Genomic DNA, 57671 nt, shown 5'->3' on the forward strand with positions numbered 1-57671 from the left:
CTTTCGTAGGTCTTTCGTAGGTAACCAGCCTGTTAAGTTGCTCAATAAGCACATATAGGTGCTTACAAGCACTCTGAAACGCCACATTTCCCGCTGTAAGAACACATATGCGCTTAAAGCTCTCTTTCGTGGGTAACCAGCCTGTTAAGTTGCTCAATAAGCACCTATGTGTGCTTACAAGCACTCTGAAACGCCACTTTTACCGCTGTAAGAATACATATGCGCTTACAGCTCTCTTTCGTAGGTAACCAGCCTGTTAAGTTGCTCAATAAGCACCTATTTGTGCTTACAAGCACTCTGAAACGCCCTATTTCCCGCTGTAAGAACACATATGCGCTTAAAGCTCTCTTTCGTGGGTAACCAGCCTGTTAAGTTGCTCAATAAGCACCTATTTGTGCTTACAAGCACTCTGAAACGCCACTTTTAACGCTGTAAGAACACATATGCGCTTAAAGCTCTCTTTCGTGGGTAACCAGCATGTTAAGTTGCTCAGTAAGCACCTATTTGTGCTTACAAGCACTAGATACGCCACTTTTACCGCTGTAAGAACACATATGCGCTTACAGCTCCCTTTCGCCATTAACCCTATACTAAACAACAATAATGGCGCTGCGCTTCTACTGAAGCCAGCGCCATCTATGCTCTACACCGTTGTAACGGAAATTTGTTTTTCCTTAAGCTGCGATAAGATTGCTGCTGGCAGCCGCTCATCCGTAATGATTGCATCTACATCATCTAAATCCGCCACATGGGTAAACGCTTGAACGCCGAACTTGCTGGAGTCGGCGACCAGAATGACTTGATCCGCCATACCTACCATTTTGTGCTTGATGCGTGCTTGCAGCTCGTTCGACTCGCTTACGCCGCGCTCCAAATGGACACCTTTGCAGGAGAGAAATGCTTTATCCACATGATATGCATCAAGAGAACGCTCGGCTAACGGACCAACATAGGACAATGAACGCGAAGCCAAAATGCCGCCCGTCGAGATGACTTCAATCTTCTCTTTGCTGCTCAGCTCCATCGCAACTTTGATGGAGTTGGTTAGCACCGTTAGAGGTATATCCGGCATGCTTGCCGCCATATACCAAGCCGTCGAGCTCGCATCAAGCAAAATACGCTCATTCGGCTGAATCAACTTAATCGCTTCCACAGCAATTCGTTTTTTCTCCTCCGCATGCGTAATCTCCCGCTCGAAATACGGAATTTCCGGCTGCTGATCCTTTACGCTAACCGCACCGCCATGGGAGCGGCGCAAACGTCCGGCTTGCTCCAAGCGGTCAAGGTCACGCCGAATCGTTTCCTCGGTCACCTGACATAGCTCGCTCAGCTCCGTAACCCGGATGCTGCCTCTCTCATTTACCAGCTGTACAATTTTATCGTATCGTTCATGGACCAGCATAACGTACCTCTTTCTTACTTATATTTGTATTCGCTGCTTAAGCGATTCCTGTTGTTTCTTTAAAAGCACGATATGCGCTCTCCCAAGCATCATTCTGCTCTGGCTCATACACATCAACTGGGAATGATTGGCGTATCACTTTGCGCGCTTCCCAAATGTCAGCAAGCTGACCACTTGCAATCCACTGCACAATCATGTTGCCAATTGCGCTGCCTTCCACGGGTCCTGCCCACACCGGCTTGCCAATCGCATTTGCAGTCCATTGGCAGAGCAGCGTATTTTGAATGCCGCCGCCAACCATATGCAAACCGCTGAACGCTTGGCCAGACAATTGCTCTGTTAACTCTAGCACATTTCGGTACTTCAAGGCTAAACTCTCCAAAATACACCGAACAATCGCCCCTGTATCAGCAGGTGCCATCTGCCTTGTGCGCAAACAATACTCCGTTATTCTAGCAGGCATATCACCCGGGTGCAAAAACAACGGATCATCCGGATCAATAAACGCAGCGAATGGCTTAGCTTCTTCGGCAAGCTTTACTAATTCGGGGAACGTATAAGAAATTCCTGCCCGCTCCCATGAACGTCTGCATTCCTGCAAAATCCACAGCCCCATAATGTTCTTCAGCAAACGATACGTGCCATAAACGCCGCCTTCGTTCGTAAAGTTCAGCTGCTGCGACAATTCAGTAATGACTGGCTCGTCGACTTCTGTACCCATAAGCGACCAAGTGCCGCAGCTTAAGTAAGCAAATGACTTTTCAAGAGCAGGCACTGCGGCAACCGCTGAGCCCGTATCATGCTCCGCTGCTGCATAAACAGGAACGGACTCTATGCCAAGCTCCTCGCAAAGGGAAGCTCGCAAGCTGCCAACCCTCGCCCCTGGCTGTACAATTTCACCGAACAGTTCCGGCGAAATGCCAATCGAGCGAATCAGTTCCTCGTCCCAGCTGCCTGCAACAGGGTTATACAGCTGCGTTGTCGTTGCGTTGGAAAATTCATTATATTTCTCACCCGTCAAAAAATAACGGAGCAAATCCGGAATCATTAGAAAATGTTTGGCATCCCGCAGCAGCGGTGAATCTGCCTTCTTCAAAGCAGCCAGCTGGTAAATCGTATTAAACGGCAGAAACTGAATACCCGTCTTCGCAAATATCCCCGTTTCCGTCAATTCCTCCACTACCTGCTCCATTACGCCATCTGTATGATGATCGCGATAATGATAAGGATTGCCAAGCAGCTCCCCATTGCTTCCAATCAAGCCAAAATCAACGGCCCAAGAATCAATTGCAAGGCTGTCCAGCGTAATGTCGCGATGCTTAACTAGCAGCAGCGCTTGCTTTAACTCATGAAGCAGTCGCAAAATATCCCAGTGCAGTCGATCGCCGACCTGCACCGGATCATTGGAGAACCGGTGCAGCTCCTCTACCTCGATCTTGCCATTATTCAGCCTGCCAAGCAGCGCTCTTCCGCTGCTTGCTCCGAGATCGTAAGCAAGGATGGTCACCAGCTGGCACCGCCCTTGCCTCTCGCCAATATGTCTTTGCCATAGCTGCTGCTTAGGTATGCTTTCATTGGATCATGCGGCAAGCCCTGCTCTTCGCGAATCGCGTGCAAAAGCGGTGTAACATCGAATTCGAATGCGCGGCGCACAGCATCCTCAGCGCCAAGAACATCATTGCGTTCAGCAGCTTCATTCACTTCATCATGGTTAATGAGCAGCGCCTTTGCCAGCTGGGTTTGCACGTTCAGGACGGAGCGCAGCATGGCAGGGATTTTTTGCTCGATATTATGCGACTGGTCAATCATATAAGTAATGCTCTCTGCATTGCCGCGAACAGCAGCATCCGCATCGCCTGCTGCACTCAAGATTTGATAGAAAATCAAGAACAGCTCGTAAGGGTTTACCGTTCCGACAATAAGATCATCATCTGCGTACTTACGGCTGTTAAAATGGAATCCGCCAAGGCGTTTCTCGTCTAGCAAGTAAGCAACGATATGCTCAATGTTCGCGCCAGGCAGATGGTGGCCTGTATCGACAAGCACTTCCGCTTGCGGTCCGAGCTTTTGCGCGAGGTTGTAAGCCATGCCCCAGTCGGCAAGATCCGTATGATAGAACGCCGGCTCGAAACATTTGTATTCAATGAGCATACGCATGTCCGGAGTCATTGCACTGTACATTTCGGCCAAAGCTTCCTGCATCCAAGCTTTACGCTTGCGGATATGCCCTTGACCTGGATAGTTTGTACCGTCGGCGAACCATAAGCTAAATTCACGCGAGCCCGTTTCCTTGGCAATATCCACGCATTCAAGCAAATGATCAGTCGCTTTCCGGCGCACTGCAGCATCGGAATTCGTTACGCTTCCAAGCATATAGTCTTCATCTTGGAATAGATTCGGATTTACCGCTCCAATTGAGAGTCCAAGACTTTCCGCATGGCTTCTAAGCTTGCCGTAATCTTCTACCTTGTCCCATGGGATATGAATAGCTACCGAAGGAGCGATCCCCGTCAGCTTATGCACTTGCGCCGCATCTTCAACCTTCTCAAACGGATTGCGAGGCACGCCTTCCTTCTGAAACACCTTAAAACGAGTACCGGAATCCCCATAACCCCATGAAGGTGTTTCGATTTTGAGCGCTTTCAATTTTGCTTTTACCTCTTCAATGTTAATGCCTCTTTCTTTCTGCTGCTCCTCAAAAAACGTATAAGCGCGATCAGTCATTATGGAACACCCTCTCATTTATATTTTCAACCTATTTGATTGGAAAAGCCATCGTAGACATCAACGTATTCTCTGCCTGCGTCGAATCTAATCTGCTGTATTGTACAATGATTGGAATATTGCTCAGCACCTCAATGGCGTAAGGAACGCCGATTGGAATCGACGCCCCTTCCTTCATTAATGAGCTGGTGCGTATATGGTTAGTTCGTCTGCCAGGAACAACAACTTGAATATCTTCCATCGGCTCGCGATCCTCAAAATAAATCGTAATATGAATAATGGCCTCTTCGGTGGAGCAATTCAGCACGCATATCGATTCATGGCTGGTAAGCGTTCCCGTGCTGTCTGGCGGTATATAACCATCCGGTATATACCAAGACTTCTCGCCTCTCCCTTGGATCATATCGCCTAACCTCCTAACGGGTGAATGCAGCGGGTACGCCGCCGTCAATAGTTAACATACAGCCTGTCGTTTTATCTGCTTTGGAGGAGGCAAAAAATGCAATGCCCTCTGCAATGTCGCGCGGATAAATGTTGACAAGCAGCGTCGTGCGCTTGCGGTAGTATTCTTCCAGCTGATCCGGCTCAATGCCATAAGCCGCAGCACGTTCATTGCGCCAGCTGCCGTTCCAAATTGCCGACCCCTGCAAAATCGCATCCGGCAAAATCGTATTTACACGAATGCCGAATTCGCCGCCCTCAGCTGCGATACAGCGTGCCAAATGAGCTTCAAGCGCTTTTGCCGAGCTATAAGCTGATGCATTTTTACCCGCGTACACAGAATTTTTCGATCCGATGAACACCATGTTGCCGCCAATGCTTTGCTGCTTCATTAATTTAAACGCTTCGCGAGCGACCAGGAAATAACCTGTTCCAAGCACATTCATATTCAAATTCCATTCCTTAAGCGATGTCTCATCGAATGGGCTTGAAGTCGCAAGACCAGCGTTGTTCACGATAATGTCCACGCCGCCGTAAGCAAGTGCTGTCTCTGCATAAGCAGCTTTGACCTGCTCTTCGCTCGTTACATCCATTTTCACTGCTGTTGCCCGGCATACGCCAAATTTCTCATTAATTTCAGAGGCAACCTTTTGAGCGCCTTCAAGATTAAGATCTGCAAGCACAACATGCGCACCCTCTGATACTAAACGGCGTGCTGTTTCACTTCCGATACCGCCAGCGCCGCCTGTAATGAAAGCAACCTTGCGTGAAAATTCCGTTTCAGCTGGAGCAAGCGACAATTTGTATAGCTCGAGTGGCCAGTATTCCACATTGTACGACTCGTTCTCGCTAAGCGATACGAAATCACCTAATGCTGTTGCGCCGCGCATCACGGCAATCGCACGGTGGTATAACGCTCCGCTCACTTGTGCCATCGCCCAGCTCTTGCCAGTGTTGATCATACCGATACCCGGAATTAGAATTACGCGAGGCGCTGCTTCAAACATGACGTCGCCTTCATTTTTGTTGCGTTCAAAATAAGCTTTATATTGCTCTTTGTATGCAGCGATTCCTTCTGATAGTTTCGCCTTCAAACCATCGATATCCTCTGCATTTGGCGTCCAGTCGATAAACAATGGAACAACCTTCGTATGCACCAAATGATCCGGGCATGCAGCGCCGACCTGCGATAATGTCGGAGAATTATTCCCGCTTACGAATGCTAGCACATCCGCTTCATCGTCAAATGTCAAAATCATCTTCTTCGCATCGCTCACTGCGCCGCGAATGGTTGGCATAACCTGTGCAGCTACGCTTTTGCGAACGTCAGCTTCGAGCACCTCGTATTTCACGCCGCCAAACAATGAAGCCTCGTCAAAACGAGATTCAATGAATGCCTCTGCCTCGGAAATGATTTTGATCGTTTGCGCGTAACATTCTTCGCTTGTCTCGCCCCAAGTAACAAGGCCGTGCTTTTCCATGAGCACTAGCTCGGCATTTGGATTGGCAAGAACACCTTCGGCAATCATTTTGGAGAGATTGAAGCCTGGACGTACATAAGGAACCCAGACGAAACGGTCGCCGAAAATTTCCTTTGCAAGCGCTTTGCCGTTATCCGCACAGCACAAGCTAATAATAGAATCGGGATGTGTATGATCCACATGTTTGAATGGAAGAAAAGCATGCAATAGCGTTTCAATCGACGCACGCGGGTGCTTCGAATCGATCATGCAGTTGACAAGGTAAGCAACCATCTCTTCGTCCGGCATTTCAGCACGTTCAAATAATGGACGGATATCATCCATCCGCAGTCCAGTAAAATTGCCTGCTTTCATAGAAGCAAGATCCGAACCGCTGCCCTTCACATACATCACTTCAACGTCGCGACCGCGGAAATCTTTGACGATTGTTTTGCTAGACGTATTGCCGCCGCCGTAATTGCAAACTCTGCGATCTGCACCAATGATGTTGGAGCGATATACGAGCTCAGCCAATCCGCCTTCCAACTGCGATGCTTTTTCGTTTTCCCACAAACTTTGTACCATGGATATACCTCCGAATGATGTTTTGTATTTGTTTGAATCGATCATAACACATTTGTTTATGTTTGAATATGATTATTTCAAAAACAAACAAAGATGTATATTTGTCGTTTTCTTTTTATTTTTTTTGACTAAACAAGCTATTCCCACAGCTGCGGGCAGCAAGCATGTACTTAGTAGACAAACAAAAAAATGCCCCTCAAGTTTATAAAAAACCTAAAGGGGCATCTCTTCATTATATACACTGCGCAGCATGCCTTACTGGCAGCGCAGCGTCACTTCAATATCTTGGTTATAATTGCCGAATCCTTTGCCAAACAGCGTAACGCCGCCGCAATTTCTCGTCGTTGTGCTGGATGAGATGCGGAATAAAATTTCTTTGTCATAAGCGAGCATTAACTCGCCAATCGTAACATCAGATACTTTTATCCCGTCAATGTAAGATCCTTGCTGATTAACGCGGATCGTTTTCATAAATCCATACTGAATATTTTTATGCCACCACTCGGGAGTATACAATCCTCGTGAGCTTCCAAAATCGCCTGGATACGTCCACGTTCCAACACCGACACCGTTAATCGTAAAAGCAATATCCGATGGCAGGTGGTTGACGCTGCAAGGCGTGTCCGAACAAATCTCCATCGCAATTTCGAGCGACTCTGGCATTTCGTTATTCACCATATAATTAGGTATACGATATTCCACAAATCCTGAACCGAACCATAAGACTTTGGCATGGACATGCTCTGGATCGGCAAAATAACGCGGATCATCGCACATCCCAATCATTTGAGTATCGGATGCCAGTCCGCAGGTTGGTTTAATTTGGTACGATGAATAATGTCCCACAGGCAGTGAAACCGAGTAACGCTTCGTTTCGTCCGTGACGGGTTCACTCTTAAAAACTAGCATCGCCTGCGACAGCTGGAGATGGCATATCTTTTGCATTCCGCGCTTGCCTGCCACGCTTTCGCTGCGAACAATGCCGGCTTCCTCGAGCATATGAATATGTCTTGTAACGATAGGAGACTTTATATCTAGCGCCTCGGATAAGCTTTTTATGTTCATAGGCTGCACGCCTAGCAATTCAATCATTTTGACCCGTGTGTGTGATGAGAAGCATTCTAGAAACTTCATATTGCGGCTGCTCACTTCAATTTCCATTGCTGCTTCCCCTGTCTCTAGCTAATTTCAAATCATTATATAACTAAAAAGTTATCCTTTCAACACTCATGCGCTTCGCCTTGACTTATGGAGTAGAATTCACTAAAATAAACGGCGTATACATAACTCAAAAGATATTTAGTTACCTTTTTAGTTATCTAAATAGTTTTAGGAGGAATTAAGATGAACTCATTTCAATTCGTTAATCCAACTCATATTGTGTTTGGTGAAGGAACAGCCAAGCAAGTAGGCCAATTAACCTCCAAATACGGCAAAACGGTCCTGCTCGTTTACGGATCAGGCAGCGTCAAAAAAACAGGCTTGTACGATCAAACCGTAAGCCTTCTTCAAGAAGCTGGCATCAAAGTGCACGAGCTTCCTAATATTGAACCAAACCCGCGTTTAACTACCGTCAAAAAAGGAATCGACATTTGCCGCGCTGAAGGCGTAGATTTCATTCTAGCCGTTGGCGGAGGCAGCGTTATTGATGCAGCCAAAGCTATCGCTGCAGGTGTTCCTTATGAAGGCGATGTATGGGATTTCTTCACAGGCAAAGCTGTTATTCAAAAAGCGCTTCCGCTTGGTACGATTTTGACACTGGCTGCAACAGGTTCGGAAATGAACGGCTCTTCGGTCGTTACGAACTGGGAAGAAAACTTAAAGCGTGCTTTTGGCAGCTCGCATACGTATCCTGCGTTCTCGATTCTCGATCCTACGCTTACGTACACGGTTCCTCGCAACCATACCGTTAACGGCGCTGTGGACATCATGTCGCATGTGTTCGAGCAATATTTCAGCTTAACGCCAAATACTCCGCTGCAGGAGCGCTTCTGTGAATCCATTTTGCAAACGGTAATTGAGAATGTTGAGCTAGCTCTTGAAAACCCTGAGGATGCGGCTGCTCGCGCGAACCTTATGTGGTGTGGTACGATGGCTTTGAATGGCGGTCTTATCAGCGTTGGCATGAGCAATGACTGGGCTTCGCACGGCATTGAGCATGAAGTGAGCGCCATTTACGATATTCCGCACGGCGCAGGCTTGGCTGTTATTTTCCCGAACTGGATGAAGTACGTTTATGAAGAGCGGGTGGATCGTTTCGTTCAATATGCAACTCGTGTATGGAATGTGAATCCAGAAGGCAAATCAGACAACGAAATCGCTCTTGAAGGCATTCAAGCCACTCGTGATTTCTTTACGAAAATTGGCGCTGAGTCCCGTCTTGCCGACTTTGAGATCGGAAGCGACAAACTGGATCGCATGGCTGAGGAAGCTGTACGTTATGGCACGATTGGTTCATTCAAGCGTTTGGAAAAACAAGATGTTAAAGCTATTTTGGAATTATCACTTTAACTGGAGGTTACGATAAATGACTCATGCCCTAACGGCACATACCACATTAAGCAACGGTGTAAAAATGCCTTGGCTTGGTCTTGGCGTATGGAAAGTGAAAGATGATGGCGAAGCGGAAAGAACGGTCGCCTCTGCGATTGAAGCTGGTTATAGAAGCATCGATACAGCAGCAGCTTACAATAATGAAGAGGGTGTTGGCGCTGGTATTCGCAACAGCGGGATCGCACGCGACGAAATTTTTGTAACGACAAAAATTTGGAATGCTCATCAAGGCTACGATTCCACGCTGACTGCCTTTGAAGACAGCAGACGGAAGCTTGGCATTGAAGTTGTTGATCTATTGCTCATCCACTGGCCTGTAAAGGATAAGTACTTGGAAACTTGGCGCGCGCTTGAAAAGCTGTACCGTGACGGTTACGTACGTGCTATTGGCGTGAGCAACTTCCAAATCCATCATCTACAGGATGTCATTACAGCAGGTGAATTTGTTCCTATGGTCAATCAAGTGGAATACCACCCGCTTCTTACACAAACGGAGCTTCACGCTTTTGCCAAGAGCCGCAGCATTCAGCTAATGGCTTGGAGCCCGCTTATGCAAGGAAACCTGGATCAAAGCGTGCTCGCTGATATTGCTGCCAAATACGGCAAATCGCCGGCTCAAGTGGTGCTTCGTTGGGATCTGCAAAACGAGGTCGTTACGATACCAAAATCGATTACTCCGGCTCGCATTAAAGAAAATGGAGATATTTTCGATTTCACGCTAACGTCTGAGGAAATGGCTCAAATCAGTGCGCTTAACCAAGATCATCGTTTTGGCCCAGATCCAGATAATTTCAACTTCTAAATTAAATCACTTCAAATAGTAACGGCTCCATCCTTGTTTCAAAGGATGGAGCCGTTTTTGGCTTAAATGGAATTATACGCGCTTAGTAACGTATATCTGTTTGGCCTAACGAGATGGGCTTTCTGCAAACTTGCCGCGAGAAGCTCCGTATCAACGCCAAGCTCCTCCGTCGTGGTCGGTCCGCCAACCTGCTTTAGCCACGCTCTAATTTGGGCTTCATCCGGAAGTGCGGCAATGGCCTCCCGTACCTTCTCAGGATTAGCTGTAAAAGCTAGACCTTCTTCTTCAGCGGCAAGCTGGTGATATAGCTTGGAAATTTCCGCGCAGGCTACGCCAACCTTTGCACCGTGCAGCAGCTGTCTTTTGCCAAGGCGAATATATTCCATTTCCCAGAAATGCGACAGATGATGTTCTGATCCGGACGCCGAATGCGATTGACCGAATAAGAGCATGGCAAGGCCGGACTCAATAAGCGCTTCAATAAGTATGCGAATGCCTTGCTGGTCACGGGAAGCAATTAACGAGGCATTCTCTACACAATTGTTAAGTGCAATACGCGTAATTTCAGCAACCTCTTCTGAATAGGGCTCACCGCCTTCAGCTGCGCCAAAGCTCCAATCAAATAACGATGTATATTTTCCCAGCATATCGCCAAAACCAGCAGCTACCATGACTGCTGGCGCCGCTGCGAGGATTTCCAAATCAGCAAATATCGCATCGGGGCCAATGGCTGCGATCGTCTTCTTCTCGCCGCGAATAATAATCGGCGCTCCTTTGGAATTGAAGCCGTCAACAGATGGCGCAGTCGGAACAGATACAAAGGGAATGCCAGCTGTATAAGCGGCATAACGAGAAATATCATGTATCGTTCCTGAGCCTGCTGCAATGACTACCTGTGCTTTGCGCAGTTGAATGTCCAATAAGAGCTGCACGATCGATGCTTCATCCGCAATGACATCGCCTTGACGGTCCGCCTTTATGATCGTCACATGAACAGAAATACCTTGGGCTGCAATGGCTTCCTCAAGTTGCTTCCCAGCAATGCTGTATGTAATCGCATCCGCAGCAATAACAACCTGACTATACTGCTTTTCCTTTATATAGGGTGCTACCGCTTGAAGCGCACCCGCTTCGACAAGCAAAGGGTTTATTTCAATCGCTCGCAGCGTTTCTTCATCAAAGCCTGCTGCTAGCTTTTTCACTCTATCAATAAGGTTTGACATGGGCTATGCCTCATTTCGTAGTGTAATATTTTTATTCTGCTCTTGATGGCATACCTTGTCAACTTTAACAGCACGCTCCTTCTATTAATATTCACGGCTTGCCAGCGCCATTTTGGCAGATTCCTGCGTAAAAACACCTTCAGCAGTAATAATCTTCATCGGAAGCTCCTTGCCCTCAGACAAATCCTTAACCGCCTTCATGAGCTGAGGACCAAGCAGCGCGTTGCATTCAACTGCAAAGTTAAGCTTTCCGATACTTAATGCTTTAAGAGCCGACTTAGTAGCATCAACAGAGATAATCGTAATGTCCTTACCCGGCCGCAAGCCAAAATCCTCAATGGCCTCAATAGCGCCTAAAGCCATATCATCATTATGGGAATAAACGACGTTTATCGCAGAGCCATGCCGTTTCAGCGCCGCCGCCATCAGCTCTTTGCCCTTCTTCTTCGTAAAGTCGCCTTGCAATGATTCAAGCAAAGTGAAGTTTTGATCGGTTTGGATAACCTCCTTGAATCCCTGCATCCGCCCAACAGCTGGTGCAGAGTGCGCTGTTCCTTGCAGCTCGACGAATTGATAGCTTCGTCCTTCCTCTCCCTCTTGCATCAACCATCTTGCCGCCCTTCTGCCTTCCTCGCGAAAATCAGAACCGATGTAAGCTGTCCACAGTGTATCATCGCTTACGTTTACTTCACGATCAGACAATATGACTGGAATTCCTGCCTCCTTCGCCTCCTTCAATACCCCTTCCCAGCCGGTCTCCGTCTTCGGTGAGAAGGCGATCACATCCACCTTTTTCTTTATAAACTGCCGAATCAGTTCAATTTGTTTATCCTGCGACTGCTCCGCATTCTCATAAAGCAGCTCCACGCCTGCTTCCTTTGCCGCATTAATCACCGACTTTGTATTCGCGATTCGCCAGCCGCTTTCCGTACCCACCTGTGCAAACCCTAATACAATCGGAGCTTGTGCCTCTTGGAGCGTAGGCGCAGGTGAATGCGTAACGCGCGGCTCGCCCTTTCCCTCCAGTTGATTCGTTATTTTCTGGCTGCGCAAAATAACCTTTTTGGGAATTCCCTTTTCTTTATTCAATATATCGACCGCATAACGGATCGCTTCCTTGCCGCCAGGAGGGCTTGTAAAAGTGCCTGTCAGCTTGTTCTCCGAGACGAGCTGCAGGCTGCCGTTTTCAGAATTGACGCCATCGATGCCAATAATATTAATATCATTCCTATTAAGCTTCTGTACTGCACGATATGCGCCTAACGCCATGGCTTCATTATGGGCAAAAATTAAGTCAACCTCGGGTTGATCCTTTAACCAATCCGTTAGCAGATCCTCCGCAAGGTCGCGCTGCCAATCCGCATTCATCGTCTGCACGATGCTAAGCTTGGAATTATGAATCGCTTCCCGAAATCCATTGCTGCGTTCTTCAACGGTTGGAGAACCGGCCAGCCCTTGCATTTCAATAATTTTACCGCCCGACTCGCCCAGCGTTTCCATTGCAAATTCGCCTGCTTTTCTGCCGATCATTTCATCGTCCGTACCGACATAAAGCGTATAATCATACCCTGTCACGCCTCTTCCGAGCACGATAACTGGAATATTCTCGTAAACGGAGCTGACCGTTTGCGTGAGAGCTACTGGATCATCAAGCGATATGATGAGCAGATCGACGCCATATCCAACCAGCTTCTTCACATCCTTCGCCTGCTGCTCGCTGCTTTGCGCGGCATCGGTGAAGATAACCCGCATATCCGAGTGCCTGCTGACCTCCTGCTGAATTTCCTCATTCATGGCCACGCGCCAAGGCTCGCTCAAATTGGGCTGGGACACCCCGATCAAATAATTGTATCCGCTGTCATTTTTCGTTACCTTCTCGTTCATTACGCACGCCCGCGTCCATACTACCAAAGCCACAAAAATCAAGCAAAGGATAAGAAAACCTGCTGCCTTTCTTCCAATCATGAACGTATCCCTTTCTTATAGACCATCGGCGAGGTTCCAGTCACCTTCTTAAAGGCGCTGCTGAAATAATGCTGGCTGCTGTACCCTACCTTCTCTGCAATTTCATACACTTTGAACAAGGGATCGCTCATCAATTGAATCGCTTTGCGAATTCGAACCTCCGTCAAATAATCGATAAAAGAAAGCCCAAGCTCCCGCTTCAGCTGCTTGCTCAAATAAGTAGGACTCACCTGCACGCCCTCAGCGACATCGCCAAGCGTCAGCGAAGGCATGTAGAAATTACGATCAATAAATTTTTTCGTCAAAATAACGATCGGAGACAAGCTGCCTTTGCTGCCAAGCTCTCTTGACAACGTACGGTACAGCTTCGGAAACTCTTCAATACTCTCCACTGCCTGCTGCTCAAAAATAATCGTTTTTTCAAGAAGCGCTTCCATTTTATCTTGAATTTTCTGTCCTAACTTGAGCCATTCGTTATAGCTGTCTATACAGCCCATGACGATGATTTGACCTTTCTTATCGTTAAGCACGACATGATTGCCTGCTCCATTGCCAGCAAGCAGGTCCTCCGTAATGTTTTTCAAAGCAAACTCCAGAAGGTCGCGGTCCCACACGCGCATCGCCTTGCCGGATTCCACGTTTTGAATCACCTTAAACGCGATCATGCCGACAGCATCGACCCAGCCCAGCCTTAGGAAGGTGGTCTGATTATGAATTTCCTCAGGCGCAATAATGCCTTCCAGCCATTTCAACAAAAACGTATCCCGAATCGCGACGGAATTGGTTTTGAGCTGCTGATCCATCCATTCCAGCTTTTGCTCCTTGTCTCGTTTCTGCTCAAGCTCGCTTATTGCTTTGCGTACAACAGTCTCCAGCTTGCTTTTCATTACAGGCTTGAGCATATATTCAAATACATGCAGCTTTACGGCCTGCTGCGCGTAACGAAACTCATCATGTCCCGAAATAACAATGACAATGCTGCGTTCCAGCGTTTGCCGCAGCCGCTCAATGAACTCCAGCCCGTCTACAAACGGCATGCAAATATCAACAAACAAAATATCAGGCTTACGCTCTTCCGCAAGCTCAAGCGCTTGCAAGCCGTTCTCGGCTTCGCCTACCAGCTCTATGCCAAGCTCCTCCCAAGGAAGCACCTTGGCTAATCCTCTGCGAATCTTCGGCTCATCATCCGCTATAAGCAGCTTCCACATCTCCATACCCCCAGCCATTTCAAGTTATCCAACCATTAACGGTAGTTTTACCACGATTTTGGAGCCTTGTCCCCGCTCGCTCTCAATGGTAAGACCATAACCAGAGCCATATGACAGCTTGATTCGTTCATTCACATTGTACAATCCATATCCTCGATCCTCGCCGCTTTGCCGGATAGCATGAAACGATTCATTCATTTGAATCAGCCGCTCCGCTTCAAACCCGACGCCGTCATCTTCAACGACGAGAACCAGCTTATTGTCTTCTGCAGAGCCATGTATACGAATCGTGCCTTTAGCCAGCTTTTCTTTGATGCCATGATAAATCGCGTTCTCGACGAGCGGCTGCAAAATGATTTTGAGCACGCTTAGCGTCTGCAGCTCCTGCGGAATGTCGATCTCGAAGGATAACTTATCCTCGTATCTGGCCATTTGAATAATCAAATAGCTCTCCACATGCTGAATCTCGTCGCTAAGCGGAATAACCTCTCGTCCTTTGCTAAGGCTGATTCGGAATAGATGAGTTAAGGCAACAACAATATCGACGATATCATCGGCATCCCGGTCCTGTGCCATCCACTGAATCGTATCCAGCGTGTTATAGAGGAAATGGGGTTTAATTTGTGCTTGCAATATTTTCAGCTCGGCCTCGCGTTTCTCCCTTTGCTCCAAATATACGAGATGAATCAAATTGTCAATTTCCTGCACCATATGGTTAAAGCTATTGCCCAGCTGTCCGATCTCATCTTTTGTTTTACTAGGAAAGCGCAGATGAAGCTCGCCTTCTTCTACCTTCTTCATTAAACTGCGCAGCTTCCCAACAGGACGAACGATCGCATTCGTGAAATACCAGGATGCCATAAAGGCGAGCAGCAGCGTGACCAGCGCAATGATAACGGTATAAAATTGAATGTCGGCAACGACTTGAAGCGACTCCTTAAGCGGAAACACGCCGACGATTCGCCAATCAAACTCTGGAAAGGTATTATAGATCATCTGGTATTCAAGCTCATTGACTTGGTGAATGACTTTGCCAGAGCGCCCCTCCATCCAATCGCCCGAAATGCGGTACACAATCGGATTGACTGGCGAATACACGACACCGCCATTCTCATCCATAATAAAAATAAAGCCGCTTTTCCCTAGCGATACCGATTCTACGATCGCCTGAATAATGTCTAATTTCATATCGATCAAAATAACGCCAAGCACTTGCCCGGTCAACGGGTCCTTTACAGCCCGCACGAACGACAGCACCTGATCGGCGCTTAAATTTTGCTCTGCTCTAATATTTCTCCCTATCGGATGGCTGAACAAATGAATATGCTCCGGCTGAAGAACGGCTTTTTTATACCACTGCTCTTCCGTCATGATATCTCTCGTAATCGGCTCTAATCCGCTGCTTGCGAACTGGTTGTTGCGGCTCACAATCATCGCTCCAGCGATTTCTACATGCTTCTCTATATAGACCCTCTCAAGTTTCCTCACCTTAGAATCCAGCAGCTTCAGCTGCCCTGATTCGTTATTCGACCTTCTCATAAATTCGATGACCGACGCGTCCTGCGACAAATAATAAATAATGTTATCCATTTCTTTTATGTATACTTCAATATGGTTTTTTACCTGATCCATCATTTGCACCGTATGTGCGTTCGTTTCCTCTTCAATAGCATTTTTGTATAAGGTGCTGCCCAGAATGCTGAGCGCAGCGATTGAAAATAAAGTAATGATGACGAAATAAAATAAAAGCTTGAAACGGATACTACGATTCGCAAATAAACCGCTTAGCATAAACATTCAATCCGTCCTCATCAAATAGTGATCATTTCCTTTGAAATGCGAAAAACGAAACTGCATAAGAGATTTTTCTCTTCTGCAGTCTCGTAATTTACCTATCTTCAATTGCCATAACGATTAATATTTGCGATTTGGCAGCGCATCGATTGCTTTTTGGCCGAAATAAACATCCTCATCCGATTTAATCCATTTTTCAAGCGTAGTGCCAGCTTTGTAATCAAGAATAGCTTGCTTCAGCTGTGGTCCCAGCAATGGATTACATTCTACAGTAACATTCATTTTACCTTCTGCAATCGCTTCAAAAGCTGCTTTAATGCCGTCAACGCCGATAATTTTAATATCTGTACCTGGCTTCAAGCCCGCTTCTTCAATCGCTTGAATTGCGCCTAGCGCCATATCGTCATTATGTGCGTAGACAACTTGGATGTTTTTATCCTTTTTCAAATAAGCTTCCATGACCTCTTTGCCTTTGGCGCGAGTGAAATCGCCTGTTTGGGAATAAACGATTTTGTAGCCGGCTTCGCCAGCAATCGCATCTTCGAATCCTTTTTTACGGTCATTCGCTGCGCTTGCACCTACTGTACCTTCCAATTGAACGATGTTGACCTGAGCGCCAGCGCCAAACTCATCGATCATCCATTTCGCTGCGTTTTGACCCTCGAGAATAAAGTCGGAACCGATAAACGATACATACAAGTCTTCATTGCCTTTTGTAATGCCGCGGTCTAGCAAAAACACTGGAATATTCGCATCTTTAGCTTCCTTCAATACCGTTTCCCAGCCTGATTCTACGACTGGCGCAAGTCCAATGGCATCTACTTTTTGGGCGATAAACGTACGGATCGCTTTAATTTGGTTTTCTTGCTTTTGCTGCGCGTCAGAAAATTTCAGCTCGAAGTTCGGATCTTCGCTAAATGTTGCTTTAACCGAATCGGTCTCAGCATCGCGCCAGCCGCTTTCCGCGCCGATTTGTGCGAATCCTACAACCAGCTTCTTGTTCGCTTCCGGTGGTGCTTCCGTTGCCGCATTCTCTGTTGGCTTGTTTGTTGCATTTCCGTTTGTTGGTTTGTTGCCCCCATTATTGCTGTTGTTGCCACAACCGGCAATCAAGCCTACCAGCATAATTGCAGCTAGCATCGTGACGATAAACGGTTTCTTTCTGTTCATTCTTATTTCCTCCCTATCGAACTTGTATTGGCTACACTCTCAATATACAAATGTTGCAAATGTTCTGTATTTACAAATTAACGACTTTATTTTCAAATTTCGGTTTATTTTTGGAAGCTGGCAAAGCGTTTTTTTCTTTTCTCATCACAATAATTCGCTGAAAAGCCATGAAAAGAAACAATAAAAATCCAATAGTAATCTTGGTCCACCAAGAGCTGAGCGTTCCTTGAAACATAATGATCGTTTGTATAATACCTGTACAAAGCACGCCGAGCGTTGGCCCGATCAAATAACCAAATCCGCCAGTGAGCAAAATACCGCCAATAACGCACGACGCAATGGCATCCATTTCCATACCCATCAAATGCAGCGAATAGCCCGACAGCATATAGAGTGTAAACACGATGCCCCCAATAGCAGAAAACAAACCGCTTAAGGTGTATACAAGAATCGTCGTTCGCGCAACTGGCAGCCCCATCAAAACAGCGGACTTTTCACTGCCGCCAATCGCATACACCGCCCTGCCAAAGGAGGAATACCGCCCGATCAGGAGAGCAGCGATAACAACGGCAATCGCAATGACGACACTAATCGTTATAAAATGATCGCCCCACAAATAAATTTTGTATTGGGAGAGCTTCACATAAACCGAATTGCTAATAACGATACTCTCCGTGCTGATGAGAAAGCTGATCCCTCTAGCGAGGAACATTCCCGCCAGCGTGACAATCCAAGGATGCAGCTGAAAGCGCTGAATTAAATACCCTTGCCCTGCCCCAAACAGCGTACCAATGACGAGAGCAACGATCGTTACAACAAGTGCGTTTGCCCCATGCTGGAACAACGATGCCGACACCATGCTGATCAGCGCAACGACCGAAGCTACGGATAAATCGATGCCGCCTTTAATAATGACGAATGCCATGCCTGTGGCCACAATAATGAGATAGGCATTGTCTATAAATAGATTCAAAAATACTTGCATGGAGAAAAAGCCCTTGTAAAGCGCAGCACCTGATCCGTACAAAATAAACAAAAGAAGCAGCGTAGCCAAAACAATAATATTGTTATGGCTAATTTTCAGAGAAATCAGCTTCATTATGCCGCCACCTTCTTTTTCACCAATTTGAATGACTGCCGGAATAAGTCGGATTGAATCAAGCAGACGATAATAACAACAACCGCTTTAACGAGCAAAATGCTGGAAGGCTCGACACCCAAAGAATAAATCGTCGTCGTTAAGCTTTGGATGAACAAGGCTCCGAAGATCGTTCCGCCAAGGTAGAAGCGTCCGCCGCGCATCGAGGTTCCGCCAATTACGACAGCTAAAATAGCATCCAGCTCTATCCACAGTCCGGCATTGTTCGCATCGGCACTTGCTACATTTGCGCTAATAATAATGCCGGCAATACCTGCGCAAATGCCCGTAATCGTATATGCGGTCATGAAGATTACTTTAGGACGTATACCCGCATAGCTGCTCGCTGTCTTATTGCCGCCGGCAGCCTCTAGAAAAAGCCCGAACGCGGTACGCGTTTTGAATAGATATACGAGTAAAAATACAGCCATCGCAATGAACAGCGGAAATGGCAGCCCTAGCAAATGCCCTTTTCCAATAAACTGATACGCCTTATCGTTAGTCGTAAGCACTTGCCCGCTCGTAATTAGTTGAGCGATTCCTCGGCCAATCGTAAGCAAAATTAAGGTAGCCACCATCGGCTGAATGCCAATCATCGCAACCAGCATCCCATTCCATAAGCCGCATAATAACCCTGCAAATACCCCTGCTAGAATGACAAGCCAAAGTGGATAACCATCGAGCATAAATACCGCGATAGCCCCCGAAATAGCGAGAACTGATCCTACGGATATATCAATTCCCTCTTTAGCAATGACTAGAGTCATGCCAATAGCAATGATGATGAGCGGCGATCCATTTTTCAAAATATCAATTAAATTGCCGAATAAATGGCCGTCCTTCCATTCCATTCGAAAAAAATCAGGGATGACGATCAAATTGAAAAGAAACAATACAGCGAGTGCCAGAATCGGCCAAATGATTTTCTGCTTGCTTAAACTACGCGCCAATCCCGTCAGACCCGCCATACATTTCCGCTCCCTTCGCAATCATTTCCATAATAATGTTCTCGCGCATGTTTGCGCCGGCGACCTCGCCGATCTTAATCCGATCGCGTAAAACGATAATCCGGTTGCAGCATTGAACAATTTCCTCTAGCTCCGCCGATATGATGAGGATCGATATGCCTGTTGCCGCCAAATCAAGAATGAGCTTGCGGATTTCCATCTTGGAACCCACATCGATTCCGCGTGTCGGCTCATCCAGAATAAGCAGCTTCGGCTGCGTAGCAAGCCACCTCGCCAAAATAACCTTTTGCTGATTTCCGCCGCTTAGATTTTCAATCTTCTGCTCCGCGCTTGGGGTTTTGATCTTTAGCAAATCAATGTAATGATTAGCGATTTCCTTCTGCTTGCGCAGCGGTATGAATGAGAAGAGGCCTTTACGGGCTTGCAGCGCCAAGACGATATTTTCACGAATGGTAAGCTCTCCTATAATGCCTGCTACTTTGCGATCCTCTGGCGTGAATCCAAGCCCTTTCTGAATAGCTTTCTGCGGGTACATGGAAGAAATAAGCTCGCCGTCAATGGTCAAGCTGCCTTCATCCGCTTTGTCGATGCCAAAGATGAGCTTAGCGATTTCTGTTCGGCCTGAGCCAAGAAGTCCTGCAAGACCAAGCACCTCCCCTTTCCCGATCTGAAGATCGATAGGATTAATGCTGCCTCGTTTGCCAAGCGAGCTGGCCTCCAAAAAGTTTTCGCCAGCCGTTCGCTCTACTGCCTTTTTCCCTGTTGCTTCTTCTACGCTCCATTCCCTGCCGATCATATGGGACACAAGCTCTGTTTTGGTCAGATCCTTCGTTAAATATTCGCCGATGAGCATCCCATTGCGCAGCACCGTAATTCGGTCGGTTACTTCATAGACCTGATCTAGGAAATGAGTAACAAATACGATGCCCATGCCCTCTTGCTTTAGAATGCGCATAACCTTGAACAGCTGTTTAACCTCATTCGCATCAAGGCTTGACGTAGGCTCATCCAATATCAGAATACCGTTCGAAATATCAACAGCTCTCGCAATGGCTACCATTTGCTGAATAGCGACCGAATAATGCGATAAAGTTTGCTTAACATCAATCGCAAGGTCTAGACGCTCCAGCAGCCGCTCGCTGCCTTGGTACATTTTGTCCCAGTCTATTAATCCGCGTTTTCTGGGATGACGACCAATATAAATGTTCTCAGCCACGCTAAGATTTGGGCATAAATTGACCTCTTGATATACCGTGCTTATGCCAAGCCGCTGTGCTTCCAGCGGAGATTTTGGAGCTATCGTCCTGCCAGCAAGCAGCACCTCTCCAGCATCCCATTTGTGCACGCCGGTCGCTACTTTAATCAACGTCGATTTTCCTGCGCCGTTCTCTCCCATGAGCGCATGGATCTCGCCCTTCCTGAGACCAAAATCAACATTTGAAAGCGCCTTGACGCCAGGAAACGATTTGCTAATTCCTTTCATATGCAGCACATAATCGGTGCCCATGGTCCTTCACCTCTTTCCGTTTTCACCTCCAATTGTAGAAAAAACGACCATCGTTCGTATTTAGAAATATAGGTCTTTTTTTAATGAATTCGGACATTTGTGCAAAACAAAAGAGCGACCCCGCAGCTGTGTCAGCTCGGAGTCACTCTCTTGTTCACCTATGATTTATTTGCCTGCCGCTGCTTCCATAAAGCCAGCAATTTGTACCTTTTGACCGGTTTTTGCACTCTCAAGTGAGGCCAGAACCATCGCCATACTATAAATATTGTCGCTGCAATCCGTTTCCGGCTTGCTGCCTACCTCAAGCGAAGCGAACATATTGTCCAAGCAGCCTTTATGATGCGTATTTTCCATTTCAGGAAGCTGGGATTCTACTCGTTTATAGTCGCGTATGAATTTCCCGCTCTGATCGCCGCTAACCACGATCTCGGCATATGGGTTGTTATCTCCTTCCCAAATCGCTGTACCATGCTCGCCAGTTACTCTCCAAGAAGACTCCCATGTTGTGGACGCCCCCTCCGCGCACCAAGATCCGCGATAATTAAATACGGAGCCGTCGGACATCTCAAAGATACAGATCGCATTGGCATTGCCTGCATACCAAGAGCCTGGAGGATTAAATTCATGACAATAGACAGAAACAGGATCAGCACCAATAATAAATCTCGCCTGATCGAAGGTATGAATCGCCATATCCAGCAGCAATGGGCTGTCCATCGCATCGCGGAACCCGCCAAAATGCGCGCCTAGAAAAAAGTCTGCGCCTACAAAACCTGGTTTGCCGATCGTGCCCTCCTCGAGCAATTGTCGAAAAGCACGAATGCGCGGATCAAATCTGCGATTTTGCATAACGGCATGCGTCCTGTCCGATTCGCTAGCAATACGTACGATTGCATTGCAGTCTGCCATCGATTCTGCAAGCGGCTTTTCTCCGAAGACATGGCAGCCCATCTCTAGAGCCGTCGTGCTGATTGTATAATGGCTTGCAGGAATGGTCACATCGAATACGATGGTAGCATCTGTCTCCGCGATCGCTTTTTTGATGTCGGTAAAGGTTGGACAATGAAGCCCCTTGCGTTCAGCCATCGCTTGCGCAAACTCTTCCTTAATATCAACAAGCCCGACAATTTCAGTGTCTTCCCGTTCTTTGGCGTAGTCTACCCAAGTGTTCGCCATGCCTCCGCAGCCGGCAATAACGACACGATGCTTAATCGACATTATATTCTCTCCTTTTTTTGAACTCTATTATTTTCTATACCGGATTAGGAACAAAATCGCCGCCGCGGCAGTTTTTCAAATAATTAAGCGCATGTACTTGTCCTGTCATTTCCAGCTCGTCCTTGTAAACAGGATCATGCCAGCCCTCAATATCAATTGTGCCTTTATAATCGTTCTGTCTCAAAATCGTAATAATATCTTTCCAGTTGGTATCGCCAAAACCAGGTGTACGGTGCCATACATACTGCTGCTTGCTGTGTACTCCGTGCTCCTTCACGATATCCCAAGCAATCGTTGCATCTTTCCCATGCACATGGAACACCTTATTCGCCCATTTGCGCAGCTGCGGAATCGGATCGATTAAGCTGACCATTTGGTGGCATGGCTCCCATTCCAATCCGATGTTGTCCAGCGGCACCGCGTTAAACATAAGTTCCCAGGCTGCCGGGTTATGGGCAATATTCCAATCGCCTGTCGCCCATGTTCCGCCCATATCGCAGTTTTCAAAAGCAATTCGTACACCTTTATCCGCTGCTCTGCGTGTGAGCTCCCCGAATACTTCCTTGAATTTCGGAATGGACTCGTCAATCGGTTGATTCGTCAATCGGCCTGTGAACCCAGATACAATATCAGCTCCAAACAGATGCGCATGATCAATCAGACGCTCCCAACTCGCAAGCGTATCTGCGTTGTTTCCTTCTCCCGTTAGCGGGTTCCCGAAAACGCTTACAGCTGGAACCACAAAGTCATGTTCATCGGCGAGCGCTCTTACCCGTTTAGCTATCTCCACAAGATCTGTTTCACCAGTCGTTTGCCAGAAAGTTAAGTTGAACGATTCAAATCCGTGGTTTACGATTTGTGGAATGATCTGATCCGCATTCCCTCCGCCGACAAGCGTTCCAATTCTCAATTTGTTATTCATCCTTGTATATCACTCCAATATTGGCTTATAGTATTCTCAACAACTTCATTATAACTAGGAGTTTTGTATATTTCTCTATACAATCTTGCGCAATACTAGTCGAATCTTGTGTTGGAGGTGACGTAGATGAGCTATCCGAAAGAGCTATGGGAAAATACGCGTCTAGAGCAAAAAGCGTATCCATTTCAGCTCTTCCAAAACCGTGCCTATAATGTAACGCCAAATGAATGTTTCCTTTATTTACACTGGCATGAGCATTTTGAAATTATCATCATGAGAGAAGGCAGTGCTCTCTTCCATATCGACAGCCGTCCATTTGTCGTCAAGCCAGGAGAAGTGCTGCTCATCCCAGGCGGCGGGCTTCATGTCGGCTATGCACTGGGTTACGGCAATATTTATTATGATTGTATCGTCTTCAACGCTTCCCTCTTCAATGATTGGGTGCATGATCCGCTGCATGCGCAGTTTGTTGCGCCTTACTTGGAGGGTAGGCTTCGTTATCCCGTAAAGCCGGCCGAGCAGGATGAGTCCTGTCTTCAGCATTACTCGCTGCTGGAAGAAGCAATTACCGAGCTGATTGCCAAGCCGCCAGCCTATCAGCTTATCGTCAAATCAAAGCTGTATGCTCTATTTACGCTTCTTTCCCGCACTTTCATCGAGCGTCAGCTGGTAGGCATGCCGGCGGAACCATACTTTGTCAATCGGGACCGCTTCAAGCTGCTCATTTCGCGTATTGAATCTGATTTTCGCGAAAAAATGTCGATTGAGCAGGCCGCCAAGCAAGTCAGCCTCAATCCCTACCATTTTTGCAAGCTGTTCAAAAAGCTGACAGGACGCACCTTCGTCGAATACGTCAATGTCAATCGCATGAACGAAGCCGAGCGGCTGCTGCGCGAAAGCAATGATACGATTACTGAAATCGCAGCAAAGGTAGGCTGTGAGAATCCGAACTATTTTACGAAACTATACAAGCAGTACAAAGGAATGACCCCCTCGCAGGCACGAAAGCTGCAATAGCGGCAGATGAGCGTACAGCAACCTTTTGGCCTTTGCCTGCGTCTTACTTACAACGATGATTAAAGGAGATAATTGGATGTTTATGCTTAAAACGAAATACTTCTCTGTCATATCCATAGTTATTCTCATAACAGTCATTTCAGCTGCCTGCAGCAGCGCCGGCAAACCATTGAATAACGAAGAGAGCAGCACTTCAGAATCAGGTGGAGCCATTGCAACGGACAAGCCTACCGAGGCACCACTTCCTACTGCAACTGAGGACATAACGACTGAAGCGCCGACAGCTACCACATCTCCAAAGGATGCTATAGAGACGGCCACACCTGCACCAACTAAACAACCAGCAAAAACTGATGAACCTGCTGCGACTGCGAAACCAACGAAGAAACCTGCAGCCTCAGCTAAACCTTTGCCAACCATAAAGCCGACCAAGAAACCAGCCTCTCCAGTACAGACTGAGAAGCCAAACACTGAGACACCAACCGAGAAGCCGATCATTAAACCAACGGTTACACCGAAGCCATCCACCCTGCCGATTGCTACGCCGTCTCCTACACCGAAGCCGACGACGAAACCAGATCCAGGCAATCCATCTGGTGCGGTCACCGTTGCTGATATCGCAGCCAAAATAAAAGCCGATGCAGGGCTTGGGTCGCTTTCGGAAGTTGAAGGCGAACGAATAAAAGACAGCTATGGCATAGACCCGGAAACGATGCTGATTGACGGCATTTTCTATCAACCGATGATAATGATTCAAGCTGGAGAGTTTTCCGTCGTTCAGCTCAAGTCAGAGAAAGACTTTTCCGACATTGAAGCTCTGTTCAAGAAACGTGCCGAGGCTGTGCAAAAAGTATTCGAAACCTATGTACAAGATCAATACGAACAGGCTTTAAACTATCAGATTCTGCGCAATGGAGATTTTGTTTTCTTCTCGATAACGCCTGACCAGAAAAAAACAGCTGAACTTTTCAATGCGTTTTTCAAGAAAAAATAATAAGGCAAAAATATCCGAAATTAAATAAATCATGAAAGAATGGCGACACAGGCAAAATTCCTGTGCTGTCATTCTTCTTTTTTGTCTATGGATGGGATGCTAGCGGCAGAGTGAAAATGGAGATGTAAGAACACATAGGTTCTTACAGCGTGAGAAAAGCCTTTGTATGTTGTCTATAAGCGCATATATGCGCTTATTGCGTTACTTCGGCGTATGAGCGAAGAGGGAATGGAGCTGTAAGAACACATAGGTTCTTACATCGTGAGAAAAGGCTTGGTTTGTTGTCAATAAGCGTATATATGCGCTTATTGAGCTGCTGCGGCGTATGAGCGAACAGGAAATCGAGCTGTAAGAACCCATAGGTTCTTACAGCGTGAGAAAAGGCTTGGTTTGTTGTCTATAAGCGCATATATGCGCTTATTGCGTTGCTGCCGCTTATGAGCGAAGAGGGAATGGAGCTGTAAAAACACATAGGTTCTTACATCGTGAGAAAAGGCTTGGTTTGTTGCCAATAAGCGCATATATGCCCTTATTGCGTTGCTGCGGAGTATAAGCGAAGAGGAAATGGAGCTGTAAGAACACATAGGTTCTTACAGCGTGAGAAAAGGCTTGGTTTGTTGTCTATAAGCGTATATATGCGCTTATTGAGCTGCTGCGGCGTATAAGCGAACAGGAAATCGAGCTGTAAGAACCCATAGGTTCTTACAGCGTGAAAAAAGGCTTAGTTTGTTGTCTATAAGCGCATATATGCGCTTACAACGTTGCTGCGGCGTATGAGCCACGAGGAAACGTTTACTTCATAGAATTTACCATGTGGGAATATGATCGCGAAAACGGCTTGTTAGACACTGCCTTTTTTTCATACTCTTATCTCCTAATAACCGGCTTTCGCTCTCCAAGCAGCGGGAATTCAACGATTCGCAGCTTCGCGCTGCCATATGGCACCAGCTCCAGCTCAGTCACCGGCTGACCCTCTGTATCCGGATTAAGAGGCGGAGTTCCCGCATTGTTGCCTTCCATCCGCCATTCTGCAACAAGCTTGCCGCTTGCTTTCAAGCGGATTGGCGCAACAGCCGCATCAAACGGCTGATAGGGAATCGCATCTTCGCTCACCATTACCTCAAAGCTCGTATCCGCAAGCAGGCCATATTTCCATGGAGAACCCGGGTATATTTCCCAGTCATGAAACCGTTCACGCAGCCTAAGCAGCTGCCAGTTTTCCACCAGCGGCAGAGCGTAGACTAAAGGTCCACGTTCTACGCTTACTGCGTACAAATTGCGCGAAACGGTACGAACCTCCATAGGCAGCTTCAGCAGCAGCTTGTCACCGTCTTGCCATTCCCGTTCAATTCGCGCGTAACCTTTTACTGGGTTTAAAACAATAGTTTCACCGTTCACAAGCAGGCTCGAATTGACGGACCATTCCGGCACACGCAGCGAAATAGCAAAAGTAGCGGAACGTTCAAGCACTAGCTCTATCGTCACTTCATCGCGGAACGGATATTGTCCGCTTACTCGCACCTCAGCTGCAACGCCGTCTGCAACTGACGTTTGGACATGGCATGGAGCATACGATACAGCTGCCAAACCTCCGGCTGCATCCGTCATCCACAGATGAGAAGCAAACTTCGGCCATCCCTGATGCATATTTGATGTACAGCAGCCAAAATTAGGCTCTAAGCCAAATAAATTGGCATCTGGCCCGTTACTCCAATTTCTAGGCGCTACATTGCAAACAATTTGATTCACCTGCTGATCATATTGATGCGCGCTCCAATCCTTGGAAATCGTTGCTGGCAGCGCGTTGAACGCCACCTTCTCCAAAATATCACCGAATCGCCCTTCGCCAAAAATCCGAGTAAGCTGCTCCATCGAATACATATACTCAACGACTGCGCAAAGCTCAACCCCTTGGCTCGGATGTGTACCCGACAGCCATTCGTCGCCGGAGAACATGCCATGCGCTTGCCCATGATGAGTCATCAAGCTGTCTATGCCGCGATGAACCGCATCACGCTGAACACTCTCACCATACAACTCATATAAAATGCCTGGCATCTTAATACCCATCGCCACATTGACAACATGTGTCCGAAAATCCCATTGCTCCACTTTTCTCCAGAACGGGAAGTCATGGAAAATATCTGTCCAATCCAGTGTTTGACTGGCAACGATATCAGCCAGCTTGAGCAGCTCCGCATCTTCCGTCTTCTTAAATAACCATAAAATACATAACAGCATTTCGGAGCCACGAGACTTCGCCCAGCCGCGCAAAGGCTGCTCCTCAATAATCGAGCTTACATAACTGAAAAATTTGCTAAGGAATGGAACGATTCGTTCATCGCTCGTTGCCTCCTCATATTGCATCATCACCTTAAGCATAATCATGAAATGCCACCAGTCCTGCTTCTTATCCAGGTCATTATTAACCGTCGTTATATGTGCAGGCCCAAAAAAACCATTCTCCTGCTGGCTGGCGAGCGACCATTCTATCCAACGGTTCGCTTTCGCGATCAGCTTCTCATCGCCCAGTATATACGCAAGCGGCAGCAGCCCGTCCAAATAATAGGGGCCGCGCTCCCAGCTCTCGCCTTCCCCTCCAATCCAACCATTGTTCGGACCAACATCCACCCAATGCTCCTCCAGATGACCCGTAAGTCCATCCGCTTGTATTCGAAGCTGATTATACAGCCAGCCTTCCGCCTTAATGCTGCCAAGCGGCAGCGCCCCAAATGCTTCATGTAATTGTCCCATGCTTCTGTACCACTCCTTCATGCCATGATGAATGCATACCGAATATACCATGCGGGACTTGCCCGATTGGATAGCTGATCTCAACCACTTTTTATCCAATCACAACATCTTTGTTTTATCGTATCTTTACTCAAACTGCAATCATCGCATATGATTATCCCGTAATGACTAAGCAAGGAGTGAAGCCTGAATGTTACAATTCATTTGTCCCCCCATGCCTCATTTCATTCATGGCGGCGAGGACACTTATCCTATACTTGGCAGACATGCTGATCGCTCAAACATTGGCGTTTTCGATCTTATATACGTAACACGCGGTAGTTTATATATGGAGGAAGAAGGACAGGAGTTCAATATTTCGGCAGGCCATTATGCTATTTTTCGACCTGACCGTTCTCATCGAACGACTATGCCCTGCACGGAGGAAACCCATTTTTATTGGCTGCACTTTCAAACGGTCGGTGATTGGAGTGAATCGCATGAACGGCTGCCATTCTCCATTTCACAGGAGGGGCAGCCCTTTGCTCCGATCGAGTATTTCCCTTTCCAGCTTCCAAAGCAGAAGCGTCTGCTTGTCCCTCATGCCATTGAAGAGAAAATACGCGAGCTGCTGAAACTGCAGGAGCAGCCCTCTGCCCAATCGCGGTGGACCCAGCAGCAAATTTTTCACATCCTCCTCCAGCTGCTTCAGGATCAAAATCAATCGGCGGTGGATAGTCCTTATTTGCAAATTGCCGAAGCAACCGCTCTGTTCCTCCGGCGCAGCTATCAAGACCCGCTTAGTTATAAGAAGATGGCAGAGGAGCTGCATTTTCACCCCAATTATATTGCGATTTGTATGAAAAAAACATTTGGGTGTACTCCCCTTGAGTACGTCACGCGCCACCGTATTGAGCAAGCGAAGCGGCTGCTTATCCACACGAATGAACCTATCGGCAAAATAGCTGAAGAAACAGGCTTCGGCTCCTTTCCTTATTTTGTTCGCTGCTTCACGAAACACACGAGCACGAAACCAAAAGCCTTTCGAATGCTGTATCGCTCTAAATAACCAATAAAAAAACCCTTGCAACTTCCATTTTTTTCTTTATACTTAATTAAAATTTACAATTTGGAGGTGCATGCTATGACTGTATTTCATACCGACAGATTAATACTCAGACCATTTGAAGCTGGAGATGCCGAGGAACTACAGCAGCTAATAAACGATTTTGAAGTTGCAAGCACCACTCTAAATATTCCTTATCCTTATCCAGAAGGCGGAGCTGCTGCCTTTATTGCCCGTCGCGCTGAGATTGATCAAGAAGGGACAGGCTACACATTTGCTCTGATCGATAAAGGAAACCATACGTTTATGGGAAGCATCGGCATGACAATAAATAATAATCATAAAAGAGCTGAGCTTGGTTATTGGTTAGGCAAACGGTACTGGAATCAGGGGTATGTTACGGAAGGCGTCAAACGAGTTTTACAGTTTGGGTTCGAGGAGCTTGCACTTAATAAAATGGTTGCAGCTGCCATGACAAAAAATCCTGCCTCATCAAGCGTTATGAAAAAAAACGGCATGCAATACGAAGGCACCTTCCGCCAGCATTTTCTAAAGTGGGATGTATATGAGGACATCGCTTATTACAGTCTTTTGCGCGAGGAATATTTCAAATGATAGATTAGCAGGACATCAGGGAGAAACGGTTGCCCAGCAAAACTCCCTGATGCTCAAGCTTAGCTCATTGCCAGAATTCACACTTAAACCTTCTTGCGCTGCCTCGTGTAAATATCGACGTACACCGCAAGAATCAGTATGCCTCCCTTTACGATATACTGCCAGAAGGATTCAAGATTCATTAAGCTCATCCCGTTATCCAAGCTGGCCATTACGAGAGCTCCTATAATCGCGCCAACGATGGTGCCCGTACCGCCCATCAAGCTCGTTCCGCCGATTACGCAAGCCGCAATGGCGTCCAGCTCATAGTTCTGACCTGCACTCATTGTTGCTGCATTTAAGCGAGCAGTCAGCACTAGTGCAGCTATGGCTGCTAGCGTATTGCAGAGAACGAACACGAGCAATATGCGGCGCTTAATATTAATGCCTGATAATCGCGCTGCCTCCGGATTGCCGCCAATCGCATATACTTGACGGCCAAAGGTCGTATTTTTTGATATAAACGTAAAAATAAGCGCCAGCACAATAACCATAACAAATGGAACAGGAATACCTTTGTAGCTGTTCATTAAATAAACGAATCCAATAACAATGGCGCCAATGACGCCTAATCGCAGCACGCTGACGGCAAACGGCTCAACATCAAAGCCAAATTTAGCTCTTGCTGCTCTCTTCCGCATGACAAGGTATCCCGCAACGGCTAAAGCAGTAATGCCAAATATCCATCCGATAATATCCCCCACATAAGATTGACCAATGGCTTTCACCGATGGCGTTAGCGGAGCAATCGTAACGCTGCCGGTTGTACCAAACAAAATACCCCGAAAAATGAGCATCCCGCCGAGTGTCACAATAAACGCCGGCACTGCCCGATAAGCGATAATCCAGCCTTGAATAAAACCGATCGCCGCTCCCACACCTAAGGTAGCTAAAATGACCGGTATCGTATTCCACTCGTACCACACGTTGAGAATTGCTGCGATACCGCCCGTCAAGCCGACAAGGGAGCCAACCGACAAGTCAATTTGCCCTGCGACGATGACGAGCACCATTCCGATAGCCAGTATAGAGGTAACCGACATTTGGAGAAACAAGTTTGATATATTCGTCGGAGATAGAAACCGGTCATGCAGCAGCGAGAATAAAACCCAAATCGATATTAATGCCCCGATCATCGTATATGCGCGTGCGTCAAATTTCAGCCATTGCGGCCGCTGCTTCGTTTTTGTCTGGCTTATCACCGTTTCTTGATTCATGCTCATCGTCCTTTCCCTCCCGTAGCAGCCGTCATAATCATCTCTTGCGTTGCTTCCTCTGCCTTAAACTCACCCGTCTGTTTTCCTTCTGCGATGACGATAATTCTGTGGCTCATGCCTAGCAGCTCTGGGAGTTCAGACGATATCATAATGATGGACACGCCCTGCATAAGCAATTCGTTCATAATATTATAAATTTCAAATTTGGCGCCAACATCGATGCCCCGCGTCGGTTCGTCCAAAATTAAAATTTTCGGATTCGTCATCAGCCATTTGCCGAGTACGACCTTCTGCTGATTGCCGCCGCTTAAAGTTCCTACAATCGTCTCCACTGAATTCGCTTTCACTCGTAAAGAGTTCAAATATTGATTGCCCGCCGCAATTTCCTCATTAGGGCGAAGCACCCCGCCTGAGGATATAGCTGCAAGGCTTGCTAGACTGACATTGCTTTTAATATCCATGCCAAGAACAAGCCCATACTTTTTTCGATCCTCCGAAACGAGCGCCAGTCCAGCTTTTATAGCATGCCGCGTATGCTTAATCTTTACAGGTTTCCCGTCGATCTCAACCAATCCGTTGCTTTGACCTGGATAAGAACCGAATAAGCTCATGACAAGCTCCGTTCGCCCTGCTCCCATCAACCCGGCAATGCCTAATATTTCACCTTTGCGCACCTCAAAGCTCAAATGATCGATCACTTTTTTACCTTGCCGCTCTGGATTCATAACCGTATAATCTGTCACCTTGAGCATGACTTCGCCGGGTTTTGCTTCCACGCGCGGGAATCGCTCCTTGAGCTCGCGTCCAACCATCAGTGAAATGACTTTATCCTCATTCACATCAGACACGTCGTATGTGCCAACCGCCAGACCATCCCGCAGAACCGTAACGGTATCTGCAATCGCAAACACCTCGTTAAGCTTATGAGAAATGTAAATACAAGTAACGCCGCGTTTTTTAAACTCACGCAAAATATTAAGCAATATATCAACTTCCTGCTCCGTTAAAGCAGCTGTAGGTTCATCGAGAATAAGAATATTCGCCTTCTTGGACAATGCCTTAGCAATTTCAATTTGCTGCTGCTTGCCGATGCCAAGGCCGCCGATCAATTGCTCTGGATTGACATCGAGTAGGCCGACTTCCTTCAGCCAACGTTCGCTCTCTTTGAATACGCGCTCCCAGTTAATAATTCCGAATACCGCCGGTTCTTTGCCGAGAAATAAATTTTCGCCAATCGATAAATCCTTCACTAGAGCAAGCTCCTGATAAATGATTGCAATGCCCGCTTCTTCCGCATCCTTTATTTTATCGAAGCGCTTCTCTTCACCGTTAATGAGTATTTGCCCATCATAGGTGCCGTGCGGGTATAGACCGCTCAATACCTTCATGAGCGTCGACTTGCCTGCTCCGTTCTCACCGCACAGTGCATGCACCTCTCCTTTTTTCACAGAAAAAGTCACGTCGCTCAGCGCTTTAACGCCAGGAAATTGCTTCGTAATATTACGCATTTCTAATGCCGCCGTCATTCCTTCCTCACCTCCGTAAATGGCAAAGAGGGGAAGAGCGTCTTGGCACCCCGCTTCTTCCCCTTAACCTGGTCAAGCATCTACTTCACGTTTTTGTAAACATCGTCCTTGGAATGGAAGCCGTCTGCAATGACGGTAGCATCCATGTTCGTTTTGTCTACAGCTACCGGATTAAGCAGCACGGACGGCACATCGATTTTACCATTGTTAACTGTTTTATCAGCGCCTACATCCTCGCCTTTGGCCATCTTCACTGCAAGGTCGGCCGCTTTCTCAGCCAAATCCTTAATTGGTTTGTATACCGTCATCGTTTGTGTTCCTTCAACGATGCGCTGTGCTGCCGCAAGCTCGGCATCTTGGCCAGAAACAGGTATTTTTCCATCAAGCCCTTGCGCTGCAAGCGCTTGAATAACACCGCCTGCTGTACCATCATTCGCTGCGACTACAGCATCGATTTTGTTATCATTAGCAGTTAATGCGTTCTCCATATTAGCCAGCGCGTTAGCTGGGTTCCAATCCTTCGTCCATTGATCGAATACGATTTGGATGTCACCGCTGTCGATGAGCGGCTGCAAAATATTAAATGCGCCTTTTTTAAATAAATGGGCGTTATTATCCGTCTCGGCACCGCCGATGTATACGAATTTCCCTTTTGGAGCCAATTTAATAATCGCCTCAGCCTGCATTTCGCCTACCTTTTCATTATCGAAGGAGATGTATAGATCCAAATCAGAGTTTTTGATTAAACGATCATAAGCAAGCACTTTAATACCGGCCGCATGAGCCTTTTCTACAATCGCTGCCGTTGCTTCTGCATTATGAGGGACGACGACCAGCACATCTACACCTTGGCTTATTAAGTTTTCTGCCTGAGAAATTTGCTTCGCGTCATCGCTGTTTGCTGCTTGCACCTCTACCTTTGCGCCAAGCGCCTCGGCTGCTGCGATGAACAAATCACGGTCGCGCTGCCAGCGTTCCTCTTGCAGCGTATCGAGTGAAAGGCCGATTACAATTTTGTCGTCGCCTGACTTTACGTTGTTCGTTTTTGTTGCTGCTTCTTTATCGGTTGACTTAGACCCCGCGTTCCCATTGTTTCCATTGCCGCTAGAGCATGCCGAAATTACGATGATTAGAGCTAGTACAAGCGATACAACCCCGCCTCTTGTAAACCGTTTCCCCATTTTCTTCGCTCCCTTTTATAAAAAAATGTAAATGCTTACATTTCTAATATAACATCGCGCTGGAAGCAGAGAGCCGCCATCTTCCAGTACTCTTTTGCTATCGTCTGCATTTTTTTAAGGCGAACAGCCCTGCTTAGGCTCTTTTGCCAAGGATGGCTCTACGGTAATCGGTCGGCGATACTCCGCATACCTTTTTGAACACCTTGCTGAAATAATTAGGATCGTTATAGCCAATCTCATAAGTAATTTCCTTTAAGCTTCGATCGGGATCAGCCATCAGCTTCTTGCCCTTTTCAATTCTGCATTCGGTTAAAAAATCGATATAATTCATGCCTTCCTGATCCTTGAACATTTTGCTCATATAAAAAGGGCTAAGGCCAAATCGCTGCGCCATCAGCTCCAGCGATATATCCTTCTCTGAATGCTCAATGATATACTGCTTCATTTGCAAAGCCGCATCGGGCTGTACTCTGCTCTGATGAGTGACGATACCTTCGATTAGCTTAGTAAGCAAGCTTTCCGTTTCTGTACGCAGCTGCTGATACTGCGTCACTTGGAACGAAAATAACGGCTTCTCCACTTCGATCCCCATCTCCTCTGCGACACGGGCTATAATCCACAATCGTTCCAGCACCCATTGGGCAGATTGCTCCAAGGAAGCATGATGCTGATCATGGACGACGATTAGCTCCATCACCATCTTGCGTACAATATCCCATTTCCCTAATCGAATGTGATCGACGAATTGTTTTTCCGTCTGTTTATCTTGATACCCGCCCGCAAAGGGACTGCGCGATTCAATTTCACCATAAAATTGATGTTTCACCGGCAGCGAGGCATTGGCCGTTGCAAGCAAAGCCTCTTGATATGACAACTTCACGTTTTCTAATCCCTTATAGGAATCTCCGATTCCAACAAATAAATCTCCGCCAACTTCGCGCTGCCGCAGCAGTAAAAACTGCTGGACAAGCGAAGCTGCTTGAGCTCGATAGGTTTTACTGGCATCTCGAAAAATGACGATTGGAATTTGCCGCGCAGACATCGCGCCTACCCAGCCGCTTGCAGCTTGTCTCACCTTCGCTTTAATCTCGCCATACAGAACTTCTGACGTTGAATGGATGGGCAGCATGACGAGCATAACAAATGCCTCGCTTGTCCGCTCTCTGCCAAGCAGCCTCAGCATATCGTCGATATGGACATCATGCACATGATCGAAGAGCAGCTGTGTCACGACATCTGATTCGACAATAGGCATCACTTTCCTCAGCGCTTCCTCCTCGTATTGCCTGAGCGCAAGCTCGCTTTTTTCACGCATAATCTCCTCTATGACCTTGCCAATGGTTGTTGTAATTTCACTTGCCTTGCTTGGCTTTAGCAAATAATCCTTAACCCCAAGCTTAATAGCCTGCCTTGCATAGTCAAACGTGTCGTATGCGGTGACCATAATAAATTTGGCCGAAGGCAGAAACACCGAGATTCTCTCGATGGCTTCGATGCCGTTAACGCCGGGCATTTTGATATCCATCAATATAAGATCAGGCTGCCACTCGCTTGCCGTCTCAATGGCTCTAGCTCCATTTTTTGCTTGCATAAATTGACAAGAAGGAAAACCTTTTTGCAAAATAGCCTGCAAGCCTTCCCGTTCTACTTGCTCATCGTCAACGATTAACAATTTCAACATGCTCAGCTACACTCCCTAAGATTGGCATTTTTATCGTTACCTTCGTGCCCTCTTGCGGCGCACTTCTAATTTCTATAACGTCGTCGTCACCGACAAACAACCGCAGCCGTTTCACTACGTTGCTGAAGCCGATGCCCGTCGAATGGCCTACGCCATCCGCATTTCCGCCTTCTGTCAAAATATGATTGGCCTTCTCCGCCGTCATGCCTGTGCCGTCATCCTCAATTTCAATGAGAACAAGATTATCCTTCTCATAGATGCGAAGTGAAATCGTGCCTCCATCCTCAAGCGGCTCAACCGCATGGATGACTGCATTTTCGATAATGGGCTGAAGCGTTAAGCAGGGCAGCAGCAGCTGCAGGCAGCTCTCATCCACCTCTAGTACAAATCTAAGCCGATCTGTAAAACGCGCGCTTTGAATTTCGATGTATTTCAATATGACAGACAGCTCTTCCTCAAGCGTGACTGCCCGGTCCAGCCGCCGCAAATTATAACGAAGCAAGCCTGCTACGTTGGCAATCAGATCGCTCGTTTCCTCCGAGCCGTCTAGGTAGGCTTTTTTGGATAAAATATCTAAGGTGTTGAATAAGAAGTGAGGGTTAATCTGGCTTTGAAGGCTAATAAGCTGGCTTTCCTTCAGGAGCAGCTTATTCTGCTGAAGCTCGCTTTCGAGCTGTGCCTTCTGCTGAATCTCGGAGATGAGATTGTTAATATTGATCCGCATGCGATCAAAGGTTTTGGCGAGGAATGAAATTTCATCATTGGAGTGTACTGCTATAGGCTTATCGAATCTGCCGCGCGATAATTCTTTTGCAGCTATCGTCAACTTCTGGATAGGCCTTGTAATGCTAAGCGAAAACCAATAAGTAAACAGCAGCAGCATAATCGTGATCAGAGAAAGCAGCCATATGCCAAGCCGCTTCAGCTCCGCGCTTTGTTCGATAATGCCGCGGTAAAAAGCATCGTACGTCCGTACTTCCTTGTCGATGAGCGTTACTGTGGTCTCTGCTATGTATTTGTCGATGCGGGTCGCTTCCTCAAATTTCTCAGCTGATTGCTCCCCATTGCCTTGCTCCAAAAACATGACTGACAAATCCGCCGAAGCCACCAAGCTATCAATCATATTGATAAAGCTCGTCAGCGTAAACGTATTATCCTTATTTCGAAGGCTTATCGTTTGCTGCTTTGCCATCATTATGTTTTCCTTGCTTTGGTTCAGCGTTTGCTGCTTGAGTGCTGTTGGCTTCTGCAAATAATCATTTAAAGCCGTAATCGTCTGATGACTGCGATCAGTCACCTCATTCATGCGCAAATAACGCTGCAAAATATCATTGTATTGCTCCTGCGTCTTCTGATTATAGTAGGTGAGCACCATCCAAATCGTAACCATTATAAACAGCACAATTAACGACATCGTCAATATTTTACGCTGAATGCTGTTCATTTGGCATCCTCCGCCCGCATGACCCGAATATCTGTAAAATAACCGTCAGGGTTTAGCGGAACCTGCTCGCCTGTCAGCCATTTGATCATGAGAGCGACGCTTTCCTCGCCCATCGCCTCAGGGGATTGCGCGATTAAGGCGTCTATTTTTCCTTGCTGCATCAGAGTTAACGTCTCTGGCGAATCGTCGAAAGAATAGATAAAAAAGTTGTCCACTCGCATGCGCTTGCTGATTTCCTGAATAATCGAACCCGCATGATTCGCTGAAACAGCGATGAACGCATCCGCATCTGGTTCCTCATTAAGCAGTTCATTTGTTGCCGCCGCCACATCCTCACGGGAATCTCCTGCAGCTACAATCTTGGTTATAATCTTCGGGTAGGCGTTCAGTACATTCAATATGCCCGTTAAGCGCGTTCTTTGGAAGTATTCCTGACGATCCGACACCATCAAAACCACTTTGCCCACAAAGCCCATATCCGACACCATCTGCCGCGCGATCATGCTCCCTGCTTCCAAATGATCCGAGCCTACATACGTTCTGCGCAAACTCTCGTTCATCGGCACATCATTCGCTACGGTTATGACGGGGATACCTCTACTTGCCGCCTTCACCTTTGTTAAACTTTTAAATTCGTCTGTATCAAGGCCCTGCACGATGATTCCATCTACTTTAGAAGCAATCGCAACCTCAATATTTTTCAGAAAATCATCCCGATTTGTGCCATATGTCCCCCATACCTCAAGACTTGCACCATTTTGCTCTGCTGCAGCTTTAGCGCCTCGTTCCACCTTCGCCCAAAAAGGGGTATCCAGCTCCCTCGTTATGAGGACAAGGCGGTAGCTATTGTGCTGCTCTGCCGTCAATGCCGGCTCAATCAATTCGGAGGAGAACACTTTAACCATGGAGGTCAGCGTAAAAAACAAGATGACCAAGCACACTGCAAACAAGCTAACAATTATCGATTTGCGCAACCTATTTTCCTCCTGCCGACAAAATAGGATATTTTTATGAGAGCGGTTTCATATACAAATCATAGTAGATGGCTGGCTTGCTGTCTAGTTGTAGAGATAGAAAGAGGCTGCCCTCGGTAATTAACCGTGAAGGCAGCCTCCAAATATGAAGCCATAATATGATGCATAATTAGTCGGCTATTCTTAAATAACGCCCTTTTTCAAAATAAGATTGGCATAAAGCGCACTCTCGCCTGTAGCGATTACCGCATAAGCCTGCTTCGCACGCTCGTAAAATGCAAAACGTTCGACCTGCTCAAATGGCTCCGATAGACCGGTACGCTGCTCGATAATCAAGCGGTATTGCTCCCAAATTGGGGTTTCAACCGTATCACCCGGAACTACCTGCATAAGTGCTGCTGGCTTCTCAACATATTGATCTAAAGGGAACAGCTGCAAAATAGCGTCAAGCAGCGCTGGCACATCATGCCCATCCGCACGAATGAGCCGCTTGGCATGACTTGCCGCGGGAAAATTGCCGTCGGCAATCACGATTTCGTCGCTATGTCCCATTTCGCTGAGCACCTTCAGCAGCTCTGGAGAAATCAGTTTCGATATCCCAATCAGCATGCTAACCTCCTCCTCCCGGTATAGATATAATCATATGAGTTATTTAACTCTAGCAACACGCTCATAAGCTTCGAACGCATAATCCCACTCATTCTGCTGCTCAGGAGCAAATTCCTCTACCTTAAACGATGCAGCTACAAGCTTCCTTGCTTCTTGAAGATTGCCGCATTCGCCTAGCGCGACGAGCTGCATGAGCATATTGCCAATCGCACTTGCTTCTACTGGTCCCGTCCAAACCGGACGGGCAATCGCATTAGCCGTTAAACGGCAAAGCAGCCTATTCTGAATGCCACCGCCAACCATATGCAAGCCATCAAAATGCTGCTTCGTCAATTCTTCCATTTGAGCCAGCGCCTGCCGATACCTTAATGCCAAGCTCTCCAAAATGCAGCGTGTAATTTCTCCTATAGACTGCGGAACCTTCTGGGACGTTTGTTCGCAATAAGCTTGTATGCGCCCGATCATGCCGGAAGGTGCAAAAAACATCGGATCGTCGGGATGGATAAAGCTGCGGAAAGGCTCAGCCGCTTCGGCTTGCGCAACGATTTCGGCAAACGTCCAATCGTTCCCCTGCTCTTCCCATTCCCGCTTGCACTCTTGCAATATCCAAAGTCCCATAATGTTTTTGAGTAGCTGATAGGTTCCCTGAGCGCCTCCTTCATTAGAGAAATCAAGATCTTGCGCTTCTCTTGAGACGTTTGGACCTGCAAGCTCGGTCCCAAGCAGCGACCATGTTCCGCAAACTAGATAAGCGAAGCCCGATTCACCATCCGCAGGAACAGCCGCAACCGCAGATTCGGTATCATGCGTTCCAACAGCAACGGCTGTAATCGGAGGGACATCCAGCTCGGCGCAAACCTCTGCCGTTAATTGCCCAATTTTCGTACCCGGATGAATCGGATCAAGAAACAACCGATTCGGAATGCCCAGCTCATCCATTAACTCTATATTCCATTGCTGTTCCTTAGGCTTGTATAGCTGCGTAGTCGTCGCCATCGTAAACTCGCACACCTTCACGCCTGTTAAGAAATAAGCAAGCAAATCAGGCGTAAGCAGCAGCGTTCTAGCTGCCGCAAGCTTCGGCGATGCCGCTTTCTTCATCGCATACAGCTGGTTTATTGTATTGAAGGGCATAAACTGCAAGCCGCCCTGCTCATATAATCGGTCTTTGCCAAACCGTTCGAGCAGTTCTTCTATTATTCCATCTGTTTGCGAATCACGGTAATGATATGGATTGCCAAGCAGCTCGCCATTATCATCGAGCAGTCCAAAGTCTACGCCCCATGTATCTATGCCGAACGTTTGCGGAGCGTAGCCTTCTTGAAAGGCTTTGCGAATGGCAAACTTCAGCTCCTGCAGCAGGCGCAAAATATCCCAGTGCAAATGACCGTGTACAGCCACCGGCTGATTCGGAAACCGATGAATTTCCGTCACCTTCAGCGAGCGCTGACCGCTTGCCTTATCAAGCAGCAGCTCGCCGATTAACGCCCTGCCGCTGCTTGCGCCCAAATCAAACGCGAGCACAGTCGCAAGCTTCGTCATGCTTAAAGCCTCCTTTAACTAAAGCTGTCGCTTCACAAATGGGCATCGATTCACTTCATCTTTTGCAGTAGTTCGATGCGGTAAGCTTCGCTCTCCAGCGATGCGATCTCTTCAAACTCTTCTGTCGTCAGCACCTTCGGCTCACGAATCGCCTTGGCAATCAAATAAATTTTTGTGCTTTCCTCAACTACCTCCGTACGATAGTAAGCCTCGCGTAAATTGCGACCAGACGTTACTAAGCCATGGTTGCCAAGCAGTACTGAGCTTGCTTCATTTACTTTTGCTACGTATGCATCAGCCAGCTTATCCGTCGTCGGAAGCACATAGGGAACGTACACCGTCTTGCCAACGAGCGCTGCTTGATCTGGAAACATAATTGGAAGCTCCTGCTCAACTAACGTGAATGCAATGCAATATGGCGGATGCGTATGGACGATTGCTCCAATATGCGGATTAGCACGATAGGCATATAGATGCATCAGCACCTCAGAGGATGGACGAAGACCGATATCTGTTATTTCCCCAGTCTCAATATCTACCTCGACCCATTGATGCGGCTCAACCTCATCAAGAGCAAATCCACTTGGCGAAAGATACATTTTGCCTTCAAACTTCGCGCTAATATTGCCGCCTGGCCCTACAACCAGCTTGTTCGTTACTGTTTTGCGAGCGTATTTGCATAGCTCGTTGCGAATGTCCGTGCTGCTCATTTTAAAACCTCCGATTTATTTGTAGATAGGCCCGAAATTTTGACAAGCTAGGTAATCGGCATTCTCTGGATTCGCCGTACCGAACAATCCCCATGCTCTTGGGCGGAATACACGTTCTCTCGAAACGTTATGCATATTAACCGGAATCCGCAGCATCGAAGCGAGCGTAATTAAATCAGCGCCGATGTGTCCATAGCTGATAGAGCCGTGATTTGCACCCCAATTATCCATTACCTCATAAACGGAACCGAAAGCCCCTTCACCCGTCAAGATTGGTGCAAACCATGTTGTCGGCCACGTCGAATCGGTACGTTTGTCGAGTGTGTCATGGACATCCTGCGGCAATTCTACCGAATAACCTTCCGCGATTTGTAATACAGGGCCAATGCCCTTCACCAAATTAATGCGAGACATTGTCATCGGCATGCCGCCGCGCGTTAAGAAATCAGAGGAGTAACCGCCTCCGCGGAAATATTCGACCGAAGCTGGCCGCCATGACGTAGCATCCAAACATTTTTGCGCTTCTTCCTCCGATATTTCCCAGAACGGCTTCATGACCGGTTCGCCATCCTTCGTCTGCTCTCCTGTTCCGTCAAGCGTTGCTGAACCGGAGTTGATCAGATGGAGCAAACCGTTCTCAGCTGCACCCGCCAGCTTGTGTCCCGTGACTCGCTCCACAGATTCTGGGCTCCAATACGTACGGACATCGGCAAAAATTTGAGCGGTATTCGTAAGCAAATATCCGAAGAGCATAACCACGCCATTCAAGCTGTCATTTTCCGTAGCTACCATATAAGGCGCCCTTATGCCGTTCCAATCAAATGATGAATTAAGTATGGATTCCATGAAATCACCGTTTGGAAAATGATCCGTCCACTGCCGCTGCCCTTGGAATCCAGCGACGATCGCGTTATGGCCGCCAGCTTCCTCGCCGAAGCCAAGTTTGGCAAGCTCAGGGTTGCCAATCATCAGATCACGGGCGATCTGCGTCATTTTCACAACTGTTTCCCAGTCCTCATCTTTACGCTCTCTTGACGTCTGGATATCCGCAGCATTGTTATCTGCTCCTTCGATACAGTTCTCCTTCACCCAGGTAAGCGCTTTCTCGAACTCCGCTGTATCATATATGTTCTCTTCCATACGGCGTACAAATTCAGTCATATCGATGTACTCGGTACGCATGCCAAGATATTCTTGGAAGAAAGCGTCATTTACGATTGAACCGGCGATACCCATAGATACTGAGCCCATCGACAAATACGATTTACCGCGCATATAAGCAACAGCCAGGCCTGCTTTCGCAAATCCAATCAGTTTGTCTTTCACATCAAACGGAACGGAAGTATCGCCAGAATCTTGAACATGCTCACCATAGATGCCAAAGGCTGGAAGCCCTTTTTGCGCGTAACCCGATAGTACAGCTGCCAGATACACCGCGCCTGGGCGTTCTGTCCCATTAAAGCCCCATACCGCCTTTGGAATGCTTGCATCCATATCCATCGTTTCCGTGCCGTAGCACCAGCAAGGCGTTACCGTTATCGATACCCCTACGCCAGAGGTTGCAAATTTTTGCGCACAGGCTGCTGCTTCAGCTACTCCGCCAATACAGCTGTCAGCGATGACACATTCGACCGGTTCACCGTTTGGATAACGCAAATTGTCCGATAAAAGCTTAGCAGTCGCGATTGCCATGTTCATGGTTTGTTCTTCCAACGATTCGCGAACGCCTTTTCTTCTTCCGTCAATTGTTGGTCGAATACCTATCTTTGGAAACCCTGATTGAAAACGAAAGCTAGTATCTGTCATATTAAAACCTCCATTATGTTATAATAATGTTACCGATAACATTAAAATAACAACAATAAGGCTTGCTGTCAATGACTACTTTTTTGTATGATAGAATCTACGATTTATCCATAAGGGGATTACGAAATGGTAACAATATATGATGTAGCCGCTAAGGCAGGCGTCTCCGCTATGACCGTCTCCAGAGTTATCAATAACACTGGTAAAATAAGCGAAAAAACGAGAACGAAGGTAACTCGTGTTATGGAGGAGCTGGGTTATGTTCCGAATCAAACGGCGCGAAGCCTCGTACTCCAGCAAACGAAGCTGCTATTCCTGCTCATAACTGATATTATGAACCCTTTCTATACGACGCTCGCACGCGGCGCAGAAGATGCTGCCAAACGTTCGGGTTATCGTCTGCTGTTTGGAAACAGCGACGAAAATCTGGAAAAAGAAGCCGATTATGTGACGACCATCTTGACGACTCGCGTTGACGGCGTTCTTGTCGCTCCTGCTGGCGATCCCTCTCTTCCTCATTTGAATTCGCTGCGCAAGCATAATGTGCCATTTGTGCTGCTTGACCGTGAGGTGCCGGGCATTGATTGCGATATCGTGCTTGGTGACAGCAGAGATGGTGCAAGAAGGCTTGTTGAGCATCTAGCCTCACAAGGGCATCGCACAATAGCGATGGTGAATGGTTCTTCCTCCATCTCCAGTGCGAGATTAAGGCTGCAAGGCTATCAAGACGGCATGAAGCTCAATGACCTGGACTATAACGAGAAATATGTATTTGAGACCAGCTTTGGTCCTTTAAACGATTTGACCGAAATGGGGCAGTGGTTCGATCAGCTCTCCCCTCCTCCAACGGCTATCGTTGCGGGCAACAATGTGCTTGCTGTAGAAATTTTACGACTGTTCCGTGAACGCGGAATGAGCGTTCCTGACAATATGTCCATCGTTTGCTTTGACGATCTGGGACCTTATTCAGAAGTAGAACCATTCCTTACCGTAGCCGCTCAGCAGGCTTATCAGTTCGGCTACATGGGCATGCAAATGCTAGTTGACCGCATACAAGAGCGTGAAGCCGCGCTGCCATGGAAAAAAATCGTTTTGCCGGCGGAGCTGATTATTCGTCGATCCGTGAAGGAAATCACTTCACTCTAGCTAAGCTTGTAAAAAAGTGCCTAGAGGAAACCATGCATAAACTAATCGTAATCATTGCTTCACACCTCCATAACCTATTCTCTAAGCAGTATATGGAGCCATAACTTGTGGTGTTTGGACAATTATACAAACAAAAAAAGGCCGGGAGCTCCTCCTTTTACGGAGAAATCCGGCCTTAATTGTTGATTGCATATGAACGTTAACTCTAGTATTGCTTTGGTGGAACCTCAGGCGGAATGTCCGGCTTGATCTCAGGTTCAACCTCCGGTTTAATTTCCGGGATCGTCTGCGGCTCAATTTCCGGAATAGGCTGGTCGGGCTTAATGACCGGCGAATCCGGGGGGATAATTTCCGGCTCATTTCCTGGATTTGTCTCAGGAACCTCCTGCGGCTTGTTTTCATTATCTAACATGCTTCATCAGCTCCTTTCGCTTATAAGCATGTTTACCCCAAAACAGTCCTAAAATAACGTTCACCGTATAATTTTTTTCTCCGACTCGACTTTCCCTTTATCCGTTGACGTAATCGCGCCATTGATGTTTTGGCTTCCAGCTCAGCAGACGTTTAGCCTTTTCATTGCAGAGCAATGTTTCGTGCCCCTCCAGCGGCTTGCGGAAATCATTGACCTCCGGAAAACGAGCGGCCATAAGCGCACGGCTTGGCAGCGCCATGCTGCTATCATCCGCTGCAAGATTAAGCGCCACGCTTCCGAGCCCCTCTGCTTCAATAGCGAGCTGACAAGCTTCCGCCGCATCTCTCGTATCAATGTAGCTCCATAGAATACGCTCGCGCTGCTCGGGATCATGAATAAATGATTCGAATCGCTCATACGCTTCTGGTGCAATAACATTGCCTAGGCGGAATGAAACAACCTGCATGCCTGTTCTACGGTTTATCATATCCGCTGTTTGTTCATTTACGATTTTGGACAAGCCATAGCTGTCCTCAGGAAGCTGCGGATGCTCTTCATCGACGGGAACGTACTTAGGCCCGAACTTCTCTTTGGCAAATACGAGGCCATAAGAGGATTCGCTCGAAGCAATAACTGCCTTGCGGATGCCAAGACCCGCTGCAGCTTCCAATATGTTGTAGGTAGACATCACATTGTTGTGAAAGGTAACCTCATTCGGATGCGAGTACGCAACTGGAATGGCAGCCAAATGCACAACGGCATCCGCCCCGGCCAATACGCCGTACACTTCACCCAAATGGTTCAAATCAACGATTACGGTGCGGCATAGCGGTTCGGCTGGATGTTTCACATCCGCATTCACAACCTCGTATCCCTGCTCAACAAAATGCTTAACTACCCATTTCCCCAGCATGCCGCTGCCGCCTGTAACAACTACTTTCGGCACTTCATTCACTCCTTCTTATGCTCCTAATATTTGTTCAATCCGCTCCGTAATATCAGCGCTTAGCACGACACCCGATGCCTTCACGTTCTCTTCCACCTGTGCAGGATTGCTAGCTCCAACGAGTGCACTAGATACATTCGGCTGGCGCAAAATCCAAGCAAGCGCCAGCTGACCAACCGTTAATTCCAGTTCTGCTGCCACCACGCTCAGCTCGCGCACTTTGTTGATTTTCTCTTCCGTCACACCTTTGCGCATGCCATCAAGCTTCGCTGCACGGCTGTCCGCAGGCACATCATTCACGGAACTGTATTTGCCCGTCAGCAGACCTTGAGCGAGCGGCGAGAACACGACTTGTCCAATACCCCCGCGCTCTCCGTATGGAATGACTTCCTTCTCGATATAACGGTTGAACATATTATAAATCGGTTGGTTGACTACGATTCGGTCGAGCAAGTAACGATCAGCAATTGCATGCGCTTCCACCATTTGCGCTGTTGTCCATTCGCTAACGCCAACATAAAGCACTTTGCCTTGGCGTACCAGATCATCAAGCGCACGAAGCGTCTCTTCCATTGGCGTGCTTGGATCATGGCGGTGGCAGTAATATAGATCCACATAATCTGCTCCAAGCCGTTTCAGGCTGGCATTGCACTGCTCCATAATATGCTTGCGGGATAATCCCCGATCATTTGGACCATCACCCATCTGTCCAAACACTTTGGTTGCAAGCACATAGGATTCCCGTGGAAAAGCACGAAGCGCTTCTCCCATCAGCTTCTCTGCTTCCCCTCTCTCATATACATTCGCTGTATCAAAAAAATTAATGCCAAGCCCATAGGCTGTTTGAATCGCTTTCACCGCATTTTCACGTTCTACATAACCGCCGTATGTCAACCAGCTTCCCAGACTGATCTCGCTAACCTTCAATCCACTTTTCCCTAAATGACGAAATTGCATCTCTACTCATCTCCTTATGAATTGTAAAATAGCAATCGAAATGCTGCCTTAATCACGCTCGCATCTCTATTCTAGAGAAGTTTGTATCATTATGTAAGTAGTGAAAAAAAGGTCACTATATTATATGAGATATACATACTATACTTAAAGTAACTGATAGATTGTTGATCTTTATTTTAAAATAAACCCGTTAGGACGGGTAATTGGCAATACTATTCGACCAACCATTGCTGCACTTTATTGTCCATTTCTTTTTGTAAATCTTCTAAATTGCCGCTTTTATTATGCAGCATATCCAAATACTTTTTGGGAAACATCTTTTTCAACGAAGATTGATAAAGACTGCCGTCTTTCGGTTCAGTGTATTCGGTTACAACATATCCCGCTGCTTTTTTTTTCAAACGAATAACCGCAGGCAAGGAATGCCCCGCTTGATTTTCCAGACCCGAAAATTTATTAAATCCGCCAAAATAAGAATACATATACACAGTAATAATACCCGATGATTCGCTTGTGCCATAAACCTCATGCACCTCAAACTGTTTTTCCGTTTGTGAGGAGACGGAATCGTATTTTTGAATAATATAATTTGAAATAACTTCGTTCATATCATCTGATAAGTGTTTTTGTTGATTGGAAGATTGCATCTCCTCAGACTCGCTAGAGACCACTTTCCCACTGCTATTCGTTGTTCCATTAATCTCTTCCTTCTCGCAAGCACTAAAAATGCAAACTGCTGCTAGCAAAACAAACCAAATCTTGAACCTCACCAAAAATCCCTCCTCTTCATCCTCATCATCATAGACTCTTTAATGATTACTTTGGTTGCATTTATGGAAAAATTATCCTCTGCTTTCGAATACCCACCTATCTATTATCCGCTCGTTTATCGTTCTATTGCTTATTCAAGCTCTTGCGAAATTCCGTAGGGGATTGTCCGCTCCATTTGTGAAATTGCTTCGTAAAAAAGAGCGGGTCATTAAATCCAACAGATGAGGCAATCTGGGCGATCGTAAGCTCGCCTTCAAGCAGCTCCTCTGCTTTCTTCATGCGTACCTTTTGTAAATATTGCATGGGGGGCAGCCCCGTCGCATCCTTGAACAGCCTCGTTAAATGCGCGCGATGATAGCCGAGTGTTTGAGCGATTCCTTCTATAGAGAGCTGCTGTCCATATTGGAGCGATATGAGGCGAATTGCCTGATCGATTTGGCGGTAAGAACGAGATTCTGGTACGATCTCTTCGGTTATTCTCGTAAGGTTCATTCGTCCAAGCTCATGCAATATTAATCTCAGCCAACCCGAAGCCTCCATATTGCCAAGCGCTGGGGCATTCGTTTTCTCCATACCTTTGCGTATTTTCCGAAACATCCGATAAATCGTCGGCAGTGAGAATCCACGTATAACAGCAAGGTCTGGCGTGATTCCAATCGAACGAAGAGAAGCTTCCACAATATCTCCCGAAAAGGCTACCCATGTATATTTCCAAGGATTGTGCAGGCTTGCCTCGTATTTGACCAAAATATCCGGAAAAATGATGAAGGCATCCCCCGCGCTGCAAGAGTACGTCTTCCCCAGCGTTTCAAATGTGCCTTCTCCATCCAGTACAATGTGAATTAAATAATAATCATGAACAGCCGGTCCTATAAAATGGCCAGCGACCGGTTCGCCGATTCCGCTGAACAAGACCGACATTTCGCCTTTCAGCGGAGCTGTATTAATACTCATGGTTATACGATGATGCGTTTCCATCCATGCACCTCCAATAAGCTGACTTCTCTAAGCATACTAAATGATGCAACATTTCTCCATATAATGCTTCGTTCCTTCCATATTCATTTGCAGTTGTTCTCCTTATACTAAAGGAGTCAGCAATCATCCAATAGGAGGCTATTGTCTAATGTCTAAAATTACTTTTATCGGAGCAGGAAGCAGTGTTTTTGCCAAAAACATTCTTGGAGATGTCATGCAGACACCTGCACTGCAAGGTTTTGAAATCGCTTTATTTGACATTGATGCGGAGCGTCTTCTCGATTCCGAGCAAATGCTGCTTAATATTAAAAAAACAAGTGAAAGCACTTGCGAGATTAAAGCTTATACCGACCGAAAAGAAGCGCTTCGCGGTGCCAAATACATCGTAAATGCCATTCAAGTAGGCGGCTATGATCCTTGTACGATTACCGATTTCGAGATTCCAAAAAAATACGGCTTGCGCCAAACGATTGCCGATACCGTAGGCATTGGCGGCATTTTCCGTAATCTGCGCACGATTCCTGTGATGCTGGATTTCGCTCGCGATATTAACGAGGTTTGTCCAGATGCGCTGTTCCTTAACTACACCAACCCAATGGCCGTGCTCACGAATGTCATGAACACCTATGGCGGCGTGAAAACGGTTGGCTTATGCCACAGTGTACAAGTTTGTGTACCGCATTTATTTGATCATTTGGGTATGGATACAACGGGCGTTAAGTATAAAATTGCAGGCATTAACCATATGGCATGGCTGCTAGAAGCAAGCAAAGACGGAGTCGATTTGTACCCGGAAATCAAACGCCGTGCAGCCGAGAAGCAATTGGAGAAACATCATGATATGGTTCGTTACGAGCTCATGCTGAAATTCGGCTACTACATCACCGAATCTTCCGAGCACAATGCGGAATACCATCCATACTTCATCAAACGGAACTATCCAGAGCTGATCGAGCGCTTCAACATTCCTCTCGATGAGTATCCGCGCCGCTGCGTTAGTCAAATTGAAGGCTGGAAATCGATGCGCGATTCACTTATTAATGACAGCAAGCTGGAGCACTGCCGCAGCCATGAATATGCTTCGTACATTCTCGAAGCAATTGAAACGAACAACCCGTTCAAAATTGGCGGCAACGTGATGAATACTGGGCTTATTACGAATCTGCCGAAGGAAGCTTGCGTAGAAGTGCCATGCCTCGTTGATGCGAATGGCGTTACACCAACCTATGTAGGCGACCTTCCGCCACAGCTTGCAGCATTAAACCGTACGAACATCAACACGCAGCTATTAACAATCGAAGCGGCGATTACTGGGAAGCGGGATCATATTTATCACGCTGCAATGCTTGATCCGCATACCTCAGCAGAATTGTCTATGGATGACATTGTATCGCTATGTGATGAGCTCATCAAAGCGCATGGCAGCTGGCTTCCAAGCTATAAATAAACGAATAGGCAGACGAGTGCATTGTTATACATGCACTTGTCTGCCTTGTTTTTTCAGTAACCTTCACCATCATATGGGCAAATACATATCCTATCCCAGTAAACATTTAACCAGCTAATGGAAGAGGGGCAGGATTTACAAATGACTTCTTATATGGACTATACGTCTCCACAGACGGAATTTGCTTATGATTTGAACAATAGTACCTTTTTCAAAAAAGATCCATACAACTACATCAACTTGCTTTCAGTGAAGCAATTGAATACGTTAGGGAATTCGTCGCTTCTTGATATCTATCTTAGCAAAAGCAATGTCGTTGAGCCTCATTACCATCAGAATGCCTCCGAACTCGTATATTGCATATCAGGATCAGCAGAAATTGCGCTCATGAACCCTTTTACGAACGAGTTCCTTCATTACTTGGTACAGCCCGCTCAAGTCGTCAACATTCCGCAAGGCTGGTGGCACTATGAAATGGCAACCGTCGATAATACTCATCTGCTAGCCATCTTTGATGCGCCAATCCCAGAAGTTATTTTTGGCTCCGATATTTTGAGATTAACTCCAACCAACATCCTTGCGTATACCTACTGCTTGGATCAAGAAAAATTAGAAAATGCTTTAGCGCCGTTAACAGATACGGTCATTATTGGCCCTCCAAGCAACTGCAGCTATAATCCGGTACAAGGACAAAGCAAGACGATGCAAAAGCCTAATCAAGCTCCTATCCAGCAGCAGGCTCAATTTAAACCTAACCAAGCTCCTATCCAGCAGCAAGCTCCAATGCAATCGAATCAAGTTATTCAGCAAAACCAATCCACTAAATCCAATCAAACTTTTCAGCCTAGTCAAGTGAGTCCAAATCAAGGTTACTACAATCAAATGTATGGCCAGCAGTATTATCAGTATCCATATTAATAACTTAACCCCACAAAAACCGACAAAAAAAGAGGGAACCCAAGCAGTCCGTTGCTTCGGGTCACCCTCTTCTTTATTGTAAGCAAAATCTAACGAAATGTTACCCCAGAATCCATCTTGCAAGCATCGCGATATCCACAATATCAATTTTGCCATCCGCATTTAGATCGGATTTCTTATATTGCGACCAATTCGGATCTGCGCTTGTTTTGCCATATGCAGCTGCTACGATGCCGAGGTCGCCAATCGATACCTTATTGTCGTTATTAATATCGCCTGACAATTTGGATGCTTGGAACGTCGTCACTGCCGCACTTAGCTGAGCAATAGCTGCGCTCACTTGCGCTTCGCTTGCATTCGGGTTAACGGCAACGGCTTTCGCTGCCGCAATCGCTTCACCGAACGCTGATTTTGCTGCTGCAGGATATTGACCAGGCTGTGTGCCGACTACCGCTCCATCGTAAATGGCTTCCGCTGCGGCTATCGCCTGATTTAAGCCCGTCACATCAACAACGGCACTAATTTGCAGCGTATGGGAAGCTGATTTTGCTTCAAGCTCTTCTCCCAAGCTATTAGCAACTGTAAAGTCGCTAATTTGAATGGCTGTATTGCCTGTGCTCCCCGTAACAGCTGCCAAGAAGCTCAGCTTCAGCCATTCCGAATTGGCATCAATGCCTTTGCCTTGACCTGCCGCTACAACCCTCACCTTGCCTGGCTCGATAACCTTTTGCTCAAGGATGCTGAAATCCTGCTGCAAGGAGGTTGCGCCAGTCAGCGTTAATTTCGCAGCATCGAAGCTAACTGTTAAAATTTGCGCATACAGCTTTGAATATTTCTCCTCCGTTACGCCTGACAATCCAACCGTTGCATCGAAGGATTGACCCGCTTTCACCAGTGCCGCTCCGGCAATCGTAGCCGTCGCGTCTTTCACAGCAGGAGGTACAACAGAAGCTGCGAAATCAGCAACCGATTTGCCGAGTGCCGCCAACGCTGCATCTACTGCCGCTTGGTCTGCAGCTGCAAGAGCCAATACGTCTTTAGCTGTTGCGATTGAAGCAGCAAATGCATCTTTGGCTGACTGCGGATATTGACCGGGTTCTGTGCCTGCAACAGCGGAGTTAAGTTTGGCTTCAGCAGATACAACTGCCGCTTGAAGCGCTGTTTTATCCGACAATTGAGCAGGACCAACCGAGAAATAATCAAAATTCGCTTGGATTGAAGTTTTATCACCCGAAGATAGGCCATAGAATCCGATTTTCAAATTGCTTAAATTAACGGTCATCGGGTCTGCCGCAGGTTTCCATGCGCTGCCATCCCAATAGAAAGTAGAAACGACATTGCCTACCTTTTTGATTTGCAAATAGGACGTATCGTAACCTGGATGGCTGACCATGTTTGTCGCTTTAACATAAACCGCATTTTTCTCATATGCGGTTTCGAGGCTTTTGCCAGTTGTTGCTTCCGTATCCCAAACATGGCCCAGCTTGACGTAATTGTCCTCATTTTGCCAAATGAACAGTCCCGCTTGCTGGAAGTTTTTGCGTACAGGAGCTTCCACTTTTGTTGTAATGACGAAGTCGCCTGCTGGCGCATCCTTTAAAAATATGTTCGGCAAGTTATTTGAATTTCCGAACGTGTCGCCTGGTGAAGTATCTAAGCTTAAAAATCCTGGTTTACGCGTCAGCGACCATTTAGAGTTGTCTGCCTTAAAGACAGACCAAGCACTGTCTAGCGTCGCCTCATTAAACGGATCAACGGAAGAACCCGCCGGAATGGGATCGTTTACCGATACAAAAAATTGCTCACGCGCGCTTTGGAGAGATTTAAGGGTGGTTTGAATTTGCGCAGGCATTGCAGCATCATTCTGAGCTGTCTCGCGGGCTGAATCAATGACAGCTTTAAAGGAGTCAGCAGTCGAATGCTCATATTCGCCGGCTCCTGCACCCATTTTCGCGAGATTCAACATGCCTTCTGCTCTGGCAATTTCAGCGAGCAAATCCCCTTTGGTTGCTGTGCCTATGAGCTCACGGTGCGCAGTCGCAATTCGATCAAAATCCATTTTTTCAACCTTGCGATCGTAAGACAATAAGCCGTTAATTTCATATTCCACATCTGTAATTTGTGTGTATATGGCTGCGCTCAGGCCTGATTCCTTCAGCTGTTTCAGCCTATTGATGTAAGCGATATAAGTAGAAGTCAGCTGTTCTTTGCTATTCATTAATTGATAGGAGAATACGAGCGGACTCCATTCATGCCCTGGGACATGCAAGCCTAAACCGCCATATTCGCCAAGCACAGCTGCCCTTGTATCGCTGTAATTCGGAGCGCCGGGATCAGGATAGCGATGAATATCATTCAAATCGCCGACGCCAGCATCCCACCAGCCGCTTGTGCTGTTAACGAGCCTAGTCGAATCAAGGCTTTTTACATAGCTGGTAGCATCCTTCGTCAGTTGGCCTCCTTGATCGAATTGTCCCCAGCCTTCATTAAACACCGTCCACACAATGATCGATGTAACGCTGCGCAATTGATCGACCATCTCTTTGTATTCTTTAAACCACTGCGTCTTCGTTGCTTGTGTAATATCTGACCCTTTATTTCCTTGACGATCCTCAAGGCTCGGCATATCCTGCCATACGAGTACGCCTAGCTTATCAGCCCAATAATACCAGCGAGCGGGCTCTACCTTAATATGCTTGCGAATCGTATTCATGCCGACGCGTTTAACCGCCTCAATATCAAATTTCAATGCTTCGTCCGTAGGTGCCGTGTAAATGCCGTCCGGCCAAAATCCTTGATCGAGCGGACCCATTTGGAAGACGAATTTTCCATTTACTAGCGGCCTTGTTATACCGTCTACCTTGCCAAGCGTAATCTCTCTCATGCCAAAATAGCTTGTAACCTCGTCTACTGTTTGTGCTCCATCCTTCAGATACACCTTTAAATCATATAGATAAGGATCATCTGGGGACCAAAGCCGTGCATTTGGAACTGCCACAGCAATCTCAGCTCCAGCTGCTCCTGTTGCGGTTCCCACAACTTTTCCATTTTCCAAAACAACCGCTTCAATCGTTTGCCCTTCAACGCCGATAGCAGCTGCTTTCAGCTTCAAGATGCCGTTTTGAATATCTGTTGCCATATCGAGTTTATCGATATGTGCAGCGGCTACAGGCTCAAGCCACACCGTTTGCCATATACCCGATACGGAGGTATACCAAATTCCGCCGAGTTTTTTGACCGTTTGCTTGCCGACCGCTTGATCTGCTCCCATATCCGTCTCGTCCAGTACATGCACGATAAGCTCATTGTCCCCCGACACAAGATAATCCGTAATATCAAAGCTAAATGAGGTATAACCTCCCTTATGGCTGCCTACCGATTGTCCATTCACATAAACCGTTGCCAAATAGTCAACCGCGCCAAAATTCAGTTTCACTCGATCACCATTCCAGTTCTCTGGAACGGTAAAGGAGCGCTTATACCACATGAGATCCTCCACGCGGTTAATGCCCGAAAGCTTTGCTTCTGCTGCAAACGGAACAAGAATTTTCTCCTTCAGCACTTGACCTACAGGAACAGCTTCTCCCTTCTGGGCTGCTTGGAACTCCCATTCCCCATTCAAATTCATCCATTTTTCACGCGCTAATTGTGGTCTTGGGTATTCAGGCAGTACGTTTTCTTTGTCTACATCCTCCGCCCAAGGGGACATGATCTGATATTTCGAACCATTGTAGACAGGTTTATCGAAGCTAGCTACAGCTGCTCCCGCCACCGTTTCCAGTCCGCCTTTGCCATCGTAGATTACTTTAACATTGCCTACATCCTTAGAGTACATTGGATCTTTCAGCAGTACGGTGACGACTTTATCGTCCCCATCCTTCAAAGCTGCCGACAGAATAGGCAAATCGCCCGTCACGATACGCAATTTCAGATGCTTAACAAATTCAGCAGTGATTGGCTTCAAAGATTCTTGGAATGGCAGCTCAACTTGCAGACCATCCTCGGACACGATACCTCCAAGCGCGAAACCGTCTGGCAAGTAAAACGCTTCTGTTGGAACTGCCTCCTTCGCTAAGCTCTTGCTAGACCAGCGCAGGTGAACATTCGAGCCGCCAGTGTCTTCGAACAACTCCAGCTTAATGCTGTATTTCTGACCTGCAACCAAAGTGACAGGCTTTGAAGTTTGCTCTTTGTCCCAGTCCGCTATCCAGTGGTCGATCGTAAGCTTATTATCAACCCAAAGGCGGAAGCCATTATCACCTGTAATGTAAAAGGTGTAGTCCTCAGAGAGCTTAGGCTGAATGAAACCCGTCCATCTGATGCCGACGCGATCTTCTTGTCCTGTAAACATTTTGATGGCCGGCTCTAAATTGGAAATATCCAAATTTGAATCGTAGCCAGCTCCTTTAAAGGTTCCAAAAGCAAAATTGGGCGGCCCTCCCGCAGTGAAATATTCAGCCATCAGCCCATGCTGCTGCGAAGCTGCCATTCCCCCTGCATCTGCTGCCGCAGCCCGGGGTGCATAGGAGATTGCGGAAGCTACTATACTAAATATCATAGATAATGCCACAAGCGTACTCATTGTTTTTCTTATATTCAACATGAACGGAACCTCCAAAGATTCATAGTATCGATACCCAAATCTAGTGGAGGAAGTGATGCGCCTTCCCCCTTGTACCGTTTAGCCAAGAATCAAACGAGCGAGTAATGCAAGATCCTCAATATCCACTTTGCCATCATGATTCAAATCTGCCTTTTGGAACTGCTGCCAATTCGGATCGCTGCTGGATTTGCCATACGAATAAGCTACAATCGCCAAATCGCCAACTGTAATTTTATTATCATGATTCACGTCACCGTTACTTGGCTTAATGACACCGGCAAGGAAGTCTTCTAATGCAGCATTCAGCTTCGTAATCGCGGCTGCAATTTCAGCTTTCGTTGCCTTCTCGTCATCAGCAACCAGCTTCGCTTTGTTGATAGCCGATTGCAGCTGCTGCTTCATCGCAGGAGGATATTGTCCCGGTTCTGTTCCTGTTTCCGCTCCATCATACAAAGCTTCCGCATGCGATAATGCCGCCAGCAGTGCAGACTTATCACCCGGAGCTGCCTGTATTTGAAGATGATGCTGCGCTTCAAGCAGCAGCAGCTCCTGCCCTTCTGCATTTGCAAGCTTAACATCGGATACCGTTATAGAGGTATTTGCCGTTTCTTCTGTTATGCCCGCTTTGAAAGTCAGCTTCAACCAGTCTTCGTTTGGTGAAAGGGCTGCCCCCTCTCCAAACGCTAATATCCGAATTTTGCCCGGCTCAAGCTCTTTGGGTTCAAGTACATTCAGCCCTTCCCGTAGTGGCGCCGCACCCGAGAAGCTTAGTTTGCTTGGATCAAAGGTTACCGTAACGTCCTGCGCATAAACGCTCTGATATACGCTGTCCGTAACATTTCGAACCGCTAAGATAAGATTCAGATCAGCACCGCTCGGTACGTTTGCAACACCTGTCAGTAGAACTGTTCCTTGATCCGAAGGCTCAACAGCTTCTTTACTAACTGCTGACAATGCTATGTAGTCTAGCTCATAAAAGCCTGGATTAGATCCAGCTCCCCGCATAAACTTGATTGAGTTAATCCCTTCCTTCAGCTCAACGTTGATGCTTGAAGCCATAAATCGGCCCCAATTAATCGTCCCTGCGAGCTGCAAGGACTGCTCTTCGCCTTCATTAACCATAATTTTCGCAGCAGCTGGCTGATAATTCCCCGTATTCTGCGCGTACCAAATAAACATTTTGTACATCCCTGCTGCTGGAACCTCAACCTGATTAAAGTTAACGTAGCTGTCGGCATAGTCGATACCGCCAACGTAGCTTGAGCCTGATGCATGCACATTATTGCTGCGAGCCGACGCTTTGAACAGCTGGGCGTTTTCCGCCTCGTATTTATAAGGTTGAATGCCCGTTTCCTCAGTCACCTCAGGGAAATAAGTAACCCGCAGGTTTTCCGCTCCAAACGGAACAAGCGTAATTTCCTCCGTAGGCTCTGCGGAATATACTGGACCCACCGGCGGCTCTGCGGCTGATACCCCGTTAGCTGCTTTGCCCCATGACGGGATTCTCTTCCCTTTCGCAATTAGCTTTATCGGGGTAGTCTCCTGTATGAACGGATTATCCGGCATATCGGATACGACGACCTGAATCGATTCTGCTGGGTTGTCGCGATCAAGCATCAAACCATAATTCCAAGGCGACTGCGCATTGATGCTGTATTCCTTGAAGCCAGGCGCCTTCACTTGCGGCGCTGGATTAGACTGCTCTACCCAGTTCTCATCGATTTTCAGAGAGAATACGAGCGGTCCTCGTTCGATGCCAATTGAATTATTGACCCAAGTCGACGTTTTGAGCTCCATTGGCAGCGTCAAAACAACAGTATCGCCTTTTATCCATTGCCGATCAATCGTAAAATATTGCCCGGATACTGCTGCCTCTTGCGGCTGTCCGTTCACCGTAATAACCGCTTTGTCCGTCCATTCCGGAATACGCAGCTTCAGCGGGAATTGCACACTCTTGGACGCTTCCTCAATCGTAAACCGAATTTGATCCTCGAACGGATAGTTCGTCGTTTCCTTAACGGTTACATTCGCTCCATTGATTTTGGCTGATACGCGGCTCGGTCCATAGGCAATAACGCCAAGCCCGCCATCCGAAGTACCCGCCCACATGTCCTTCACAAAATAAGGCCAGCCCATATGCATATTGAAACGACAGCAAGGATAACCCGAATAAGGCGACTGAACGGTGCCATTTCCGTAATTTTGCTTAAAGCCATGATCGGTTACGCCGCTTTGCACTTGATTCGGCAGCGAATAGTATTGATGGGTTTTAATATCCTTGCTCATTGCACCCGGTAGCGAATTAAAAGTAATTTTCTCCAGCGCATCTCCGATTGCGGGATCACCGGTGATCATGGCTGCAACCGCGTTGCTGTGTACCCGCTCCACAATGGCACAAAGCTCAACCCCTTGCGTTGAAGCTAACCCTGCGAGCATCTCTGTTCCTGAATTCATGCCGGTAATTTGATTATGTGATTGATTCAGATGCTCTACGCCTGCTTGAAATGCAAGCTTATCTGCTTCATTGTTCGATAGTTGATAATAAATAGAGGGGGTTTTAATCGATTGATTGACGTTGACTGTATGCTGCGAGTAAAAGTTGTCAGGATTAATCTTAGCGGCTGTTAAAAAATGGTCGTTCGTAAAAATGCCAGTCTCATCACCGCCTTGCTTATGCAGCTTCTCAGCGAGCTGCAGCAGAAACTCATCTCCCGTACGGTTGTACAGCCAGAGCACGACATTCATATTGTCGCCGCTGCGGATTTGTCCCCAATCCCTAAGCGGACGCTGGTCTAGATTGTTCAGCTGGTAATGAAAATAGTTCGTAAGAAAAGAAATCACTCTCTTGTCATTTGTCGCCTCGTAATAATCCTTGAGCACATAAATAGCAACCATGCGCGGCCACCAATCATTGTCGCTGGCAGGACCGAAGAAGCCGTCATCACGCTGGCTGTTCAACATCCAATTGACCCATTTTTGCGACTTTGCAATCAGCTCCGGATCGTCAAGCGTATAAGCGAGCGCGACCAATCCCTTCACATAATAGATAGGACGTTCCCAGTTCGATTCTGGCGCTGTTCCACCCAGCCACTCCGAATTTGTGCTGAGCTCTCCGTATAAATCCTCTGCGTATCCGGTTGCACCATCCTTCATTAGCTCTAACTGCTTAAGCAGCCAACCATCAGCTTTAACCGATCCAAGCGGAAGCGGCACAAACGGTGTTTGTACAAGCGGATCTTTATTTTTGACCAGCTCTTGG

At 47.0% G+C, this 57671-nt stretch carries 43 protein-coding genes (1 of these 43 running past the window's edge); 9 read left to right on the forward strand and 34 right to left on the reverse strand.

Annotation, left to right across the window (positions count from 1 at the left end):
* Positions 1-643: 643 nt before the first annotated feature.
* The 6 genes from AB4Z45_RS19645 to AB4Z45_RS19670 form a co-directional block, all read right to left on the reverse strand.
* Entirely contained in the window at positions 644-1402 is a 759-nt protein-coding gene (locus tag AB4Z45_RS19645) for a DeoR/GlpR family DNA-binding transcription regulator (RefSeq protein WP_430054191.1), read from the reverse strand.
* A gap of 37 nt (positions 1403-1439) precedes the next feature.
* On the reverse strand, positions 1440-2909 hold the full coding sequence (locus AB4Z45_RS19650) for a rhamnulokinase (protein WP_441911003.1): 1470 nt from the start codon (positions 2907-2909) through the stop codon (positions 1440-1442).
* Positions 2906-4126, reverse strand: a complete 1221-nt coding sequence (gene rhaI, locus AB4Z45_RS19655; protein WP_441911005.1) for an L-rhamnose isomerase — start codon at positions 4124-4126, stop codon at positions 2906-2908. The genes AB4Z45_RS19650 and rhaI overlap by 4 nt, the downstream gene beginning before the upstream one ends.
* A gap of 31 nt (positions 4127-4157) precedes the next feature.
* The gene (locus tag AB4Z45_RS19660; protein ID WP_339203652.1) at positions 4158-4529 is read right to left on the reverse strand and encodes a sensory rhodopsin transducer; all 372 of its coding nucleotides are present in this window, start codon (positions 4527-4529) and stop codon (positions 4158-4160) included.
* A 13-nt stretch (positions 4530-4542) separates the two neighbouring features.
* A complete protein-coding gene (locus AB4Z45_RS19665; protein ID WP_441911006.1) occupies positions 4543-6612 on the reverse strand; it encodes a bifunctional aldolase/short-chain dehydrogenase in 2070 nt (689 codons plus the stop codon).
* A gap of 255 nt (positions 6613-6867) precedes the next feature.
* Complete coding sequence (locus tag AB4Z45_RS19670) at positions 6868-7773, reverse strand: ArsR/SmtB family transcription factor (RefSeq protein ID WP_076266748.1); 906 nt, start codon at positions 7771-7773, stop codon at positions 6868-6870.
* Between the two features lie 183 nt (positions 7774-7956).
* On the opposite strand from AB4Z45_RS19670, the gene AB4Z45_RS19675 reads away from it, so the two are divergent.
* Positions 7957-9123 carry an iron-containing alcohol dehydrogenase gene (locus tag AB4Z45_RS19675; RefSeq protein WP_076266747.1) on the forward strand — a complete coding sequence of 389 codons (1167 nt, stop codon included), beginning with the start codon at positions 7957-7959 and terminating at the stop codon, positions 9121-9123.
* 16 nt (positions 9124-9139) lie between these two features.
* Positions 9140-9967 (forward strand): aldo/keto reductase, encoded by an 828-nt coding sequence (locus AB4Z45_RS19680; protein WP_441881476.1) that lies wholly within the window; start codon positions 9140-9142, stop codon positions 9965-9967.
* A gap of 62 nt (positions 9968-10029) precedes the next feature.
* Here the strand turns inward: AB4Z45_RS19680 and AB4Z45_RS19685 are convergent, their stop codons facing one another.
* The 10 genes from AB4Z45_RS19685 to AB4Z45_RS19730 all read right to left on the reverse strand — a co-directional run bounded on the left by AB4Z45_RS19685 (position 10030) and on the right by AB4Z45_RS19730 (position 23080).
* A complete protein-coding gene (locus tag AB4Z45_RS19685; RefSeq protein WP_441911007.1) occupies positions 10030-11190 on the reverse strand; it encodes a sn-glycerol-1-phosphate dehydrogenase in 1161 nt (386 codons plus the stop codon).
* A gap of 84 nt (positions 11191-11274) precedes the next feature.
* Positions 11275-13155 (reverse strand): substrate-binding domain-containing protein, encoded by a 1881-nt coding sequence (locus AB4Z45_RS19690; protein WP_441911009.1) that lies wholly within the window; start codon positions 13153-13155, stop codon positions 11275-11277.
* Positions 13152-14363: a response regulator transcription factor gene (locus AB4Z45_RS19695; protein ID WP_441911010.1), complete on the reverse strand. Its 1212-nt coding sequence runs from the start codon at positions 14361-14363 to the stop codon at positions 13152-13154. The genes AB4Z45_RS19690 and AB4Z45_RS19695 overlap by 4 nt, the downstream gene beginning before the upstream one ends.
* A gap of 24 nt (positions 14364-14387) precedes the next feature.
* Positions 14388-16160, reverse strand: a complete 1773-nt coding sequence (locus tag AB4Z45_RS19700; protein WP_441911011.1) for a cache domain-containing sensor histidine kinase — start codon at positions 16158-16160, stop codon at positions 14388-14390.
* Positions 16161-16277: 117 nt separating this feature from the next.
* Positions 16278-17327 (reverse strand): ABC transporter substrate-binding protein, encoded by a 1050-nt coding sequence (locus AB4Z45_RS19705; RefSeq protein WP_441911013.1) that lies wholly within the window; start codon positions 17325-17327, stop codon positions 16278-16280.
* Between the two features lie 70 nt (positions 17328-17397).
* Positions 17398-18426: a galactofuranose ABC transporter, permease protein YjfF gene (gene yjfF, locus AB4Z45_RS19710; protein ID WP_076266740.1), complete on the reverse strand. Its 1029-nt coding sequence runs from the start codon at positions 18424-18426 to the stop codon at positions 17398-17400.
* Positions 18426-19433, reverse strand: a complete 1008-nt coding sequence (locus AB4Z45_RS19715; RefSeq protein WP_441881494.1) for an ABC transporter permease — start codon at positions 19431-19433, stop codon at positions 18426-18428. Before AB4Z45_RS19715 ends, yjfF begins: the two co-directional genes overlap by 1 nt.
* Positions 19405-20940 (reverse strand): sugar ABC transporter ATP-binding protein, encoded by a 1536-nt coding sequence (locus AB4Z45_RS19720; RefSeq protein ID WP_441911015.1) that lies wholly within the window; start codon positions 20938-20940, stop codon positions 19405-19407. The genes AB4Z45_RS19715 and AB4Z45_RS19720 overlap by 29 nt, the downstream gene beginning before the upstream one ends.
* Before the next feature lie 165 nt (positions 20941-21105).
* Positions 21106-22158, reverse strand: a complete 1053-nt coding sequence (locus AB4Z45_RS19725) for a Gfo/Idh/MocA family protein (RefSeq protein WP_441911016.1) — start codon at positions 22156-22158, stop codon at positions 21106-21108.
* A 34-nt stretch (positions 22159-22192) separates the two neighbouring features.
* Entirely contained in the window at positions 22193-23080 is an 888-nt protein-coding gene (locus tag AB4Z45_RS19730; protein WP_441911017.1) for a sugar phosphate isomerase/epimerase family protein, read from the reverse strand.
* 126 nt (positions 23081-23206) lie between these two features.
* Here AB4Z45_RS19730 and AB4Z45_RS19735 point away from each other — a divergent pair, with 126 nt between their 5' ends.
* Positions 23207-24097: an AraC family transcriptional regulator gene (locus tag AB4Z45_RS19735; RefSeq protein ID WP_441911019.1), complete on the forward strand. Its 891-nt coding sequence runs from the start codon at positions 23207-23209 to the stop codon at positions 24095-24097.
* Positions 24098-24173: 76 nt separating this feature from the next.
* A complete protein-coding gene (locus tag AB4Z45_RS19740; RefSeq protein WP_441911021.1) occupies positions 24174-25091 on the forward strand; it encodes a DUF4358 domain-containing protein in 918 nt (305 codons plus the stop codon).
* Between the two features lie 867 nt (positions 25092-25958).
* On the opposite strand, the gene AB4Z45_RS19745 is transcribed toward AB4Z45_RS19740, so the two are convergent.
* Complete coding sequence (locus AB4Z45_RS19745) at positions 25959-27845, reverse strand: beta-L-arabinofuranosidase domain-containing protein (protein ID WP_441911023.1); 1887 nt, start codon at positions 27843-27845, stop codon at positions 25959-25961.
* A 190-nt stretch (positions 27846-28035) separates the two neighbouring features.
* On the opposite strand from AB4Z45_RS19745, the gene AB4Z45_RS19750 reads away from it, so the two are divergent.
* Positions 28036-28893, forward strand: a complete 858-nt coding sequence (locus AB4Z45_RS19750) for a helix-turn-helix transcriptional regulator (RefSeq protein WP_339203667.1) — start codon at positions 28036-28038, stop codon at positions 28891-28893.
* 75 nt (positions 28894-28968) lie between these two features.
* Positions 28969-29505 (forward strand): GNAT family N-acetyltransferase, encoded by a 537-nt coding sequence (locus tag AB4Z45_RS19755; RefSeq protein WP_441911025.1) that lies wholly within the window; start codon positions 28969-28971, stop codon positions 29503-29505.
* Between the two features lie 83 nt (positions 29506-29588).
* On the opposite strand, the gene AB4Z45_RS19760 is transcribed toward AB4Z45_RS19755, so the two are convergent.
* From AB4Z45_RS19760 to AB4Z45_RS19805, 10 genes are all read right to left on the reverse strand, one after another.
* Positions 29589-30761 (reverse strand): sugar ABC transporter permease, encoded by a 1173-nt coding sequence (locus AB4Z45_RS19760; RefSeq protein ID WP_076267045.1) that lies wholly within the window; start codon positions 30759-30761, stop codon positions 29589-29591.
* Positions 30762-30763: 2 nt separating this feature from the next.
* Entirely contained in the window at positions 30764-32287 is a 1524-nt protein-coding gene (locus AB4Z45_RS19765) for a xylose ABC transporter ATP-binding protein (protein ID WP_441911027.1), read from the reverse strand.
* A gap of 80 nt (positions 32288-32367) precedes the next feature.
* Positions 32368-33468, reverse strand: a complete 1101-nt coding sequence (gene xylF, locus AB4Z45_RS19770; protein WP_441911028.1) for a D-xylose ABC transporter substrate-binding protein — start codon at positions 33466-33468, stop codon at positions 32368-32370.
* 133 nt (positions 33469-33601) lie between these two features.
* The gene (locus AB4Z45_RS19775) at positions 33602-35149 is read right to left on the reverse strand and encodes a response regulator (RefSeq protein ID WP_441911030.1); all 1548 of its coding nucleotides are present in this window, start codon (positions 35147-35149) and stop codon (positions 33602-33604) included.
* Positions 35127-36593, reverse strand: coding sequence for a sensor histidine kinase (locus AB4Z45_RS19780; protein ID WP_441911031.1), 1467 nt, complete (start codon positions 36591-36593; stop codon positions 35127-35129). The genes AB4Z45_RS19775 and AB4Z45_RS19780 overlap by 23 nt, the downstream gene beginning before the upstream one ends.
* Positions 36590-37567, reverse strand: a complete 978-nt coding sequence (locus AB4Z45_RS19785) for a substrate-binding domain-containing protein (protein WP_441911032.1) — start codon at positions 37565-37567, stop codon at positions 36590-36592. Before AB4Z45_RS19785 ends, AB4Z45_RS19780 begins: the two co-directional genes overlap by 4 nt.
* Positions 37568-37750: 183 nt before the next feature.
* A complete protein-coding gene (gene fucU, locus AB4Z45_RS19790; RefSeq protein WP_441911034.1) occupies positions 37751-38176 on the reverse strand; it encodes an L-fucose mutarotase in 426 nt (141 codons plus the stop codon).
* Between the two features lie 39 nt (positions 38177-38215).
* Complete coding sequence (locus AB4Z45_RS19795; protein ID WP_441911035.1) at positions 38216-39718, reverse strand: rhamnulokinase; 1503 nt, start codon at positions 39716-39718, stop codon at positions 38216-38218.
* Between the two features lie 50 nt (positions 39719-39768).
* Positions 39769-40428 (reverse strand): class II aldolase/adducin family protein, encoded by a 660-nt coding sequence (locus AB4Z45_RS19800; protein WP_441911037.1) that lies wholly within the window; start codon positions 40426-40428, stop codon positions 39769-39771.
* Between the two features lie 15 nt (positions 40429-40443).
* Positions 40444-42234 (reverse strand): L-fucose isomerase, encoded by a 1791-nt coding sequence (locus AB4Z45_RS19805; RefSeq protein WP_076266722.1) that lies wholly within the window; start codon positions 42232-42234, stop codon positions 40444-40446.
* A 126-nt stretch (positions 42235-42360) separates the two neighbouring features.
* Between AB4Z45_RS19805 and AB4Z45_RS19810 the strand changes: the two genes are divergently transcribed.
* Positions 42361-43380 carry a LacI family DNA-binding transcriptional regulator gene (locus tag AB4Z45_RS19810; RefSeq protein ID WP_076266721.1) on the forward strand — a complete coding sequence of 340 codons (1020 nt, stop codon included), beginning with the start codon at positions 42361-42363 and terminating at the stop codon, positions 43378-43380.
* A 205-nt stretch (positions 43381-43585) separates the two neighbouring features.
* On the opposite strand, the gene AB4Z45_RS19815 is transcribed toward AB4Z45_RS19810, so the two are convergent.
* From AB4Z45_RS19815 to AB4Z45_RS19835, 5 genes are all read right to left on the reverse strand, one after another.
* Positions 43586-43792 carry a hypothetical protein gene (locus AB4Z45_RS19815; RefSeq protein ID WP_441911038.1) on the reverse strand — a complete coding sequence of 69 codons (207 nt, stop codon included), beginning with the start codon at positions 43790-43792 and terminating at the stop codon, positions 43586-43588.
* A 97-nt stretch (positions 43793-43889) separates the two neighbouring features.
* Complete coding sequence (locus AB4Z45_RS19820; protein ID WP_441911040.1) at positions 43890-44738, reverse strand: NAD-dependent epimerase/dehydratase family protein; 849 nt, start codon at positions 44736-44738, stop codon at positions 43890-43892.
* Positions 44739-44753: 15 nt separating this feature from the next.
* Entirely contained in the window at positions 44754-45695 is a 942-nt protein-coding gene (locus AB4Z45_RS19825; protein ID WP_339203683.1) for an aldo/keto reductase family protein, read from the reverse strand.
* 212 nt (positions 45696-45907) lie between these two features.
* Complete coding sequence (locus tag AB4Z45_RS19830) at positions 45908-46465, reverse strand: hypothetical protein (RefSeq protein ID WP_441911041.1); 558 nt, start codon at positions 46463-46465, stop codon at positions 45908-45910.
* A gap of 124 nt (positions 46466-46589) precedes the next feature.
* Entirely contained in the window at positions 46590-47444 is an 855-nt protein-coding gene (locus AB4Z45_RS19835) for an AraC family transcriptional regulator (RefSeq protein ID WP_441911043.1), read from the reverse strand.
* 148 nt (positions 47445-47592) lie between these two features.
* On the opposite strand from AB4Z45_RS19835, the gene AB4Z45_RS19840 reads away from it, so the two are divergent.
* Positions 47593-48891, forward strand: coding sequence for an alpha-glucosidase/alpha-galactosidase (locus AB4Z45_RS19840; protein ID WP_441911045.1), 1299 nt, complete (start codon positions 47593-47595; stop codon positions 48889-48891).
* A gap of 141 nt (positions 48892-49032) precedes the next feature.
* Positions 49033-49809 (forward strand): cupin domain-containing protein, encoded by a 777-nt coding sequence (locus AB4Z45_RS19845; protein WP_441911046.1) that lies wholly within the window; start codon positions 49033-49035, stop codon positions 49807-49809.
* 100 nt (positions 49810-49909) lie between these two features.
* Here AB4Z45_RS19845 and AB4Z45_RS19850 read toward each other — a convergent pair whose 3' ends face one another.
* Positions 49910-54412 (reverse strand): sugar-binding domain-containing protein, encoded by a 4503-nt coding sequence (locus AB4Z45_RS19850; RefSeq protein WP_441911047.1) that lies wholly within the window; start codon positions 54410-54412, stop codon positions 49910-49912.
* Positions 54413-54490: 78 nt separating this feature from the next.
* Positions 54491-57671: the 3' portion of a beta-L-arabinofuranosidase domain-containing protein gene (locus AB4Z45_RS19855; protein ID WP_441911049.1), read on the reverse strand. Its footprint extends 1202 nt past the window's final position; the window shows 3181 of its 4383 coding nt (coding positions 1203-4383); the start codon falls outside the window, past its right edge; the stop codon is at positions 54491-54493.

It is taken from the genome of Paenibacillus sp. MCAF9 (assembly GCF_052114265.1).
Lineage (GTDB): Bacteria > Bacillota > Bacilli > Paenibacillales > Paenibacillaceae > Pristimantibacillus.

Excerpts from the sequence above, each read along its gene's own strand:
- AB4Z45_RS19645 (WP_430054191.1), bottom strand. The coding sequence starts at position 1,402 with ATGCTGGTCCATGAACGATACGATAAAATTGTACAGCTGGTAAATGAG.
- rhaI (WP_441911005.1), bottom strand. The coding sequence starts at position 4,126 with ATGACTGATCGCGCTTATACGTTTTTTGAGGAGCAGCAGAAAGAAAGA.
- AB4Z45_RS19660 (WP_339203652.1), bottom strand. The coding sequence starts at position 4,529 with ATGATCCAAGGGAGAGGCGAGAAGTCTTGGTATATACCGGATGGTTAT.
- AB4Z45_RS19665 (WP_441911006.1), bottom strand. The coding sequence starts at position 6,612 with ATGGTACAAAGTTTGTGGGAAAACGAAAAAGCATCGCAGTTGGAAGGC.
- AB4Z45_RS19670 (WP_076266748.1), bottom strand. The coding sequence starts at position 7,773 with ATGGAAATTGAAGTGAGCAGCCGCAATATGAAGTTTCTAGAATGCTTC.
- AB4Z45_RS19675 (WP_076266747.1), top strand. The coding sequence starts at position 7,957 with ATGAACTCATTTCAATTCGTTAATCCAACTCATATTGTGTTTGGTGAA.
- AB4Z45_RS19680 (WP_441881476.1), top strand. The coding sequence starts at position 9,140 with ATGACTCATGCCCTAACGGCACATACCACATTAAGCAACGGTGTAAAA.
- AB4Z45_RS19685 (WP_441911007.1), bottom strand. The coding sequence starts at position 11,190 with ATGTCAAACCTTATTGATAGAGTGAAAAAGCTAGCAGCAGGCTTTGAT.
- AB4Z45_RS19690 (WP_441911009.1), bottom strand. The coding sequence starts at position 13,155 with ATGATTGGAAGAAAGGCAGCAGGTTTTCTTATCCTTTGCTTGATTTTT.
- AB4Z45_RS19695 (WP_441911010.1), bottom strand. The coding sequence starts at position 14,363 with ATGTGGAAGCTGCTTATAGCGGATGATGAGCCGAAGATTCGCAGAGGA.
- AB4Z45_RS19700 (WP_441911011.1), bottom strand. The coding sequence starts at position 16,160 with ATGTTTATGCTAAGCGGTTTATTTGCGAATCGTAGTATCCGTTTCAAG.
- AB4Z45_RS19705 (WP_441911013.1), bottom strand. The coding sequence starts at position 17,327 with ATGAACAGAAAGAAACCGTTTATCGTCACGATGCTAGCTGCAATTATG.
- yjfF (WP_076266740.1), bottom strand. The coding sequence starts at position 18,426 with ATGAAGCTGATTTCTCTGAAAATTAGCCATAACAATATTATTGTTTTG.
- AB4Z45_RS19715 (WP_441881494.1), bottom strand. The coding sequence starts at position 19,433 with ATGGCGGGTCTGACGGGATTGGCGCGTAGTTTAAGCAAGCAGAAAATC.
- AB4Z45_RS19720 (WP_441911015.1), bottom strand. The coding sequence starts at position 20,940 with ATGGGCACCGATTATGTGCTGCATATGAAAGGAATTAGCAAATCGTTT.
- AB4Z45_RS19725 (WP_441911016.1), bottom strand. The coding sequence starts at position 22,158 with ATGTCGATTAAGCATCGTGTCGTTATTGCCGGCTGCGGAGGCATGGCG.
- AB4Z45_RS19730 (WP_441911017.1), bottom strand. The coding sequence starts at position 23,080 with ATGAATAACAAATTGAGAATTGGAACGCTTGTCGGCGGAGGGAATGCG.
- AB4Z45_RS19735 (WP_441911019.1), top strand. The coding sequence starts at position 23,207 with ATGAGCTATCCGAAAGAGCTATGGGAAAATACGCGTCTAGAGCAAAAA.
- AB4Z45_RS19740 (WP_441911021.1), top strand. The coding sequence starts at position 24,174 with ATGTTTATGCTTAAAACGAAATACTTCTCTGTCATATCCATAGTTATT.
- AB4Z45_RS19745 (WP_441911023.1), bottom strand. The coding sequence starts at position 27,845 with ATGGGACAATTACATGAAGCATTTGGGGCGCTGCCGCTTGGCAGCATT.
- AB4Z45_RS19750 (WP_339203667.1), top strand. The coding sequence starts at position 28,036 with ATGTTACAATTCATTTGTCCCCCCATGCCTCATTTCATTCATGGCGGC.
- AB4Z45_RS19755 (WP_441911025.1), top strand. The coding sequence starts at position 28,969 with ATGACTGTATTTCATACCGACAGATTAATACTCAGACCATTTGAAGCT.
- AB4Z45_RS19760 (WP_076267045.1), bottom strand. The coding sequence starts at position 30,761 with ATGAATCAAGAAACGGTGATAAGCCAGACAAAAACGAAGCAGCGGCCG.
- AB4Z45_RS19765 (WP_441911027.1), bottom strand. The coding sequence starts at position 32,287 with ATGACGGCGGCATTAGAAATGCGTAATATTACGAAGCAATTTCCTGGC.
- xylF (WP_441911028.1), bottom strand. The coding sequence starts at position 33,468 with ATGGGGAAACGGTTTACAAGAGGCGGGGTTGTATCGCTTGTACTAGCT.
- AB4Z45_RS19775 (WP_441911030.1), bottom strand. The coding sequence starts at position 35,149 with ATGTTGAAATTGTTAATCGTTGACGATGAGCAAGTAGAACGGGAAGGC.
- AB4Z45_RS19780 (WP_441911031.1), bottom strand. The coding sequence starts at position 36,593 with ATGAACAGCATTCAGCGTAAAATATTGACGATGTCGTTAATTGTGCTG.
- fucU (WP_441911034.1), bottom strand. The coding sequence starts at position 38,176 with ATGCTGATTGGGATATCGAAACTGATTTCTCCAGAGCTGCTGAAGGTG.
- AB4Z45_RS19795 (WP_441911035.1), bottom strand. The coding sequence starts at position 39,718 with ATGACGAAGCTTGCGACTGTGCTCGCGTTTGATTTGGGCGCAAGCAGC.
- AB4Z45_RS19800 (WP_441911037.1), bottom strand. The coding sequence starts at position 40,428 with ATGAGCAGCACGGACATTCGCAACGAGCTATGCAAATACGCTCGCAAA.
- AB4Z45_RS19805 (WP_076266722.1), bottom strand. The coding sequence starts at position 42,234 with ATGACAGATACTAGCTTTCGTTTTCAATCAGGGTTTCCAAAGATAGGT.
- AB4Z45_RS19810 (WP_076266721.1), top strand. The coding sequence starts at position 42,361 with ATGGTAACAATATATGATGTAGCCGCTAAGGCAGGCGTCTCCGCTATG.
- AB4Z45_RS19815 (WP_441911038.1), bottom strand. The coding sequence starts at position 43,792 with ATGTTAGATAATGAAAACAAGCCGCAGGAGGTTCCTGAGACAAATCCA.
- AB4Z45_RS19825 (WP_339203683.1), bottom strand. The coding sequence starts at position 45,695 with ATGCAATTTCGTCATTTAGGGAAAAGTGGATTGAAGGTTAGCGAGATC.
- AB4Z45_RS19835 (WP_441911043.1), bottom strand. The coding sequence starts at position 47,444 with ATGGAAACGCATCATCGTATAACCATGAGTATTAATACAGCTCCGCTG.
- AB4Z45_RS19840 (WP_441911045.1), top strand. The coding sequence starts at position 47,593 with ATGTCTAAAATTACTTTTATCGGAGCAGGAAGCAGTGTTTTTGCCAAA.
- AB4Z45_RS19845 (WP_441911046.1), top strand. The coding sequence starts at position 49,033 with ATGACTTCTTATATGGACTATACGTCTCCACAGACGGAATTTGCTTAT.
- AB4Z45_RS19850 (WP_441911047.1), bottom strand. The coding sequence starts at position 54,412 with ATGTTGAATATAAGAAAAACAATGAGTACGCTTGTGGCATTATCTATG.